Source organism: Saccharibacter sp. 17.LH.SD (genome assembly GCF_009834805.1).
Taxonomy (GTDB): Bacteria; Pseudomonadota; Alphaproteobacteria; order Acetobacterales; family Acetobacteraceae; genus Saccharibacter.
Window position 1 is genome coordinate 404,915 of sequence record NZ_WVHO01000009.1, and the last position, 56,864, is coordinate 461,778.

The window sequence follows — 56,864 nt, forward strand, 5'->3', positions numbered from 1 at the left end:
TACAACACGATGGCTTGTTTTAAAACGGCCATCGGCATCTTGATGGAGTGTTTCGGCAGAAGCTTCGATGAGAGCACGGAGTGTGTCTGTGTCGTAATTATCTTGTTTTCCTTGCATAATGGCTGCAAAACGCTCAAGCCCCATGCCAGTATCAATAGAAGGATGTGGCAAAAGGCTACGCTTTCCGCCAGATTCTTCTAAAAATTGCATAAAAACAAGATTCCAGATTTCGACAAATCGGTCTCCATCCTCATCCGGGCTACCGGGAGGGCCTCCTGCGATAGAGGGACCGTGATCGTAGAAAATTTCGGAAGAGGGACCACATGGACCTGTATCTCCCATGCGCCAAAAATTATCGGCGGTAGCGATACGAATAATTTTTTCGTCGGGCAATCCTGCGATTTTACGCCAGAGCGCCGCGGCCTCGTCATCATCAGCATAAACAGTGACAAGTAGTTTTTCTGTAGGGATTTTGAAACCTTTTGTCAGGAGGTTCCACGCAAATTCAATAGCTTCAGCTTTAAAGTAATCACCAAAGCTGAAATTCCCCATCATTTCAAAAAAGGTGTGATGGCGCGCCGTATAACCGACGTTATCGAGATCGTTATGTTTTCCACCTGCGCGAACAACTTTTTGAGCTGTTGTTGCACGTTTATGCGATGGCGTTTCTTGCCCTGTAAAAATATTTTTGAAAGGCACCATCCCTGCATTTGTGAATAGCAACGTCGGGTCATTTTGCGGGACCAGAGAGGCTGAGGGGCGAATTTGATGCCCGTGTGAGGCAAAATAATCGAGGAAAATGGAGCGGATGTCGTTGGTACTGGTCATGGCTGTAAGGTATCTGGTCCCGGATAAAAGCAGGCATAATCCTGCTATCGTAGCGGATTGTAACGTCCTTGAAAATGGGATGCCATCAAAGATGCTCGAGTATTCTTTATGAATGCGTTAATTCAAAATAATTCTCATTTAGATCATCAAATAAAATCTAAATACTGTTTGGTGTATTAGTATGCGAAAGAGATGTTGTTTTAGATGAAAAAACAAATTTACGGCAGAGCGTAAAGTTAACAAACATTCCGCATAGTGTTCCGCATAGAAGAGCAATAACGGGCCATTCTTGCGTCAATGGGATGAGGGATAAAGCGAGAAATACCGCACCGCGATTCAGGACAAAACCAGGGAGGTTAGCGAGGAGAAAGCGCCCCCATTGCTTTGCAGAATTATAGCAAGTTTGATTTTCTCGACGAAAGGTCCATAGGCGATTGAGGAGCCAAGTACCACTTGCTGCAATGCCGTAAGCAAGAAGGGCTGCGATCTTTAACGTAACAACACCGCATAACAGCATCGTGCTGCACCAATCCATTGTAAACCCTACGACACCGACAACACCAAATTGAAAAAATTGTTGAACTAATGTGAAGAGCGTACGGAAGGGAGGCACAGTCATCAGGATTCTTTCGTGTGCAAAAAGATCGTAACGGCAGGAAGGCTATATGAAATCGGTCATAAAAAATAGGGGCACCAACTGGTACCCCTACTTTTATAATAGCCTGCTTCGTATCATAGATCTCAAACTGAATTACTTCAGGATGATCTCAACACGACGGTTCTGAGGCTCACGAGTGTTCTTAGCTGTAGCAACCAATGGGTTGGCATCACCATAACCATGGATGCTGATAGCGCTAGAAGGAACACCATCACGAACCAATTCAGCCTTTACGCTGCTTGCACGGCGCTCAGATAGACCCAGGTTGTAACGATCACCACGTGGGCCGGGATGTGCTGCAGAGTTATCGGTGTAACCGTTAACTTCGATGCGTGTCGTCCGGACGTGTGTTGAAGCCTGAGCTGCTTGAGCAACGATCTGGCGAGCACGTGCCGTCAGGTTAGCGTTATCCCAGTCAAAGAACACGAGGTAGGTACGTGCTGCTGTTGGAGCAGGTGGTACGACAACGTGTGGAGCTGGTGGTGGTGGTGGTGGTGCATTGTTAAAGGCATAACGCAGTCCGAGGATGAACTGGTGCGTATAACGCGTGCCCATCACGACCTTCTGGCCCATCTCGTTGTGGTAATGCCCTTTATTCACACCAGAATTGCTGCCTGTCTGGGCAATGAAGCGGTACTGAGTGGTCAGAGCAAGGCCAGGCACGCCTGGGATGTCGTAAGCAGCACCGACAATAGCCTGTGCAGCAAAACCACCGGCCGTTGACTTCATAGCAGACTCGTTAACAAGAGATGGGCGGTTGCGAACCCCCATACCGTGCTTGCCGGAGCCATATTGCTGCCAGAGGTAACCAGCACCGATACCAACGAATGGTGTAACCGGAGAATTAATACCGAACTGGTTCAGATCGATATCATACAGAACGTTCAGGAAGCCACCGTAACCCTGGTCACGACCATAGGCGCGGCGCGTGTTGCTGGGGTTTACGCCACTGATTCGTCTGTTATAGGTTTGGTTGTAAGTACCTTCGATCTCTACGCGAAGGCCATTACCGAAGCCCCAACCGGTTGACAGGTAACCATTGAAACCTGGGCCGTGTTTAATTCTACCACGGTCCCCGGACTCGTAATGGGCTTTCTGTTTCTGAACCAGGTTGTAACCTGCGCCCAAGTCAACGTATGGACCGGTGATCGTGCTGGCCATGGCAAGCGACGGTGCAGCAACCATCGAGGTCATGGCGAGAAGTGCTGTACGGATACGCATTCTTACTCGTCCTTGTTGTAAAAGCATGGGGTTAACTCATCGAGAAAAACATTTGAAAGTGTTTTAAATACCCGATGTAACCCATGGCTAAGATAATAGTGTAAAACTGTATTAAGTAGAAGGGGATATTATCAAACTTATGCTTGAAGGACCTACCAGGTTGCAAAAAAGTCACACCGTGCGCAATGTGGCGAAAATAAGGTTAGTAAAGGGAAAGTAGTGGCGCTCCCTCTACCTTTGTTTTGACTATAAACACCCTTCTTCTTTTAGGAGGGCTTTTACTTCCGTCATATTTATATCAGAGTGTGTAAAGGCCTTTCCGATACCGTGAAGAAGGACAAATTTGATACGACCGTCATAGGCTTTCTTGTCATGCATCATATGTGCAATAAGATCATCCGCCTTCAGAGGGTGCGGGAGATCTGACGGATGGCATGGCATTGAGAGAGCGTGAAGGTGGTTATCAAGACGGATTAGATCTTTTTTGGGGGCAAAACCCATACGCACAGAAAGAGCTAATGCCATGTGGAGGCCAATTGAAACGGCTTCACCATGTAGAAGGCGCCCGTCATAGTGGAATTCTGCTTCAAAAGCATGTGCAAAGGTATGGCCAAGATTTAAAAGGGCACGGCCGCCACTTGATGCTTGCTCGCGTTCGTCTTGTGTAACAATGCGTGTTTTAAAGACGCATGCTTTATGAACAGCTTCTTCGAGCTTTTCATGATCTCCGTCTAAGACGGCTTGTCCATGATGTTCACACCATTCAAAAAGTGTGAGATCGGCAATAAGACCAGATTTAACAATTTCTGCGTAGCCTGCGACGAGCTGTCGACGAGGAAGGGTTGTTAAAACGTTTGTATCTGCAAGAACAAGATGCGGTTGCCAGAAGGCACCGATAAGATTCTTTCCTGCTGTTGCGTTAATTCCCGTTTTCCCGCCAACGGAACTATCAACTTGTGCAAGAAGAGTCGTTGGTATTTGGATAAAGGGCAAGCCGCGTAAGGCAGTTGCTGCGATGAAGCCAGCAAGATCACCAACAACACCACCGCCTAAGGCAATGATTGTTGTGTGACGGTCGATCCCTAAGGTAAGTAATTTTTCCATAAGGGTGGAGTAATGTTGTAGTGATTTACTGCCTTCACCTGGGGGAATACGTAAAATGGTTAAGTGACTATCTGTCGTCGATATTGCGGATTCTAACGTTTTTAAATGAAGAGGTGCAACGGTCTCATCCGTTATAATAAAGGCATGGCGAGATTTAAGATGTGGAACTAAAAGAGAAGCGGCGCGTTCCAGAAGGGCGCTTCCTATGAGGATATCATAAGAATGATGGGAAAGGTGTACGTGAACGCGCTGCGGAGGGATGAAATTTTGCAGGGCATCATGAATAGCTTGTACACCTTGATCCATAGATTCTTCTCCGAAATGAACAGTGATATTAGCTTGAGCGTATAGAGGGTAGCGCTGGTGGGCGAGACGCGTGAGGGTGTCTCTTGGGTCTTGGTGTTGCAATAATGGCCGTGTGTTACGGCTATGGTGGAGACGTTTGAGGATAACGTCCACAGGCACATGGAGCCAAACAGTACATGTTGACGGTGTGTTACGAATGGCTTGACGCGTTTTTTCATTCATCCAAGCGCCACCGCCTGTGGCTAAAACGCACGGTCCTGTATTCAGCAATCGATTGATAACGCGGTACTCTCCTTCACGGAAAAACGCTTCCCCATGTTGAGAGAATATGTCAGCAACACTCGCGCCTGCGGCTTTTTCGACTTCAACGTCTGTATCAATGAAAGGAATACCGTAACGTTGTGCGAGAAGGCGGCCGAGTGTCGTTTTCCCGGCGCCCATTAAACCAATCAAAATGATTATGCGGGGCGGAGGTGATTCTTTAGAAAGAGCTGACATAGGTTCTTTTCTATCATGGGAGAAAGGCCTTATCATAGGGCGTTTTTGAAGGAAATCTGCTTCTATTTTGTAGAGGAATAGTTATAGCTCTTTCGAAGAGACAGAGTCGTAAAGGGATGAAAGTATTTATGTCGCGTTCTATACGTTTACTGGCAGTTGCCGGAGTGATGTTGGTTGTTGTTTTAGGAGGGGCTGTAACGTATTTGGGGCAAGCACAACCTCCGACTGTCACGATGGTGCATCATGTCATAACGCCAGTAGGAGGTGGAGAGGCAGCCAACGCCGGTGTGACATTACCAGATGTGCCAGGAACAGGGCATTAAGATAGGTGGCCGCAATAAGAGAACGTCTTGTTATAGGAACGGGACTTATTGATGCCTTTCAAGAAATGTTGGCTTCTGAACGTGCAGCGGCACTGCGTACGCGTCTGGCCTATCGAGCTGATTTAGAAGATTTTGTAAATTGGTTGGGGCCGCGGAATCTGGCTAATGTCAGCGCAATGGACGTACAGTCATATTTTGTTGAAAAAGGCCGTGAAGGGCTTGCTGTGCGTTCCCAGGCGCGTCGTCTCTCTGCGCTTAGGCAGTTTTTCCGTTTTCTTATCCAAGAAAATATTCGACAGGATGATCCAACGGTTGATCAGCCGATGCCGGGTTATCGTGCTGGTTTGCCGCATCCTTTGAGTGAAGCAGAGGTAACGCTCTTACTAGAGGAAGGAACACGAGGTCATGATGATCCTCGGCGTGATCTCGTAGCGCGTGCTGCTTTGGAGCTTTTATATACAACGGGGTTGCGAATCTCAGAGCTTCTCATGTTGCCTGCATCATGTGTGCAACGGCAGGAAGGCATGTTGCTGGTGCGGGGTAAGGGTGGCAGAGAGAGGCTTGTACCGTTTTCTCTGGGGGCAAGAGAAGCCGCAACAGCTCTCGTAAATTATGATGCCATTTTGGATAGTCCATGGCTTTTCCCAGGTCGGAAACCACAGCGTCCTTTAACGCGGCAGGGGTTTGATAAGATTCTGCAGGCTTGTGCTTTAAAGGTGGGTTTTGATCCGAGTCGTGTGACGCCCCATGTGTTGCGTCATTCATTCGCGACACATCTTTTGAATCGTGGTGCAGATTTACGCGCTCTTCAGATGCTTCTGGGGCATGTCGATATTGCGACGACCCAAATCTATACTCAGGTCATGGGTGAGCGTTTGAAGGATATTGTGCGGCAGCATCATCCCCTAAGCGACGCATAAAGAAGAAAGAATATCTCGGAACGCAATTGGCGCATAGTGGATTGCGGGGGATGGAGTCCGTGCACGCCATGAAGGTCATTTAAGGACTGTTGCCTCCAGCGGACTCATGTTATTCAGTGGCCCCATGCGCCAGTTTCTAGATTTTGAAAAATCAGTTGCCGAGCTTGAAACCAAGATTGACGAACTTCGTCAGGTGAGTTTTCGGGAAGATGATACGGTTCATCATGGAGTAGATATCGATGATGATGTCGTGCGACTTTCTGAAAAAGCCGATAAGCAGCTGCGTGTCCTATACAGTAAATTAACCCCGCTACAGAAAGTACAAGTGGCGCGGCATGAGCAGCGGCCCCATGCGCTTGATTACATTCAGGCGATCACAACGGAGTTTACACCGTTGGCGGGAGACCGCGTGTTTGGTGATGACCAGGCTTTGATTGGTGGTCTTGCACGCTTCCGGGGGCAGCCTGTTGTTGTATTAGGCAACGAACGCGGTGCCGATACGGAAAGCCGAATCAAGCATAATTTTGGTATGGCACGCCCAGAGGGTTATCGTAAGGCACAACGTCTTATGAAGCTGGCTGAGCGCTTTGGTCTGCCCATTTTAAGTTTTGTTGATACGGCAGGGGCATGGCCTGGGATTGATGCTGAAGCACGTGGTCAGGCTGAGGCTATCGCACGTTCTATTGACGTGTGCTTAAGCGTGAATGTACCCGTTATTGCGACAATCATCGGAGAAGGTGGTTCGGGCGGGGCGATCGCGCTGGCTGCAGCTGACCGTGTATTGATGCTTGAGCATTCTATCTATTCAGTGATTTCGCCAGAAGCGGCAGCATCGATTCTTTGGCGTGATCCGAAATTAGCGCCGACCGCGGCTGAAGCTCTGAAGCTCACAGCGCAAGATCTCAAGCGGTTGGGATTAATTGACCAAATTATTGCAGAGCCTGTTGGCGGAGCACAACGCTTGCCAGCACAAGCCATTGCGAGTGTTGCAGAGGTTGTCGCGGCTGAATTGTCTGTTTTACTGAAGCTTTCAGGCGAAGCCTTAAAAGCAAAACGGAGGGAGCGCTTCCTTGCCATGACGCGTTCCTAGAGGGAACGCGTCAGCTTCTAAGCTTCACGTTTTTTCTGATAGAGCGGGTTCTCCTTCAATTGGGAGAAGGTCGGTGCCGGCGATAAGTTTTTGTAACGCATTGCCGGCATTTTCTACTTGTGTGGCGTCATACCCTTTTGCAACGAGGGCGACGCCGTGCCTTCCCTGGCGTTCAAAAGGGTATGACCCGAGGTCGATAGTAGGGAATTCGCTTTGTAGAAGTGTAAGACCTTGAGCAATCTCGCCTTCATACAGATTCTCCGCATACCATGTGCGCGATATAAGGGGAGAGCCTGAGCTTAGCTGAGGGACAAGCCATTGAACCATTGCAGCGAAAATACGTGGAACCCCAGCCATAACGTGTACATTGCCAAGAGAAAAGCCAGGAGCCGTTGAAACGCTATTCTCGATTGGAGAGGCTCCTTCTGGTAGCCAAGCCATCCGTTGTCGCGTTTCATTAAAAGCATCTGGTTTAAAAAGAGCTTTCAATTTTTGAAAACTCTCTTCATGACATACGAGGCCGACACCAAAGGCTTCGGCAATGCAGGAGGTTGTAATGTCATCGTGCGTTGGTCCGATTCCACCGCTGGTAAAGACAAAATCAAACCGTGCGCGACATTCGCTAACCGTTGTGATGATAATTTCTCGTTGGTCAGGAATTATTCTTACTTCAGCGAGACGAATTCCTTGGTTATTCAGGGCGTGAGCGAGAACTTGCGTATTAGTTTCTTGGGTGCGGCCTGAAAGAATTTCGTTGCCAATGACAACGAAACACGCTGCTTTGGGGGACATAAGAGAGCTCCGACATCTCCTGAAAATGGAATGAGCAGTGTAAGCTCTTCGACAGATGCACGGAAGTGCTCATTGATTATAGGGTGGACGATATCATGTTTGACTACCACAAACCGACATGCCTTTCAGATTTTCGTGCCTTATTAGGGGAAGGTCCAGTATGGATTGCTGGAGAGAACTCTTTTTATTTTGTCGATATTTTAAATAGATCTGTGCATCGTTATACGCTTGGGACGGGGGAGCTTAAGAGTTGGGAAATGCCCAATCGTGCTGGCTTTCTCCTCCCTGTTGCAGATGGAACGTTTCTTGCTGGGCTGGCTGATGGGCTCCATAGGTTTGACCCAAAAACGGGATATTGTGCCCATGCATGCACGGTAGAGCCGGAAGATGAAGGCAATCGTTTGAATGATGGATGCGTCGATCGACAGGGACGTATTTGGTTTGGTACCATGGATGATGGAGAGACGCGCGATAGTGGTTCTCTGTATCGTGTAGAGCAACATGGCGGGGAGTTAGAGGTTTCTCATTGGGATAGTGGATATACGGTCTCCAATGGTCCAGCTTTATCGCCGTGTGGAAAATTGCTTTATGCATGTGACAGCCCACATCAGCGAGTTTATGTGTTTGATGTCGATGACAAAGGAAGTTTGACAAATAAACGTGTCTTCGTAACCTTTACGAAAGGTTATCCAGATGGTGTCACTGTTGATAGTCAGGGGAACATTTGGTGTGGGACATGGGGTGGCGCGCAAGTAACGCGTTTCCGTCCTGATGGAACGGAAATGGAACCTATTCCATTGCCGGTTTCAAATGTTACGAAAGTCGCTTTTGGTGGTGAAGATTTGCGTACGGTTTTTGTAACAACGGCGCGAAAGGGACTTTCGGAGGACGAATTAACGAAAGAACCTCAAGCAGGAGGGGTTTTTGCTTTTAGGACGGATATTCCCGGCCAGGAGCAGCACAGCTTTCGTTTGAAGTAATGGAACGAATGAGAAGAAGAATCTTCTTCTCATTCTGAAAGAATGATTAACCCTTAAGATATTGCTGTAATTTGGGGATAAGAGGAAGGTCAGGCTTGGGCATCGAATAGCTGTGCAATGTGTCAAGCGGTGCCCAGCGTAGTGTCTGCTTTTCACGTCCAACGGGTTCTCCTTCCCAGTGGCGAATAATATAAATTGGCATGAGTAAGTGGAATGTTGAGCAGTCTTCGCTAACAAAAGTAAATGGCTCTAGATTATTTGGCGATACTGTAATGCCAATTTCCTCATTGAGCTCGCGTATGAGTGCGGCTTCTGGTGATTCTGTTGGCTCAACTTTCCCGCCGGGGAACTCCCAATAGCCTGCAAGAGGTTTCCCTTCAGGGCGTTGTGCCAGGAGGACGGCTCCATTTTCTTTAGAGACGAGAACGCCAGCCGAAACGAGGAGTGTGCGGGAGCGGAATGGAGTAGGCATACGAGATTCCGAGAATGAAATGTGTGTTCTTGGGGATAACACATAAAGGAATGCGCTCTTTATGCCACAGATAAGAATGGAAAATGAAGAACTAAGGGTTTTCCCTTGGCCAAAGGCCGATTAACTCGGTAGGACTGGCGTGCACAGTTGTAGCGCAAGACAGTAGACAGTCTCAAACGTCATAATCTGTCGCGCCATGCGAGATTTAAATATTTAAGACTAGGGGGGTGCTTGACGCGTTGCGCCGACATTTTCTTCTTTCCTCCGTTGCGCTGTTTGCATGGACGGGGTGTGCTTATGCCCAGACATCTTCTTGGGTGAAGGCCCATCATACATCGCGTGTGAAGCAATCTGCTTCTTCATTGTCTGAAAAGACGAAAGAGAAGAGGGATGCTTCTCTGGGGCGTTCATCTACGCATCGGCATAGGACGTCGCTTTCGTCTCACCAATCTGAGACATTGTCTGTTCATGTTGCACGTCATGTCAGCCGAGGGCCAGAGCTGAGTGTGCCGAAGTCTGTTATGCAGCAATATGTGCCCGGGACCAGTCCTTATCGTGCTTTGGACCGCATGCCAGGTGTAAGCTTTGCCTCAACGGATCCAATGGGGATCGATAGTTTTGGTGCAAGCTTGTATATGCGCGGGTTCTTTATGAATCAGTTAGGCGTAACGGTTGATGGGGTACCGCTCAACGATCAAACGTATCAGTCGGTTGATGGTTTTAGTGTAGCGTCTGCTATTATTCCTGATGATATTGATGGAATTACTGTATCGCAGGGCGGGGGTGGCGTTGATGTCCCTTCAACGAATACGTTGGGAGGAACAATTCGCTTCCAGTCAGCTGATCCAGAAAATAAAATGGGCGCTAAAGTCAGCCAGGGTTTTGGTAGCTATAATTCCTATCGTACATATGTGCGTTTTGATTCAGGAAAGCTTAATCAAAGTGGCACAAAGTTTTATACCTCTTATGCTCGAACAGATGCTGGGATGTGGGAAGGTGGCGGCAGCCAATTCCTCCAACAAGTAGACGCAAAGCTCGTTCAACCTCTTGGTGAGCGCAGCAAGATCTCAGCATTTTTTAATTGGTCAGATTTACAACAATGGAATTATCCTGATCTTTCTGTCGGGATAATCAAGAATCTTGGTTGGCGTGTACCTCATCTCTATCCAGATTATGAGAAAGCGTATCATATCGCTCAGCAATGCCAGACTAATCCTAATCCAGTGGTGCCAGGATATAGTGGGGTTCCAGGGATTTCGAGTTGTCAGACGGCTCTGTATGATGGCGGGCAACGGGAAATCAATTATATGGGAGGGCTTAATCTCGATTTTGCCCTTACCGACCGTTTGACGTGGCATACAACAATTTATGGCCACAGCCAGACAGGGTATTACAGCTATACGGATTATGATGACCCGACCTCGAGTGAAGTCCCGCTCTCGGAAGAGGTTTGGCAGAACCGTCAGGAGCGTTACGGTATAGATACAAGTCTGCGTTACCATATTGGTCGCCATCACATCGAGGGTGGAATTTGGTATGAAAATGATAATCAACAGGCGGGAGTGTATAATTACCGTGAGCCTGCCTTAGGGCAGGGGGCTCCATTGAAAGCAATTGGTCCATATACGGTTTATGGACAGCCTTTCATGCAGGGTTATAATTTTGAATGGCGTACAAATGTTCTGCAAGCGCACATTCAAGATACTGTCACATTAGCACGCGGTCTGACATTGAATGCAGGTTTCCGTACGATGACGGCCCAAACGTCTGGTGGAGCGAATGCGAATGATGCGGCATGGACGGGGGCGAGTGAGTTGCCTAATGGGCGCCTAAGGGCAACACGTGCTTTCCTCCCGCATTTTGATCTTGATTGGCGTATTAACCGTCAACACGAATTCTATATTGATGTCGCCGAAAATATGCGTGCCTATGAAGTTTCGGCTTATGGTGTCGCGAATTCGCTTTATTCTGTACAGGATCAAGCGACATTTCTACGCCAGAAGCATGAAACCAAACCATCGCGTGCATGGACCTATATGGGAGGGTATCGTTACACGTCCCCATGGGTCCAGCTCAATGCAACGGTGTATCATTCTACCATCTTGCATCAGTTGTCATCGGCAACAGTCGGGACATTAACCAATCCTATTTCACAGGTTATTGATTTTGGGCGTATTTCTCTTACAGGGGCAAATGGCCTTATTACGATAACGCCTCTTCCTGGACTAAGTATTACGAATAGCGTGAGCTATAATAAGGGAACTTATAGCCGTAACGTAAATACTGAAGGGGGCTACTACGCTTTGAGAGGTAAGAAGATCGTCAATTATCCGTCATGGATGTATAAAACGGCGATTGCTTATACATGGCGTGGGGCGACAGTCCATTTTGACGCAAACTACTATGGTAAGCGTTATTTCAGCTATATGAATGATACGTCTGTAGGGAGCTATTGGGTCGCTAATACAGGGATAACCTATCGGTTTAAAAGGCTCGCCGGTATGCATGATGTGACATGCAGCTTTAACGTCTATAACTTGTTTAACAACAAGTATATTTCGACTATGGGTGAGAATGATAACCCCGCGAGTGGTGATTACCAATCAATGGAACGCGGGGCTGTGCGTGAGTTCTTCGGAACGATTAGTACATCTTTTTAAGTCGCATTAAGTTCGGCCTTAAGAGTGGTGATGAATTGCATCGCCACTCGGCCTGAGCGGCTACCGCGCGTTATAGCCCATTGCAGAGCGCGTCGACGGAGTTCCTCGTGCGCGATAGGGAGCTGATAAGCGTCGGCATACCCTTGAATAATGGTGAGATAATCATCTTGAGAGGCGCCATAAAGGCCAATCCAGAGACCAAAACGATCAGAGAGCGATACTTTTTCCTCAATGGCTTCCCCTGGATTGATGGCGTCGCCTGCCTCATTTTCTATGATATGACGGGGCATTAGGTGACGGCGATTAGAGGTTGCATATACCACGACATTGTCAGGACGGCCGGCAATTCCGCCATCTAAAACAGATTTGAGTGATTTATAGTCGCTATCTTGGGTTTCAAAAGAGAGATCGTCACAAAATAAGACAGCACGGCGTTTTGTTTGTCGTAAAAGGGAGAGCAGGTGCGGCAGACTGCGGAGGTCATCGCGGGGAACTTCGATAAGAGCAAGAGGCGTTTTATGGTGGGCGCGTTGCTCTTTATTTACTTCCAGAATGGCAGCTTTAACGAGGGATGATTTTCCCATCCCACGAGCTCCCCACAACATAACGTTATTGGCTGCATGCCCTTGGGCAAAATAGCGTGTATTCGCCATTACCTTTTGAGCTTGATGTTGAATGCCTTTGAGAAGAGAGAGCGGAACAGCCTGTATCGTGCGAATGGGTAGAAGGTTTTTTTGTGTACCTTGCCACAAAAAAGCATCGATTGAATCATCATCCAGAAGGGTCGCATCAATGGCAGGAGGGGCGATGCGTTCAAGACTGTCGGCGATACGGTTTAAAACGGGGAGAATATTTGAGATAGACATGCTCTTCCTTGAGGAGAGTGCTTGACGGGAAAAACCTGCACGATATGGTCGGCTCATCACTATCCAAGATGGAACTAGAAGAGCCTATGCACAATCTTTTTTTCTCAACTGCTTACGCTGCTGATGCCGGTGGCGGATTTAATGCTGCTACCCTTATGCAGTATGGACCGATTGTCCTAATTTTTTTGGTATTCTATTTTTTGTTGATTCGTCCTCAGCAAAAACGCCAGAAGGAGCTTCGTGAACAACAAGGCGCTTTGCGTCGTGGTGATAAGATTATCACAGCTGGAGGTATCGTTGGAGTTGTTCAAGCTACACGTGAAGATAGCTCAGAAATTGATGTAGAGATCGCGTCAGGTGTCCGCGTAAAGGTCATTCGAAGCACCATTACGACCGTTCTTCCACGTGAAAAACCAGCTAATGATCAATAAGCTTTAAGAATGCCCTACAAAAAACCCCTTACCCTGTAAGAATGGGTAAGGGGTTTTTTGTTTCTAAGGCGATTAGGTCTTAGGCGGATTTGAGGACAGACTCAGCAAATTCGTAATTCGCCAGGCGGTCCAGATAGTTGGTGATATAGTCAGGGCGACGGTTGCGGAAGTCTAGATAATAAGCATGTTCCCAAACATCCAAACCAAGGAGAGCACGGCCCTGATCTTGAGCTAATGGGTTGGAGCCATTGGCCGTTTTAGCAACTTTTAACTTGCCATCTGAGCTGAGTACGAGCCAGGCCCAACCCGAACCAAACTGTGTCGTGGCGGCCTGTTTGAAAGCGCCTTTGAAGGCATCAACAGAACCAAAATCTTCAACGATCTTCTTTTCAAGAGCGCCAGGAATACGCCCCCCTTTTGGAGAAAGGTTTTTCCAGAAAAGTGTATGATTCCAATGTTGGCCGGCATTGTTAAATACAGGTGCCAAAGAAGGATCGCTATGAGTGATTCCAATAATCTCTTCCAGCGTCTTCCCGGCGAGCTCTGGTTTGTTTTCTACAAAGCCATTGAGAGCTGTAACATAGGCCTGGTGATGTTTGCCGTGATGGAGCTCAAGCGTCTCCTGGCACATGCCGGCATCAGCCAGAGCATTAACAGCGTAAGGAAGTGTTGGAAGTTCGAAAGCCATTTTATATATTCCTCGTCAAAAGAGGGGGTGACATTAACTAGCTAGGCAGCCATCCTGGCTACGTCAAGCATACGTTTTTTTAAGATGTTGTATTTGCAACATCTTCTTCCATCTGATTGATCAAAGCAGCGTAGTCCTCATCACGGTGATGGCGGTTTGAGCGTGCGAGGTTTTGAGCAGCGACTGCCATGGCTGGCATGGCGACGCCGGTACGACGTCCTGCATCAAGCAGAAGCCCCATATCTTTATTCATAAGACGTGTCGGGAAAGTAGAGGGATAGCTTTTGTTGCGTGCCATTTGTAGCTTGCGTTTATGGTGAGGGCTTACAACGGCAACTTCTTGCAAGGCTGCAAGCAGTGTATCGCGATCAAGCCCTTCGGATAGACCGTATGCGACGCCTTCTGCAATGACGTTCAGGGTTGCTCCCATAACGCCGTTGACAACCAGTTTGAGGCGAGAAGCGGAACCGGAGGCACCTGTGTGAATGCTCAGACGCCCGATGATATCAAGAATTGGTTGAGCCCGTTTAAAGGTGGCCTCATCACCACCGACCAACATAATGAGTTCACCACGTTCCGCTTCTGGGGTGCTGCCAGACATAGGAGCATCCATAATTTGGACGCCGCGTTCTTGAGCGAGGCGTGCAAGATAATCGGCTTGAAGGGGAGAGACCGTGGAGGTATCGAGAATAAGCTGCCCTTTACGAAGCCCTGCGAGCAGGCCATTATCTCCTTCTAGGGTTTTATTTTCAGCGTGATCATCGGGTACACAGAGGATGATAATATCCACTTGCTCAGCAACCGCGCGCGGAGAAGGAAGCATTGGTACGTTTGAGGGTTTCCCCGCGGCTTTTCCTGATGGCGTAAAGGCGACCACATCGTAACCCGCTTTTTGGAGGTTCGTCCCCATATGAACAGCCATGGCGCCGTAGCCAATGAAGCCAATTTTTTTATCTGACATAAATTTTTCTCCTTCGGGCCCCATATGGCGACGGGGCGGGTAGAATTTTCAAGGGGGGAATCAAGATTTTCTTGAGTTTTCCTAATGTTTTTAATGATGTCTTGGTAGAGAGTGTTGTGTGATGAAGACTTATGACTATCCTCGTCCTAATTCTGAAGAAATCACGCCAAGGTCGCTTTTTTTATCGCGGCGGCGGATCATGGCAGGAGCCGGTGCTTCATTGATGGCAGCGCTTTTAGCGGAGAATAATGCTGAAGCAGAGGCCCTTAAAACCCATCCTGGGCCATACACAGCAGACTTAACACCCACTCCTGAAGAAGACGCAACGCACTACAACAATTTTTATGAATTTGGGATGGATAAAGGGGATCCTTCAGCAAATTCAGGGAATTATAAACCTTTTCCCTGGACATTAGAGATTGAGGGATTAGTGAAACATCCACAGAAAATAAATGTGGAAGATTTATTGCGTTCTGCTGAGTTGGAAGAACGAATTTATCGTATGCGCTGTGTCGAAGCATGGTCGATGGTCATCCCTTGGGATGGGATTCCATTACATAAAATTCTTGAAAAAGCAGAGCCGGATGATAAAGCAAAATATGTAGCGTTTGAGAGTGTTGTGCGACCTTCTGAGATGCCGGGGCAGGAGAGTGCCTTTACAGGGATCTCGTGGCCCTATGTTGAGGGATTAAGGTTGGATGAGGCACTGCATCCTCTGACATTGTTAGCTGTTGGTGCTTATGGGAGCAGTCTTCCGAATGCTAATGGTGCGCCACTTCGGCTTGTTGTGCCTTGGAAATATGGTTTTAAAGGAATTAAGGCGATCCAGAAAATTAGACTTGTTGAGCAGCAACCGCCGACGACGTGGAATCAGCTCGCTCCGCAAGAATATGGTTTCTATGCCAATGTAAATCCTCATGTAGATCATCCACGATGGAGCCAGGCGAGTGAGCGTGTGATTGGCGCGCGTAGTCTTTTTGGAGAACGTCGCCAACCGACATTGATGTTCAATGGGTACGAAGATTATGTATCCGCTCTTTATAAGGGCATGGATCTTCATGAATATTATTAATAAAAATAATACTTATAGTGTGAGTTCGCTAATAAAGAACTGGCGTATTGTTTTTTATCCTGTTGGACTTTTTCCTGCATTATGGCTGTTGTGGGAAGGGACTAGGGGAGAGCTGGGAGCAGATCCTGTTAATACGTTTGAGCGTGCTTTAGGGTTGTGGGCTTTTCGTTTTTTGCTGCTTTGTCTTTTTTTGGCGCCGTTGAAGGCAAAAACAGGTATTAATCTTTTACGATATCGGCGCTTATTCGGGTTGTTGGCATTCTTCTATGCGTGCTTTCATCTATTGGCCTATATAGGGCTCGATCATCAATTTGATTGGCCTGTGCTGTTAAAGGATATCATGCAGCGGTCGTTCATCATACTGGGTATGGCTGCTTTTCTTGGTCTGACGCCTCTAGCGCTGACATCAAATAGATTTTTTATGAAAAAATTAGGACGCTATTGGAAGAAATTACATCAGCTTATTTTCCCTGTAGCGATTGTGGCTGCTATTCATTTTAGTCTTGCCTTTAAAACATTAAATGATGAATCAATTTTTTATAGCGCGATACTTATCTGTTTACTTGTTGTGAGGTTGCCTGTTTGGGCTAAATCCCTTCGTAAAGCGATGACATAATGAAAAGGCCCCAACTGAGTGAAACAGAAGGGGCCTTTATCACAACATAAATAACGAAACTAAAGCTAGTCGATCAATCTTCGTCATCATCATCTGCGAAATCTGCAGGATGACGGATTGGGCCGCGAGGGCGGTTTGTATCGGAGTTACGACGTGTGAACCGGTGGGCAATGTCAGATAGTTCTACGAAGTGATCTGTCTGGCGACGTAGGTCATCCCCAATCATAGGAGGTGTTGTCTTCACAGAGGAAATAACAGTAACGCGTGTACCACGTGTCTGAATAGCCTCAACGGCTCGACGTAAATCAGAATCACCGCTGATAATCACCGCGTGGTCAAGGCGGGGTCCCTGTTCAATAAGATCAACCGCGAGCTCGACATTCATATTTCCCTTTACGCGACGCTGACCAGAATGGCTGGTAAATTCGCGCGCTGTCTTCGTCACAAGATGGTAACCATTATAGGCCAGCCAGTCCGTTAAAGGGCGTAAGGGGGAGTAATCTTCAGTTTCAGGCATGGCTGCATAATAGAAAGCACGCTGGAAAGAAGAGTGCTGTTCAAAAAGAGCTCTCAGGGCAAGAAAATCTACTTCGAAGCCGAGATTCCGCGCTGCGTGGTGCAGACTTGCACCGTTGATAAAAAGGGATGTACGATCATTTTTTCTAAGGAGAAGATTAGACATTTCTGGCAGTACAGTTTTGATAAGGTTGTGAAAAATATGGCCAAGTCGTTGCGCTGGGAATTTGGCGAGCTTTAACAGGCCATCGTTGGCCACCGTTACTATCTTTTTGTTATAAATGCAAGATATGAGCTTTGCATTGCACTTGCTGGCAACACCATGATAAAGAGCAGAAAGGTTTTTGTACTATATGCTCCCCGTGCGAATGGGATGGGTTATACAGTGTGGTTTTGAAGTATAAAATGAAGAGGAAGCCGGCCTTATGGCACGCGTAACAGTCGAAGATTGTATCGAAAAAGTTTCGAATCGCTTTGAATTGGTGCTGTTGGCTGCGCAGCGCGCACGCGGCTTGTCCCGCGGTGAAGAGATGAAAGTTCCACGGGATAACGATAAGAACACGGTTGTTGCGCTGCGTGAGATTGCAGAGGAACATGTAAGCCTCGAAGGGCTGCGGAATGGGATTATCCGTTCCATGGGGCATCAGCCTGAGGTGGAGCCGGCGGACGAAGAGGTGATGGACCTTATCCCAACAGATCAAAATATCTTTGGGTTGCAGGATGTGTCTGCTGAAGAAGAGGCTTCCCATATGGGGGGTGGCGAAACGGGCGCGAAGCGTGGGCGGCGCTAAGGTCTAGTAAACGTCAAGATGTCGGATGACTGAGAATTGGGGGGTGTATTGTGGTGCAGATGCCGTCTTCGTCCCCTCAAATTTCTGCTGAGCCTTCATCAAATGAGGTGTTTTGGCCGTCTATTCGAGGTCTGCTTGAGCGGATAAGGAGCTATGATCCGCATGCTGATCTTGATCAGATAGAGCAGGCTTACGCCGTGGCTGCCGAGGCTCATGAAGGGCAGCTACGTGACAATGGTGCCCCTTACATTACGCATCCAATTGCTGTCGCAAATATTCTTGCGGGCTTTCGGATGGATCCAGTCTCCATCATGGTGGGGCTCCTCCATGATACGGTAGAAGATACCAAAGTTTCACGGGAGATATTGGAGAAGCGTTTCGGTAAAGATGTCGCTGCGATTGTCGATGGGGTTACGAAGCTTACCCGATTAGAACTGCAGTCGGACCGAACAAAACAGGCTGAGAATTTTCGTAAGCTTGTGTTGGCGATGTCTCGTGATATCCGCGTGCTTATCGTAAAGCTGGCTGATCGTCTGCACAATATGCGTACTTTGCATTACGTGCAGCGACTTGATCGACGGCAGCGTATTTCACGCGAGACATTGGATATATACGCGCCATTGGCTGAGCGTATCGGGATGGATCGTGTTAAAACAGAACTCCAAAATATCGCATTTGCCAATTTAGAGCCGGAAGCAGATGCAACGATTCGTGCTCGGTTGAATTATTTGCGCGGGCAGGGCGCTGATTTAATTGAGCAGATCCGGCGTGAATTATCGCAGCTTTGTCAGCAAGCCGGACTTAAAGATGTTGAGGTTATTGGGCGTGAGAAAACGCCTTATTCAATTTGGGAAAAAATGAAACGCCGTAATGTGGCGTTTGAACAGCTTTCGGACATTATGGCGTTCCGTATTGTCGTGGGGACGCGTGATGCGTGTTATGCGGCTCTTGGTGCTGTGCATGCTGCATACCCTATGATTGCGGGGCGGTTTAAAGATTACATTTCGACACCCAAGGCGAATGGATATCAGTCTCTTCATACGGGGGTGACGCTCTATCGCCCTCATAGCCAGAAAATTGAAGTGCAAATTCGTACGCCTGAAATGCATGATTTGGCAGAAAATGGAGTAGCTTCGCATTGGGCTTATAAAGAGAATGTGACGCAAACGGAAAATGAAGCAGCTGTTCTTTCAGAGAAATTCGGCAGTTATACGCGTAAATTGCGTTGGGTTCAGGATCTTCTTGAGATTTTGGCCGATAGTCAGGAACCTAATGAATTTCTCGAAAATACAAAATTAGAACTCTATCAGGACCAGGTCTTTTGTTTCACGCCCAAGGGGCAGCTTATCTCGTTGCCACGTGGTGCGACGCCCGTTGATTTTGCCTATGCAGTTCACAGTCAGGTAGGGGATCGCTGTGTTGGGGCGAAAGTCAATGGCCGACTAGTGCCATTGCGGCATGTTTTAGAAAATGGTGATCAAGTTGAGATCATGACGGCGCGCGGGGGAATGCCATCATCGTCATGGGAACGTTTTGTTGTCACCGGGAAAGCGCGTGCTCGTGTCCGTCGTTTCGTTGCGTTGCAACAGCGGCAGAACCATTTGGATAATGGTCGGGGAGCCATTGCGCGTGCCTTCCGTCAGAAAAGTGTTGATGGGTCTGAGAAAGTTTTAGAGCGTGTTTTGCGCCCGTTAAAGCAGAACACAGTGACGGATCTTTATGTTGCTGTCGGAGCCGGGCAGGTTGACCCGCGTGATGTTGTTGGGGCGGCTTATCCTGAATTGGCGCGGCAAGGACGTGCCCCGCGTATTGTGCCTGGTTTGTCTCCACGTCTTGGTGAGCGGTTAGATCAGCGTCCTCTGCGTCGTGATCATGGATATGAAGGCAGCATTCTGAATGGTGTTGGACGTGGTATTGAGGTGCATTTTGCTGGATGCTGTCGTCCTGTTCCAGGAGATCAGGTTGTCGGGATTATTTCTCAAGGGCGTGGTGTGAATGTGCACCGGCATGATTGCCATAATTTGGGAATGTTTGCGGATACACCAGAACGGTTTTTAGAGATCTCTTGGAATGAGGAATTGTTGGAGCGAGGTGGGAAGGATGCTCCTCGTTATATCGCACGTCTTTCGGTTGTGGCAGGAAATGATCCTACTGTTTTGGCAGCGCTTACCAATCTGGCAACGCGGCATGAAGCAAGTGTTGTGAATCTACGTATTACGAATCGTCAACTTGATTTCATGGAAATTCTTGTTGATCTTGAGGTTCGGCATTTGCATCATCTGACAACTATTCTTGCCGCTTTCCGGGTTGCTGATGGTGTTATTCAGGTTGAGCGTGCAAAGGGGTAATAGATTTTCATGATTGTAGGTCTAGGGGTGGATCTTTGTATGATCTCCCGGATTGAAAATGTTGTATCCCGGCACGGTGAGCGGTTTCTCGGGCGTGTGTTTACATCAGGTGAACGCGCCTATGTTGAGCGTTTTAGCGGTAGTGCCCGAATGGGAGGGTATGCGAAACGGTGGGCGGCTAAAGAGGCTTGCGCCAAAGCTTTGGGAACAGGTTTTGCGCAGGGAGTATCTTTTTTAGATATACAAGTGCTGCATAATGAGGCGGGGGCTCCTCGTCTGATGGTTTCGGGTGAAGCAGAACGTGCTTTGTGGCGTTTAGTACCAAAAGGGAAGGAGCCAGATATTTTTGTCAGTCTGAGCGATGATCCTCCTTTTGCACTGGCTCAGGTTCTTATCCAGCTACGTGACAGTTCGGTATGATCAATTATTGAAAATAATGCTGATTACTGTCTTCTCCGAAACGCGACATGCTTGTAGAAGCGCTATATGAACATGCGAAAAAAATCCCCCTCTGCAGACAAACAAGAAAGCTGGATTGCTTCTATACGTCAATTTGTCGTCTTAATTGTTATTGTTGTGGCTGTTCGCTCGTTATGGGTAGAGCCGTTTAATATTCCTTCTGCGTCGATGGTACCTACGTTGCAGATTGGGGATTTTGTTGTTGTTTCAAAATCAAGTTATGGATATTCCCGTTATTCTTTTCCGTTTTCTCCGAACTTTTTTTCGGGCCGGATTTGGGGATCGCTTCCGCATCGCGGAGATGTTGCGGTTTTTCGTTTCACGCAAGATACGTCAATTGATTATATAAAAAGGATTGTGGGGCTGCCCGGGGATCACATCCGGATGGTGCATGGAGAGCTTTTTGTTAATGGTCAAAAAGTTCCGAGACAGTCTCTTGGGCATTATGCAGTGGATGATGAATTCGGTAACCCTCTTGAAGGAGAGCGTTACAGGGAGATGCTGCCGCGTGAGAATGGGCAAGGCACAGCCGCGCACGATATCCTGAAAATGCGTGATACTGATGACGCAAATAATACGAGTGACTATGTTGTCCCCCAAGGATGTTTGTTTGCGATGGGGGATGATCGTGATGATAGTGCGGACAGCCGCTTCCAGGGAGGGCGTGATACAGGGCAATGTGCTGCCCCTCCTGGGAATGACTTTTTGAAGGCATCTGATCGCGATTTAGGTTTTGTACCGGTCGAAAATTTGGTTGGGCATGCAACCTATGTGCTTTTTTCGATCGATTTGTTGCGCCATCCGGCATGGCAGTTTTGGTATTGGCCTACTGAGATTCGTTGGAACCGCATATTGCGTGGCATTGATTAATGACAGGGCATGAAGACGCTGCACAGGCTCTCCAAAACCGATTGGGCTATCAATTCAGGCGTGTTGAGCTTCTTTATGAAGCTCTGACTCATCGCTCTGCTTTGTCGCGGCGCCAAGGGAGGGCGGCTCGTGACAAAGGGAATAAAGGACAAGGTTCTAACGAACGTCTCGAGTTTGTAGGGGACAGGGTGTTGGGGCTCATTATGGCGGAGTGGCTTTTTGAGCGGTACCCGCATGAACAAGAAGGGGCTCTTGGGGCGCGGCATGCGCATCTTGTTTCACGAAATGTTTTGGCAGAAATAGCAGACAAAATTTCTTTAGCGCACGTGCTGCGTATTGCAAAACATGAAGAAAACGCTGGGATCCGATCGCTATCAAGCGTGAGAGCCGATGGGATGGAAGCGCTTTTGGGTGCTGTTTATTTGGATGCGGGGCTCGCTCCTGCGCGTAAGATTGTACGTCATTTATGGCAGCATGCCATTGAGCGCGGTGCACGTCCTCACAAAGAGCCGAAAACATTGCTGCAAGAATTTTTGCTGGGGCGTGGGGAAACATTGCCCCATTATGAAGTGCTGTCATCAGATGGACCGTCGCATGCGCCGATGTTTCGTGTAAGGGTTCAGGCCATGGGAGAATCTGGTATTGGGCAGGCAGGGAGTAAGCGATTGGCAGAGAGCGAAGCCGCAAAAATATTATTGGAGAAATTAGGACAGGGAGGACAGCATGCCTGATCATATAACGACACGTTGTGGGTTTGTGGCGTTAGTCGGCGCACCGAATGCCGGGAAGTCCACTCTCCTTAATCGTATGGCTGGTGCGAAGCTGTCGATTGTTAGCCCGAAAGCACAGACAACACGCTTTCGGACATTGGGGATTGTGATGCGTGAGAATGCGCAGATCATATTTGTCGATCTGCCTGGAATCTTTAAGCCAAAGCGCCGTCTCGATCGAGCAATGGTTAATGCGGCATGGAGTGGTGTTCAGGACGCTGATTTGACGCTTTTTCTCGTAGATGTGCGTCGGGGCCTGCAGGATGATGTTGAAGAGATTGTAAAGAAACTAGCCGAAAGTAAGCGAAAAATTTGGCTCGTTCTTAATAAAACAGATTTAGTATCGCCCGATCAGTTGCTCCCACTCACGAAGGAATTGACGTCTCGGTTGAGTGTGGAACATGTTTTCATGGTGAGTGCTCGTTCTGGCGATGGTGTGAATGATATGTTGCATCATTTAGCATTGTCTGTGCCAGAGGGGCCTTATCTATACCCAGAAGATGACCTTACCGATTTACCCGATCGTCTTTTGGCGGCTGAAATGGTCAGGGAGCAGATCTTTCTCCAGACGCATGAAGAGATTCCGTATCACGCAACTGTTGAGACGGAATCTTTCAAGGAGAAGCCTGATGGCTCAATACGGATTGAGGTCACGATCTATGTGTCACGTCCTGGGCATAAGGCGATTTTAATTGGTGATAAAGGGCGTCGTATTAAAGAGATTGGTATGCGAGCGCGATCATATCTCGAACCTTTGCTAGGGTGTCCGTGCCATCTTTTCCTTAATGTGAAAGAACGGGCCGAGTGGGATAAGGAAACAGCACGTCTGCGTGCCATTGGGTTAGATGAATACGGATAATCTTTCAGGAACTGAATCAGCATCGCTGACTTGTTCATACAGATATGGCTCTGTATGAAAGAATAAGTATTTCAAGACAGTAAGAGTTAGAGAGCCGGCACGATATGACCACAGCTGCGCGAAAGCAAAATTTTCCTTACAAACGTGTCCTCCTTAAAGTGTCTGGTGAAGCGTTGATGGGGAAAGGGCCCTCTGGAGTAGATCCAGAGATGGTCGATATGGTTGCAGCTGATATTGCGGCTGTTGCAGCAACAGGGGGGCAGGTTTGCCTCGTTGTTGGGGGTGGAAACATTTTTCGAGGTTTGGCAGCCGCGGCAAAAGGAATGGATCGTGTCCAGGGCGACTATGCAGGGATGCTGGCGACAGTGATCAATGCTCTTATGCTGCAAAATGCGCTTGAAAAACGTAATGTTGAAACGCGTGTTATGACGGCTATTCGGATGGAAGCCATTGCAGAGCCCTATATTCGGCGTCGTGCTGTGCGGCACATGGATAAGGGACGTGTTGTCATTTTTGCGGCGGGCACAGGAAATCCATTCTTTACGACAGACACGGCTGCAGCCCTTCGTGCGAATGAGATGGAATGTGACGCCTTGTTTAAAGGCACGCAAGTCGATGGGGTTTATTCGGCTGATCCACGACAAAATCCCGATGCCGAACGCTATGCTCAGTTAACCTATATGGATGCACTATCACGTAATTTGAAAGTGATGGATGCCGCAGCTGTGAGTTTGGCGCGCGAAAACTCTTTGCCTATAATTGTGTTTAATATTCATGTCCCTGGAGCATTTGCTTCTGTAATGCGCGGGGAAGGACGTTTCACACGCATTATTGAAACGGAATCAAGCTCGGAGCATTAGCATATCCCGGCTATATAGCGTGGGATATGACGTTGGATTTTGAGTTGGAGGAATATATCAATGAGTGTTGAGTTCAAAGAACTTCAGGCAGACCTTACGCGCCGTATGGAAGGGGCCTTGGAGAGCTTGCGTCGTGATTTGTCCGGTTTGCGTTCGGGACGGGCAAGCCCAAATTTGTTGGAACCGGTCAAGGTGGATGCTTACGGGGCCATTATGCCGCTGTCCCAAGTCGGGTCTATTGCAGTGCCGGAAGCGCGTATGTTGACAGTGTCAGTCTGGGATTCTGGATTGGTAGGCGCAGTAGAGCGGGCCATTCGTGATAGTGGTTTGGGGCTAAATCCAGCAGCTGAAGGCCAGACGATTCGTGTGCCAATTCCTCAATTAACGGAAGAGCGCCGCAACGAGATGGTCAAAGCGGCTGCACGTTATGCAGAGAACGCACGTATTGCTGTCCGCGGGGTACGTCGTGATGGAATGGATAAGGCTAAAGCACAAGAAAAGAAGAGTGAAATTAGCCAAGACGATATGAAAAGTTGGACAGCGTCGATTCAAAAATTGACGGATGATTTTATCAGTCGTGTTGATGCTGTTCTTGCAGAGAAAGAGCGCGATATTAAACAGGTCTAACGGTAATAATTTGGTGTTAGTTTCTTCTATGTCCGATGCATCGGAAGGTGTATCGGCAGCGCGCTCTCTACGCCATGTTGCCATTATTATGGATGGGAATGGTCGTTGGGCGCGTGCGCGTGGTGTGCCTGTTGCAAAGGGGCATTATGAAGGGGGCGAGGCTGTTCAGCGATGTGTTGAAGCTGCGCTGAAGCATGATGTCCCTTATTTAACACTCTACGCATTTTCTTCGGAAAATTGGCAACGTTCTAAAGATGAGGTGAGTGATTTGACGTCGCTCCTTCATTTTTATTTGCGTCACAAGCTAGATGATTTGCACCGGCAGGGGGTAAGGCTCCGTGTCATTGGGGATCCTCAACGTTTTGGTCCGGCTTTGCATCGTGAATTGCAACGCGCAGAAGAGTTAACGGTAGAAAATACGCGGCTCACTTTGCTTTTGGCTCTGTCGTATGGAGGGCGTGCTGAACTTGTTGGTGCTATGAAGCTATTGGCGCAAAAAGTGGAAGCAGGTTTATTAAAAGCCAATGAGATAGATGAAGATGTCATTGAGGGTGCACTTCAGACACATGATGTTCCAGACCCTGATATTATTGTGAGAACGAGCGGGGAACGGCGTTTATCGAATTTTTTACTATGGCAATCAGCATATGCAGAATTGCTTTTTTTAGAAATTTTTTGGCCTGATTTTCAGGATAAAGATTTTACAGAAATTGTAAGGCATTACGCGCGTCGTCAGCGCCGTTTTGGAAGGCGACCAGAATGAATATTATGTCCAATTGGACGGAATTACAGAAGCGTCTCCTTTCAAGCGTTGTTCTTATCCCCATTGCGTTATTCTGTTTGTGGTATGGGCGTTGGGCCTATGATCTTCTTATTCTAGGGGTGATGGTAGGCTTAGTTTGGGAAGGAGAAAACCTTTTAAATCAGTCCATGAAAGGGGTGCGTGGTTTCGCATTGTTATTATGGCCACTCTGTGCAGGACTGATCGCTATTAAAGGGGCGTGGTTGATGGTCTTCTATTTAGGAATGTCAGGATTTTTCTTTGGGTTGAGGGCTTGGATTCCACTTTTCGTTTCTATTGTTGGAGGCTCATCACTGCTTTATTTGCGAGGGCGCCCAGATGGATTGTATGAGACGCTCTTTGTGATGGCTGTGGTGGTTGCGAGTGATAGCACGGCTTATGCTGTAGGGCGTCTTGTTGGAGGGCCAAAATTGGCACCAGCGATTTCACCAGGCAAAACCGTTTCGGGATCAATTGGTGGTCTATTGGGAGCCGCTCTCATGGGCGGTCTAGTCGCGTTTTACGCGCAGGCCTATTGGTCTTTATCAGCCTTCATTTGGGGCGGGGTGATTGGCGTTGCGGCACAGGCTGGCGATCTTGGTGAAAGCGCTGTTAAACGGCGAGTGGGTGTGAAAGATTCAGGCACATTAATCCCAGGGCATGGGGGGCTTTTGGATCGTTTTGATGGCTTGCTTTTTGCGGCGCCGCTCGCGGCTTTGCTTGCTTATCGGGCGGGGCATATGGCTTTCTGGGCACTGGGGCTGTAGAAGGTGCTGGTCTTTTTCGCGTATTCTAAATGACTGTGATAGTGTCCTGGACGATATTTCGCGAACGTGTCATGGGCTCTCTAGAAGAGTAGCCTTTATGTTTTTGTTATCTGACAATCGACGTTGGGTGTCATTGTGTCCTTTCGGTCGGGGTTGATTTTTGAAGAATAAAAAAAGGAGCGTGATCACATGGCTAAGGGTCTTGAACGACGACGTATTACTGTTCTGGGAAGTACAGGTAGTATCGGAACGTCTACGATTGATTTGCTAAAGCGTCAAAAAGACCAAATTCAAGTGAGAGCGCTCGTGGGAGGCCGTAATGCAGAGCTATTAGCTCAGCAGGCGCGTGAGCTGAACGCAGAATATGCGGTAATCCATGATGACAATTGTTATGAGACATTAAAGTCCCTTTTGGCCGGGAGTGGTATTCAGGTAGCAGCGGGGCGGCAAGCTGTCATTGACGCAGGGGCCTTAGAAGCTGATTGGACCATGGCGGCAATTACAGGCGCTGCTGGTTTAGCCCCTACGTTGGAAGCTGTGCGTAATGGCAATAGTGTTGCTTTAGCGAATAAAGAAGCGCTTGTCTGTGCCGGTAATCTCATGTTGCAGGCTGTCAAAGAGGCTGGAGCAACATTATTGCCGGTTGACTCAGAGCATAATGCGATTGCGCAATCTCTTGGTGATAATGACCCATCTCTTGTTGAAAAAATTGTACTAACGGCCTCAGGGGGGCCTTTTCGTAAAGCAACACGGGAAGAAATGGCCGTCGCAACGCCTGAGCAAGCGCTCCGGCACCCAACCTGGTCGATGGGGGCAAAAATCACGATTGATTCTGCTTCTATGGCCAATAAGGGGTTAGAGGTTATTGAAGCAGCACGTTTGTTTGGTTTGGCGGAAGATCAAATTGACGTGTTGGTTCATCCCCAATCTGTTGTCCATGGTATGGTGTGCTATCGGGATGGGAGTTTTGTGGCTCAAATGGGAAGTGCTGATATGCGCATACCAATTTCCCATACATTAGCTTGGCCAACACGAATGGCAACGCCGTGTGAGCGGCTTGATTTTGTAAAATTGGCGAAAATGGATTTTGAAGCTGTGGATGAGACGCGCTTTGTGCCGTTACGTTTGGCGCGGCAGGTGCTCCGGGCTGGTGGTGTGGCGCCGACTGTTTTTTCAGCAGCAAATGAAATTGCTGTTGAGGCTTTTTTGGCCGGTCGTATCCGCTTTCTTGGAATTGGTGAACTTATTGATGCGGCATTGCAAGCGATGCCGGAAAATCCTGAACCTAAAAGCCTTGATGATATTTATCATTGGGACGCATTAGGGCGCGATTTAGCGAAGGGGCATATAGAGCGGGTGGCGAAGAATGCATAGCTTTGAAAATATTATTGTCGGTATTTTGATTTTAAGTTTTGTCGTTTTTGTCCATGAGATGGGGCATTACTTGGCGGCGCGTTGGCGGCATATACAAGTTGATGTGTTTTCTATTGGGTTTGGGCCTTCGTTGTTTTCTTGGCATGACCGGGTTGGTACGCGCTGGCAGTTAAGCCTTTTGCCTTTGGGGGGGTATGTAAAACTGCATGGCTTTGAAAGCCCTGTCTCATCAGATGATGTGGATGAGGAATCATTTCATAAAAAACCACTTCTATCGCGTGCTATTGTAACGGTCATGGGGCCAGTCTTTAATTTTATATTAACGATTGTCGTTTTCAGTGTTTTATTCTCGTTATATGGCCAGCCCGAAGTAAAGCCAGATATTCAGCAAGTTGTGTCAGGAGGCGCTGCGGATAAGGCTGGTTTGCATGTTGGGGACCATCTTACGCGCTTGAATGGGCATGATGTTTTGGGAGCAGCGGACCTTCAGGCGCAAATTATGGCGCATCCAGGAGAGAAAGTGACCGTTGGCCTTATGCGGCAGGGAAAAGAACTCGATATTCCTGTGACGTTGGATGCTGTTACTGAAGGTAAACGTCAAATCGGGCGGTTGGATATCGGTTTTGCTATATCTCCAGGTCATGCGCTTCCAATTTATAAGGCGATCCCTCATGCTTTTACGCAGACGGGCAAGTTATGTGTGGATCAGTTAAAGGCAATCTGGCAGATTGTCAGTGGCCAACGGAGTGCAAAGCAGCTATCGGGGACGATCGGGATCATTCAGGCATCTGGCCAAGTGGTGCATTATGGGTTGGCGAGTTTGTTGTTTTTTGTGGCAATGATCTCAGCGAGTCTTGGATTGTTTAATCTTTTTCCGATTCCGATGCTCGATGGTGGACATTTAGTGATGTATGCCTTTGAGGCAGTGCGAGGACGGCCCGTTCCAGAGCAAGTGCAGGGATATGCTTTGCAGATTGGTTTAACTCTTGTCTTGGCACTGTTTTTGTTTACAGGGTATAACGATCTGGGACGATTAGGGCTTTTTCGCTGGTTGTTCTCAGGGAATTGATTTCCCAGGACAGTGTGATCGTGCGAAGGGGATTGGATAGGAAAAGATATCGTGATCGTAATTAGATGCTTCTTTTCTTATCTATCCCTTGCGTGAAGGGATAGTTTTCGGATACCTCGCATAAAGCATGATGCGGTTTGGGGTGTTTGCTAGAATTTAGGACGAGGAATACCAGTTTGTCAGGATTACGCACAGAAGGTCTGCGGCCTGTGGCCGTCCGATTGGCTTTGCTGGCCTCGGCCTGTTTGTTTCCTGCTTATCTTGTTGGGGCAGAGGCAGCCCCGTCTCATCATCATCGAGAGGTGCGCCACCATAATAGCCGGAAAGGCTCTATGGTTGATCGGCAAGGAGACTACAGGTCCGCAGCTGTGTCACGCATTGCTGATGGTGGGATGATACAGCAGATCATTGTTAAGGGTAACTCCCGCATTGAGACAAGCACTGTGCTCTCTTATATGGTGGTGCAGCCAGGGGACAGTTTCAATAAGGAAGGCTTAAATCGTTCATTAAAAACACTTTATGCAACGGGTCTCTTCCGGGATGTGACGTTGCAGCGCGAGGGGTCTACACTTCTTGTGCATTTGACAGAAAACCCAGTTGTTAATCGTATTGTTTTCGAAGGGAATCATGCCTTAAAGGATAATGATCTCCTCAAAGAACTTAATCTTCGTCCAAGGGCAGTGTTCTCTGCGCAAACTATTGCTGCAGATCGTCAAAAAATTCTGAATCTTTACGCGGCGCGTGCACGTTACGGCGCAACGGTGACACCGCAAATTATTCGCCTGTCTCACAATCGGATTGATGTGATTTTTAACATCAATGAATCACATCAAACATTGGTTAAGAAGATAACCTTTATTGGGAATCATTCTTTCAGTGAAGCGGCACTGGAAAATGTTGTCTCGTCTAAGGAAGAGGCTTGGTATCGCTTTTTCTCATCGGCGGATGAATATAATCCCGAACGTGTGCGGTATGATGCCGAGCTGTTAAGGCGTTTTTATCTTCATAATGGTTTTGTCGATTTTCGTATGATCGATGCGACTGGTGAATTGTCACCTGATCATAAGACATTTTATATCACATTTACCTTCAATGAAGGGCCTCGTTACCGCTTAGGTAAGCTTGATGTGCGGTCAAACGTGCGTCACGTCACACCTCAGATGATGAAGCGTCATATTGAGGTTTATAAAAACCAATATTATGACGGAACGGCGATCCAAGATAATGCAACGGATATGCAGGAGTGGTTGCAGGATAATGGCCACCCCTTCGCGGCGGTGCGTACGGAAATAGCCCGTAATCCTGAGAAAAAAATCGTCAATTTGCTCTATGACATTGTGGAAGGCCCGCATGTGTATGTCGAGCGTATTGATATTAATGGTAATACGATTACGCGTGATTCGGTTATCCGGCGTAACTTGCCAATGGCGGAAGGGGATGCTTACACACCGTCCAGCCGGAAATATGCCCGTATGGATCTTCAAGATCTGGGGTATTTCAGCAATGTTTCGATTGATCAAACGCAAGGTTCCGCTCCTGACAAGGTCAATGTAAGCGCCAATGTTACAGAAAAACCAACGGGTGAATTTTCACTTGGTGGGGGTTACTCGACTGACGTTGGTGTGTTGGGTAACCTTGCCTTGAAGCAGCATAACCTTCTCGGAACGGGAATTGATGCTGGGGCTTCAGGGACTGTTGCTTATTATGAGAAGCAAGCGGATATTTCCTTCACAGACCCTTATTTCTTAGGGCGTAACTTTGTTGCCGGACTTGATTTTTATTTCGTTCAAAATAACTATCAAACATACCAGCGTTATAGTGAAGGGCAGTATGGTGGTTCTTTCCGTTTAGGATATGCTTATAACCGCTATCTGTCTCAGTCTTGGACTTATACACTGGTTGACCGCCATGTGGGGAATGCTTACCCTGGGAGCGATTATCCTGGTTACAAAGATGATGTTCCATCTATTTATGTGTTGCAGTCAGCGGGTTGGTCATTGCTTTCCCAGTTGAGTACGACATTGACTTATGATCGTCGTGATAATCGGTTGGCGCCGCATTCTGGTTATATGCTGTCAGCAACAGGGGATTTTGCTGGCTTGGGTGGTAATGAGAAATATGCACGTGGTAAGTTTAGCGGTGCCTATTACATTCCCCTGGACGACCTCACAGGAAGTCATGATTGGACGATCCAGTTAAAAGGTGGTGTTGGTTATATGGGCGACTGGGATGGTCGCCATGGAGACCGTAATATTATTGATAACTTTTATTTGGGTGGACAAAATCTACGTGGCTTCTTGCAGGGGGGTGTCGGCCCTCGGTCCGCGCATATCCGTCGGAACGGGCAATGGATCCCTGGATATGGTGGCCAAGAAGATTTCTTGGGTGGTCGCTTCATGTATACGGCTTCTTTCCAGTTGAATTTCCCACTTCCTATGGGGGATTCTCTTGGGATTTCAGGGCGTGGCTTTATTGATGCTGGTAGCTTGACGGGGCTACGTGTGCGGCATCGTTACACGAATGAAGCTCATGATGGAGCACTTTTCACGCCCGTTTCAGGAAACACCTTTACACCACGTGTTTCTGGAGGGTTGGGGATTTCTTGGAAGAGTCCATTTGGATTGGTTAACATTGATGGTGCTGTGCCTATTCGAAAAGAGCACGGAGACCGTATTTACCCAATCCGCTTCGGTTTCGGTCAGCAATTTTAATGGTGTAAGGCTGAAGAGTTAGTTGTTTTTCCTCTTTTGGCTTGTCCTTATTTAGAGAGATTATTCATGTCGCGCTTCACCTTGTCTTGTGCCCTAACGGCTGTGAGTGTTTTGACGTTGTCGTCATTCACACCTTCATATGCAGAGGGGAATAATGGAGGGTGGTTTGTGCCCAAAACGCAGCAAGCTCCTTCGTCTCCCCCTCCGTCTCACCACCATAGTGCTCGTCCTGCGGTTCCCCCACCGGTAGAGGATGAAGGTCAAGAGGATGCTTCTTCTGAGGCACAAGATGCTTCCTCTCAGACACCGCCTATATTGCCGCTTCCGCCTGTACCGACGGTTCAGGCTGTTGGGAAGGAAGCTGCGCCACCTCCTGCCATTATTGGGATGATCAGCGTGCAGGAGGTAATGCAGCTTTCAACCGCAGCACAAGAAATGCAGCAAGTGCTTGGGGCACGTCGTGATCGTTTGGCACGTGCTGTTCAAAAAGAAGAAGCGGCTTGGCGTGGAGAACAACAGAAGCTTCAGGTGCAGGCTCGTACGTTGACGTCAGATCAATTGCAAATTCGTGTTCGCCATTTGCAAGAACGTCGGGCGAATGACCAGCGTGTTTTTGGGAATCAGGCAAGGATTATTCAAGAGGCCTATCAAGTTGCCTTCCATCAAATTGAGCGTGTTTTAGAGCAGAGAAACGGGATCATTGCTCGGGTCGCGACAGCGCATGGAATGAATTTGGTACTCCACGCAGAACAGGCTGTGCTGCACGTGGATGGCCAGGATATTACAGAGGAAGTGGCTAATCGTCTCAACCAAGTATTACCACATGTCTTTATTCCAGATGATGGTGTTGATCCCGAGACACTGGCAAAATCTGGTAGAATGCCGACGACGGCTGATGAAGAGCGTATGATGCGGCAGGAAGTAGCTCCACAAAGCAATAATGGAGCAGGGAAGTCGCAAGGGGCAGAGTCTGTCTTAAGGCAGCATCACTAGGAGGGTTTCGTGTCAGAGCAGCAGGATAAACATTCTTCTCTTCCGGGTGACCCACGTTTTTTCCGGAGATACGGGCCTTTTGCTCTGACACACATTGAAGAAGCAGCCGGAGTTCCTTCTTCAGGTGGAAAGACCGATACGCTTTTTGAAGGGGTAGCCCCCTTGCAGGCAGCAACATCGCACCATGTTAGCTTTTTAGATAACCGTCGGTATCTTCCGCTCTTAAAAGAAACGAAGGCTGGGGCGGTTATTGTATCGCGAGCTTTCGCAGATGATGTCCCTGGGGGATGTCGACCAATCGTCTGTGAAGATCCGTATCTCTCCTGGTCGCGTGTTGCACGACTTTTTTATCCACCGTCACCTCCGAATGACTTTCGTCATAAAAGCGCTGTGATCGGCCAAGGGGTGCATCTTGGTAAAAACGTTACGATCGGTCCCTTTTGTGTCATTGGGGATGGGGCGCGCATTGGTGATGGGTGTGTGATTGGTAGTCATACCACTATTGGTGATCACGTAGAGATTGGTCGTTATAGCCGCATTGGTAGTCATTGTACGGTATCGCACGCCCTTTTTGGAGAAGGGGTGATTGTCTATCCAGGGGCACGTATAGGCCAAGATGGTTTCGGTTTTGCCGTCGGGCCGGAAGGTTTTGAAACCATTCCACAGTTGGGGCGTGTTCTTTTAGAGGATGGTGTTGAGATCGGCGCGAATACGACGATTGATCGTGGTTCCATGCGTGACACTGTTATAGGGGCCGGTAGTCGGATCGATAATCTTGTACAAATTGGGCATAATGTAAGGCTTGGTCGTTGCTGTATCGTGGTTGCTCAAGCTGGAATCTCAGGATCTACAGAACTTGAGGATTTTGTGACAGTTGCGGCTCAAGCGGGTTTGATTGGGCATATTCACATTGGTCGGAAAGCCCGTATTGGGGCTCAATGTGGTGTTATGTCTGACGTTGATGCAGGGGCAGATGTGATTGGCAGCCCGGCTATGCCCTTTCGGGAGTTTTTCCGTAATGTTGCTATGCTGCGGAAACTTACGCGGAAGGGGCGTTCTGGATAGTATTTAGTCCTGATTTTTGATAGAGAAGGCTTCTTCAGACATTCTATATTCCTCAAGAGGTGAGTAGAGTGACTGGGTCGCGAGTGAGTATGGTAGGAAGGTAAAGGGAAAGTGGACGAACCGACCGAGCAAATGCATCAGGTTCCCGAGAGCGTTGATGTGCAGCAGATTATGCAGGCAATTCCTCATCGTTATCCTTTTTTATTATTGGATAAGATGGAGGAGATTAAGGCAGCAGAGTCTGCTGTTGGCATTAAAAATGTGACGGTAAATGAGCCATTTTTCCAAGGGCACTTTCCGGCACGTCCGGTTATGCCAGGTGTTTTAATTATTGAAGCAATGGCTCAAACAGCGGCAACTCTCGTCGTGCTAACCTTAGGGAAGGCTTTTGAGGGGAAACTCGTCTACTTTATGACGGTCGAAGGGGCTAAATTTCGTCGTCCTGTAGGGCCTGGAGACCAGCTTCGCATACATGTCGATAAAGAACGGGCACGTGGAAACGTTTGGAAGTTTCGTGGTGTTGCGCGTGTGGACGGCGTATCAGTTGCAGAAGCAACATTCAGTGCCATGATCGTGGACTAAGTTCATGGGGGAGGCATCGGATCGACCGGCGACTGTCAATATTCATCCTACGGCCATTGTTGATCCCCTAGCGTATTTGGGGGAGAATGTAAGTGTTGGTCCGTGGTGCTGCGTTGGTCCGCATGTACGTTTAGGAGCAGGTGTAAAGTTACATGCTTCTGTCATGGTGGATGGGCATACAACGCTAGAGCAGGGCGTTGAGGTTTATCCTTTTACGACCGTAGGGTTGGCGCCCCAGGATTTGAAATATGCGGGAGAGCCGACGCGTTGTCGTGTTGGCGCGAGGACGATCCTTCGGGAAAGTGTGACGATTCATCGTGGGACTGTGCAAGGTCACTCGGAAACGCGTATTGGTTCTGACTGTCTTTTGATGGCTAATGCTCATGTTGCTCATGATTGCCTGATCGGAAATGATGTCATCATCGTTAACAATGTTGTTATGGGTGGGCATGTAACGATTGAGGATGGAGCGCGGATCATGGGATCGGCGGCTTTACATCAGTTCGTTCGTATTGGACGGGGCGCTGTCGTGGGTGGCCTTTGCGGCGTTGAGATGGATGTTATTCCTTATGGGAGTGTCTTAGGAAATCGGGCGCGCCTTGTTGGATTAAATTGGGTTGGATTGAGGCGATCAGGCGTTAGCGCGCAAGAGATTCAGATTATGCGGCGCGCTTTTAGACAGCTATATCCGCGCTCAGGTGAGAATGGGCAAGTTCTTAGCCAGCGGGTAAGAGATGTTCGAGAGTGTTACGGACATATTGAGCGTGTTGCGGAGATGTTGGCCTTTATGGAGGCACCAACGCGTCGTGGAATAACGCGGGCTGCGAGCCGAGTGTTTGTTGACAGTGAAAGTGATGGAACAGGGCGCTAGATATGTCAGACAAAAGGGTGCTTGGCATATTGGCGGGCGGGGGGCCATTACCTGCCCGCTTGGCTCAAGCGGCCTTTGAGCAAGGATGGTCTGTTTTTATTGTGGGGTTTGAGGGGTTTGCTGATCCCACTTTGATAGCGCCTTTTCCTCATAAAATGCTTCGTTTGGCCGCGGTAAAAGATATTTTTTCAGCACTAAGAGAACATGGATGTTCTGATGTGGTGTTGTTGGGGCCCGTGAAACGTCCCGCTTGGCGGGACTTAAAGCCTGACTCCGTTGGTACGCGTATTCTTATGCGGCTTGGGCGTGCTGTTTTTTTAGGCGATGATGGCCTGCTCGCAGGGATTGTAAAAATTTTGGAGGAAGAAGGGTTTCGTGTGCGGGGGGCGCATGAGTTCCTTCATCAAGAGACCCATGCCAAGGGAGTGTTGGGAAAAGTAAGCGTCGACCAGCAGGCGCTTTGTGATATTGCTAGAGCGGCTCAGGTGCTTTCGGTGATATCGTCTCTCGATATTGGGCAGGGATGCGTCGTTCAAAATGGTGTCGTGCTTGCTCTAGAAGCTCTTGAGGGAACAGACGTTATGCTGCAGAGATGTCAGCCTTTGAAGCAAGATGGCCCTGGCGGTGTGCTTCTTAAAATGCCTAAATCAGGGCAAGAGTTGCGAGCTGATATGCCAGCTATTGGGCCAGAAACGGTTCGTCTTGCTCGGCAAGCGTCATTACGTGGTATCGCTTTTGTGAGTGGTATGACATTGGTGATTAATCAGATAGAATGCATAGCAGAGGCAGATCAATTGGGATTGTTTCTGTACGGTATGACATTAGATGAATTAAATCGTTTATCCGAAAAGGTAGGGAAATCTGTATGAGTACGTATCTTCATACAATGATTCGTGTGCGTGATCTGGATCGTAGCTTAGCGTTTTATCGTCTATTGGGCATGCGTGAGTTGCGCCGCAGCGAGGTTCGTGAGGGACGTTACACGCTCGTTTATATCGGTTTTGATGATAATGCCCATGGACAGGCTGAAATTGAGCTGACGTATAATTGGGATCAAACATCCGATTATGAAGTTGGAAATGGTTTTGGGCATTTCGCCATTGGTGTTCCCAATGTTGCTGCAGCTGTTGAGGAAGTACGCCAAGGGGGTGGAAAGGTAACGCGTGAGGCAGGCCCTCTGAAGTTTGGGACTATTATTATCGCGTTTGTGGAAGATCCAGATGGATATAAAGTGGAGCTGATTGAGAAGCCGTAAAGGTGACAGGGTGGGGCGTGTCGTTCTTAAACGGGATTGACAGTTTAGAGGCAGCGCCCTACAAGCTCCACACGAAACAGAAGGGTACGTTTATGCGTGCCCTGTTCTTGTCGCACGCCTTTTGGGGTGTGTTTGTTGTTTTAGGGGATTAAAATCATGAAGCGCACGTATCAACCTTCTCGACTGGTTCGTAAGCGTCGTCACGGTTTCCGTACGCGGTCTGCAACTGTTGGTGGACGTCGTGTTTTAGCAAATCGTCGTGCAAAAGGGCGTAAGAGACTATCTGCTTAAGTATGAAGTTGACTGACCGCCTCAAAAAGCGGTCACAATTTCTGCGAATAGCTCGTAAAGGACGTAAGGTTGTGACACCTGGTTTAATTGCTCAGGTTTTACCAGGGCAAAAAGGACAGGTGATCAGCGTCGGTTTTACCGTAACGAAAAAAGTGGGTAATTCTGTCGTGAGAAACCGGACGCGCCGCCGTCTTCGTGAGGCTTTTCGGCTTGTTGCGAGTGAGGCGTCCTCTATGCGCGGAGGAGAGATCGTCCTTATCGGGCGTGCCACAACGCGTGGGAGGGATTTTTCTCTTTTGAAAGAGGATGTCCGTCGGTGCTTGGTTATGTTGTCATGTGAATAGATAAGACATGATAACGCGCATCCTTACTTGCTTTTTGTTGGGGGGCATTGCCCTATATCGTGTGACTTTGAGCCCAATTATGGGTGGACAATGCCGTTTTCATCCTAGTTGCAGTGTCTATGCAATCGAGGTGGTTAAACGTCATGGCCCATTTCGTGGTGTTTGGTTGACGATAAAACGCTTGGCGCGTTGTCATCCTTTTTGCGAGGGGGGAGTGGATCATCCCCCACCTTAGAAGCGAAAAGGTCTGTAAAAAGCAGGGCGTTGTTATTATACCATTCCACTGCTGTGTGATACATGGGTGAGCGAATAGCCACCTGAATTGTTTTAAAGAGAGATTCATACCCTCAGGAAGGGAGATTTCTCTCCTACGATATGAAAGAAGCGGCTCTACCCCGATGGAAAGTAGTAAACGCACTCTTCTGGCCATTGTGATTTCGGCCATCGTTCTTGTCGGTTTTAATTATTTTTATCCAAAACCGCAGGATCATCAGGCAGCTCCCGCCCAATCGTCTTCGGTCGCGCAAGCCACGTCGTCTAACCATGTTCCTTTGCCGCCGTCACAAAAGGCGGCAGCTGAGGCTGTACAATCCGTTCCTGATCGTCGAATTACGATTGCCGGGAAAGATGTGCGGGGGACATTTAATCTACATGGTGCGCGGTTTGATGATCTCGTTTTGACGCAATATCGTGAGACTTTGGCGAAAGACAGCCCGCTCGTTCGTTTGTTGGAACAGGCTGGGAGTCAGTCTCCGAGTTATGTTGTCGTCGGATGGCAGAATATGCCTGGGTATGCGACTGTTCTTCCCGATCAAAATAGTTTGTGGGAAAGTGACGGGGGAGAACTTTCTTTAGAACACCCCGTGACCTTGCAGTGGAATAATGGTGCTGGTGTTACATTCCGCATTCGCTTGACGTTGGATGAACATTATATGTTCGGCATTGATCAGGAGATTGATAATCAATCTGGTCAACCCATTTCTGTTTATCCTTTCCAACGTGTGCAGCGTGATTATCTCCCAGCGGATACAGGGTCTTTTACAGCCTATGAGGGCCCGATTGCTGTAATGAACGGCAAATTGGCTGACAATGGTTACAAAAGCTTACGTAAGGGAAGTGACCAGCCGGATCATGTTTCATGGCAGGCCACAGGGCTTGGTGGCTGGGGGGGCATTACGGATAAATATTGGCTGACAGCCATTGGTGCTGATCCTGCTCAAGCGGTGACAGTGCGTTATGCGTATGTGCCACAGGGTGATGCCGGGTCTTACCAAATTACTTTTTCACGTCGTGATCCCCAGATAATCCAAAATGGAGCGACGTTAGGTTATACAAGTCATCTCTTTGCTGGAGCAAAGGTGACGAGTTTGCTTCATTACTATGACAAAAAATTTGGATTGACCTCTTTTGATAAAGCCATTGATTTTGGTTGGTTTGGTTTTCTAACGCGACCAATTTTATATTTGCTGCATTGGCTTTATGTTCATATCGGGAATTTCGGTCTTGCCTTGATGGCGTTGACCCTGATTGTGAAGATTGTTCTCTTCCCATTGGCTTATAAAGCAACCGTATCATCTGCGCGGATGAGAATGGTTGCTCCGAAAATTGCTGAGATACGGGAAAAATACAAAGATGACCCTATGGGGATGAACCAAAGGGTTATGGGGCTTTATAAAGAGGAAAAAATTAACCCGGCGGGCGGATGCCTTCCCGTGTTGATTCAGGCTCCGATTTTCTTCTGCTTGTATAAGATGCTTAATTTGAGCATTGACGAACGGCATGCGCCTTTCTTCGGGTGGATTAAGGATCTTTCTGTTCCTGACCCTACAAATCTGCTGAATCTGTTCGGATTGATTCCTTTTGACCCGACCCATATTGCTTCATTCCTTCATCTGAGCATTTGGGGAGCGGCACTTGGTATTACATTCTGGATCTTGCAGCGAGAAAGTATGGTCAGCATGGATCCAGCACAGGCACGGATTATGCGTTTCATGCCGCTGGTCTATGTATTTGTGATGTCCAGTTTCCCCGCAGGTCTTCTCGTGTATTACACATGGAACAATTTGCTGACCTTCTTGCAGCAGATATATATCCAGCGTCACACACGTTTGCCTAAGCCCTTGAAGAAGTAGGAAGAGGTCCATGAGAGAAATACCCGGACCTCCAACCGAAGATGAAATAGAAGAGGGCCGACGTCTTTTCGCCGGTTCTTGTGAGTTTTTTTGGGGGGCGCAGACTTTAGAGCAACTTCCAGAGATGCGATCTGCTGAAATTGCTTTTGCAGGGCGGTCTAATGTTGGTAAATCAAGTATCATTAACGCTTTGACAAACCGGCGTTCTCTAGCGCGTGCCTCCTCAGAGCCTGGGCGGACAAAGCAGCTTAATTTTTTTGATCTGAATGGCCGTTTAACATTGGTGGATATGCCAGGATATGGTTTTGCGAAGGCTGCAAAATCCGTAAAAGAAGACTGGCAGAAAACGATGTTTTCCTATTTGCGCGGTCGCCCTAGCTTAGCACGTGTTGTGCTATTGATTGACGGTCGAGTGGGGATCAAAAAATCAGATCGTGAAACGGCTGAATTGCTTGATAAAGCCGCTGTGGTTTTTCAAGTCGTGCTGACAAAAGCGGATTATTTGTCTGCCAGCGCTCTTGAGAAACGTATTAAGGAAGTAGAGGAGGTTATGGCCTCCCATGCGGCTGCGTTCCCGCGTATTATATCGACAAGCAGCACAACGGGTCAGGGTATTGCTGAATTGCGAGCCATGATGGCACGTTTTGCTGAACCTAGTTCTCTCCGTAAGTAAGGATTTTCTGCACTGATGACTGAGACGTCTTCTGGCCAATCTTCTCTTTCCTCTTTGCCGGAGGAGATTATGACAGCAGCCGAGGTGGATGAGTCGCATCAAGCTGCTGTTCTTGCTGGAGCGCTTCCTTATTTGCGGCGTTATGCGGGCGATACGATCGTTGTGAAATATGGTGGCCACGCTATGATAGAGAATACCCTAGCGGCCACCTTCGGACGTGACATCGCCTTGTTGAAACAAGTGGGGATCAACCCAATTGTGGTGCATGGCGGTGGTCCTCAAATTAGTGGCATGTTGAAGCGTCTTGATATTGAATCACAGTTTATAGACGGTTTACGCGTGACAGACCGTTCCATGATTGATGTCATTGAGATGGTATTGTCAGGAACGGTTAATAAACAAGTTGCAGACCTTATTTGCCGAGCAGGGGCTTTAGCGGCAGGTATTTCGGGTCGTGATGGTCGCCTCATCCAAGCAAAAAAATTGGTCTATAAGCGGCGTACGGGGGACCATACGCAAGAGGTTGATCTTGGTTATGTTGGGTCACCGGATACGGTAGATCCTCGTATCCTTTATGCTCTATTGGGGGCGGGTCTTATTCCTGTTGTGGCACCATTGGGGTCAGGGCCGGGAGGTGAGCTTTACAACATTAATGCGGACACCGCTGCAGGGGCGATTGCCGGTGCTGTGCAAGCCTCACGGCTGTTGATGCTGACTGATGTGCCTGGTGTGTTGGATGAACATGGGAAACGAATTGAGGAATTAAGCGTTGAAGAGGCACGCCGTCGTATCCGTGATGGATTGATCACGGGGGGGATGATTCCAAAAGTAGAAACATGTTTGAAGGCTGTACAGGCTGGAGCTAAAGCCGCTGTTATTCTTGATGGACGTGTTCCGCATACATGTCTTTTAGAGTTATTTACGCGTGCCGGTCCTGGGACGTTAATCACCGCCTAAGAAGAAATAGCATTTTCTCAGAGCGAGCTATGGCTCTGAGAAAATGGGATTTCAGAATCATCGTTCATTTGATGGAGCCTGTATGAGGTCTCTCGTCATAAATGGTTAGATGATTAATCATTCCCGGCGTTATATTGACTTCCCATAAGAGACCGAGCATGTTTCGGCGATTGTTTTTCTAGATAAAAAATTGGATCTTTTTCATGGCACATGATGATCTTCGCGCCAGCATCGACACCCTTTGGGAAGATCGTGCAAGCCTTACGCCACAAACGGGAGGCAGTGCACGAGAGACCATTGAAAAGGCCTTGGAAGGCCTCGACAATGGAACATTCCGTGTTGCTGAAAATACGTCGGAAGGGCGTGTTGTTCATGAATGGTTAAAAAAAGCTGTTCTGATGTCTTTCCGTCTTTATGACTCCGAGCCTATGGTTCAGGCATGTGGGGGAGCGCCTGGGTTTGATAAGGTTCCACTAAAATTTGCAAATTGGACAAAAGAGCAGTTCGTCCAGGCGGGTTTCCGTGCTGTGCCAGGCGCTGTTGTACGACGTTCAGCCTATATCGCCCCTGGCGTTGTGCTCATGCCAAGCTTTGTTAATTTGGGCGCGCGCGTCGAAAGCGGTACGATGGTGGATACATGGGCCACTGTTGGGTCATGTGCTCAGATTGGTAAGAACTGCCATATTAGCGGTGGTGCTGGTATTGGTGGAGTGTTAGAGCCGCTTCAGGCTGCTCCGGTTATTATTGAAGATGATTGCTTTATTGGTGCGCGTTCTGAAGTGGCAGAAGGTGTGATCGTGGAGCGTGGTTCTGTCTTGTCGATGGGGGTCTTCCTTGGGGCATCCACTAAAATTGTGGACCGCAGCACGGGTGAGATTCATATGGGGCGTGTGCCTGCGTATTCCGTTGTTGTGCCAGGGACGTTGCCTCCTAAAACACCGGGTGGGCCTTCATTGGCATGCGCTGTGATTGTGAAGCGTGTGGATGAGCGGACACGCTCTAAAACGTCGATCAATGATTTATTACGCGATTAAGTGATACGAACATGCCTTCTTCCTTTTCAACTGATCCGCTTGTGTTGTTGCAAAGTCTTTTGCAGTGTCGTTCCGTAACACCTGCTGACGATGGGGCTTTGTCTGTTGCTGCGGATGCGTTGAAAGGAATGGGTTTTGAGGTGACTTATCTTCCCTTCGGGCCAGGTGAGTCACCCACGCCGAACCTCTATGCCCGTTTGGGACGTGGAGCGCCTTTTCTCTGTTTTGCAGGGCATACGGATGTTGTTCCACCTGGTGATGGTTGGCAATACGATCCCTTTGCCGGACAGGTTCAGGATGGGATGGTTTATGGGCGTGGTACGGCCGATATGAAGGGTGGCGTTGCCTGTGCAGTCGCGGCCGTTGCTCGTTATGTGCAGGAAAATCCATCTTTCCCGGGGTCCATTGCTTTTTTATTAACCGGCGATGAAGAGGGGCCGGCTCAGTTTGGGACACGTCCTGTTTTAGAATGGATGGAGGAAAGAGGAGAGCAGCCAGATTTCTGCCTTCTGGGCGAGCCGACAAACCCTCAACAGTTAGGGGATGTTATCAAAATTGGGCGCCGCGGGAGCTTAAATGCTGTGATTACGGTAACCGGCGTGCAGGGTCACGTTGCATATCCGCATTTGGCACATAATCCCATTCATCCCTTAGTGGCGATTTTACAAGATCTCGTAAAACATCAGTTAGATAGCGGAAATGAATGGTTCGCGCCGTCTTCATTGCAAATCACAAGTATTGATGTTGGGAATACAGCAACAAATGTTATTCCAGCACAAGCACAAGCTAAATTAAATATCCGGTTTAACGACCAACATAGCGGTAAGACACTGACAGAATGGTTGCGTTCCGTTGTAGGACATCACGCTTCAGAAGCAACAGTAGGTGTTTCTGTGAGCGGTGAAGCCTTCTTGACAGAGCCAGGTGAGGCTGTCGCGCAGCTTTCACATGCTATTGAAAGCGTAACGGGCCGTCGTCCAGCTTTGGATACAGGAGGTGGGACCTCTGATGCTCGGTTTATTGCGCATTATATGCCAGTGGCTGAGTTTGGTTTAGTTGGAGCCACGATGCATAAGCGCGATGAGCATGTTTCTATCGCGTCATTGGAAGAGTTAACGCGTATTTATCAAGCGTTTATAAATAATTTCTTCGGTAATAACTAAGTATTATTTCAGTAATATATTTCTAGTAATAGAAATTTTTAATTAATGTTAATAAGCATATTTTGTTTTTAACAAATTTTTATTTTCAAATCGTAAGTATTCTATAGGAAGTACAAATGGCTCATACTATGAAGGAAAGAGCAAAAGAATGTTGTTGAGCACAACACCTTGATCCAGCTGAATTGGTGGAACGTAATGGGCTACCAAAAATTCCGCGATGGGTTTTAGTCCAGTATGAGATACAGGCTGAGCAAAAGGTGCCAAAGCCGCAGCCAGATGCCTATAAAAATGCTCCACTGACCATTGTGGGAGATCATACTCCGGAAACGATTGATCAAATGCGGAACTGCATGGCGTATAGCAATGTTGTTGCAGGAGCCATTTGTGCGGATAGTCATTTTGGGTATGCCCAACCGGTAGGGGGCGGCGTTATTGCTTATGAAAAGCAGATCAGCATTTCAGGCGTTGGGTTCGATATTGCGTGCGGCAATATGGCTACGCGTCTTGATACGACTTATGGGGATGTTAAGGAGCGATTACCTGATATTTTGGAACGGATCCAGAGAACGATTAGTTTTGGGATAGGGCGCCACAATCAAGAACGTGTTGATGCTGCCCTGTTTGATGATGAAGAATCGTGGCGGGCGTCAGATATGATTCGCATCAAAGACAGAGCTCGTGATCAGCTTGGCACGGTGGGAAGTGGTAATCATTATGATGTGGATGTTTTTGCTGAAGCCCATGATACGACCCAAGGGGCTTTCTGACCAATCTCCGATATGGATAGGCGTTCATTTTGGAAGCCGCGGTTTTGGGCATACAGTCGCATCACACTATCTGAAGGCCGTTGGTGGTCGAGCCGGTATTAATGTGCCGCTGGCCATTGTTGATGAGGATAGTGAGTGAGATTGGCGAACGCTATCTTGCTGGGATGCATTTAGCCGGACGCTATGCTTATGCAGGGCGTGAATGGGTTGTCGATCGGATCCGACAGATTATTGGAGGTGAGGTGACGAAGTGTTCATAGTCACCATAATTTTGCGTGGCGTGAAAAGCATCTAGGAAAAGAATGTTGGGTTGTTCGTAAAGGAGCCACTCCCTCTGAGATGGCTGGTAATTTGTTGTTTTCAACAGGTCATGGCGTAGGGCGTGTTAAGGGACGGCGTGAACCTCTAAGAACGTTTGAGCGTGCCGATATGACGGCAGGCTCCAGCGGCGAGGGCGTTTTATTAGCTGGAGGTGATTTAGACGAAAGTCCTATGGCCTATAGAGGATTAAGCGATGTTTTATGTGGCAAGGCCGTACAATTAACGTGAAACATGTATTAAAGCCTTTATTGGTTGCTATGGGCGGGCAAAGAGGTTGTTGATCCCTACAAAGATTGACATCAGCTAATATCGAAAAGGATCGTTGGGGTAACCAACTCCGATGAGGCATAGGCCGTCTGGCGGGGCTGTAGGCCCTGCTTTGCTACGGTTCCGCGCTTCTAAAGCTGTTTTGACGCGGTCTGGATGCCAGCGTCTTCCTCCGACAAGAGCGAGGGTTCCCACCATGTTTCTGACTTGGTGGTGAAGAAAAGACCGGGCCTGTGTTTCAATAAAGACCATTTCTCCCTCTCGGCGAATAGAGAGCTCGTCTAGGGTGCGGAGTGCATCCTTAGCTTGGCAGGCTGCTGCACGAAACGAAGAAAAGTCATGATAGCCGCAGAGATGCTGAGCGGCTTCTTGCATGCGTTCGATATCTAATCCGTGTCGGACATGCCAGACGCGTCCCTCATGTAAGGTGGGGCGAGAAGGACGGTTGAGAATACTGTAACGATAGCGGCGCCATGTGGCGGAAAAACGGGCATTCCAGTTGGCAGGAACAGCGGCGGCCTCGAGGATGACGACAGGGTGAGGCTTAAGGTGATAGTTGATTCCATCCCGGACGGCTTTAGCCGTCAGAGGGGCGTCATCTGGGAAATCAAGATGCGCGACGAGACCAGAGGCATGCACCCCAGCGTCAGTCCGCCCCGATGTAATGCTGGTGACAAGACGACCATTGACGATGTAACGGGCAGCCTCTTCAATAAGCTGTTGCACGGCCAGGCCGCTCTTTTGTCGCTGCCAGCCGACGTAATGACGCCCATCAAATTCAACACGAATAGCCCAACGGCTTATGCCTGGGGGAGCATCATCAGCCAAGGCGGGCTCCTTTTGGTAGGGGATTGCCACGAAGAAAAGCAGAAGCTTCCATCATAGCGCGACCAGGTTTTTGAAGGTGCGTGATGTGAAGGCTTCCTTGGCCACATGCAACATGGAGCTGGTCATTGATCAGTGTGCCAGGAGGGGCTGAAACAGCTTCTGATGAAGGAATGGCCCGTCCAATACGGAGTGTTTGTCCTTGAAAGGAGGTGAAACTGCCAGGCCATGGTGTGAACGCACGAATTTGCCGGTCAATCTCTGAGGCAGAGCGGGACCAATCAATGAGGCCGTCTTGACGGGTAAGGCGAGGTGCGTAGCAAGCATGCTCTTCTGCCTGTGGGATGGCAATATGAGATGAACCAAGTGTTTTGACGATAAGCTCAGCCCCTATTGTTGCGAGGCGGTCATGAAGAGAGGATGCTGTATCATCGGGGAGAATAGGTGTGCTTTGTTGGACAAGAATATCCCCAGTATCCAGCCCTTCATTCATCTCCATAATTGTGATCCCGCTCTCCGTATCTCCAGCACGAATTGCAGATTGAATAGGAGAGGCACCGCGCCAACGGGGGAGCAAGCTCGCATGGATATTGATACAGCCTTGCTCAGGTGCATTGAGAATTTCAGGTGGGAGAATGAGGCCGTAGGCTGCGACAACAGCGACCTCGGCGTGATAAGCCGAGAAATGGTCCCATTCTTTTTCGTTATTGCGTAGTCGAGTGGGGGTTCGAACGGGAATGCCCAGTACATCGGCGGCTTCATGGACGGGTTGGCGTCGCACGCTCTTTCCACGGCCGGCGGGACGAGGAGGCTGGGTATAGACAGCCACAATATCATGTCCATCATCGTGAAGGGCGCGTAAAGCTGGAACGGAAAATTCCGGTGAGCCCATGAAGATCAGCCGCATAAGGGATTATTTCCTTTTTTGTTCTTTAGAGAGGCGTCGCATAATCATGTTGCGTTTTAATTTAGAGAGATAGTCGATGAAAAGGATGCCATCGAGATGGTCAATCTCATGTTGTATGCAGGTTGCAAGCAGACCTGAAGCTTCTTGCTCTATGAGCTCTCCAGCAATATCGCGATAGCGTACTTTTACAGATTCTGGGCGGACGACTTCGGCATATTGATTAGGGAGCGATAAGCACCCTTCTTCACGCCCTGCCAACGTCTCGCTTTCATCAATGATTTCTGGGTTAATGAGCAGCATTGGATTACGCGGCTCATCTTCGCGGGCAAGATCAATGATTACAAAGCGTTGACTAAGGCCGACCTGAGGGGCTGCCAGCCCAATACCTGGCGCTTTATACATGGCAGAGAACATGCCGGGAAGTGCTGCATGGATAGATGCCATATCATCAGCTGTGACATCACGCGCTTTTTGGCGGAGTACAGGCTGAGGGGCAACGAGGATGGATGTAGGAGCTACATCCTCAATGGTATCTAGGAAATCGAAATTCTTCATAGTGCGTAAGTTTAACGGGAGGAAAGAGCTAAAGCCAGTCTATAGTTACGACGAGAGAAGAGTGTTTAACTTGCATCTCATCAGAGAAGCCCCATATCATGACTTCATGGCAATGTCTTTGTATAGAGTTGTCGCTTCATTTTGTCTCGCTCCATGAGGAGGCTCTTTTTATGTCTAGTCGTCTTTTTACGTCTCCTATGTTTTTGGGGTTTGATCATCTCGAACAAATGCTTGAGCGCGCTTCTAAATCTACGTCGGATGGTTATCCGCCCTATAATATCGAACAGTTAAGTCGTACAGCGTTGCGCATTACGTTGGCTGTCGCCGGTTTTGTTATGGATGACTTGCAGATTACCCAAGAGGATAATCAGCTTGTTATCCGAGGGCGTCAGGCAGACGATGGGCCTGGGCGTGTTTTCTTACATCGTGGCATTGCTGCGCGGCAATTTCATAAAGCTTTTGTGCTTGCTGAGGGAATCGAAATTGGTGGGGCTTGGCTTGATAATGGCTTGCTCCACATTGATTTGCTGCGTCCGGAGCCAGAAGTACGCGTCAAGCATATTGCCATTATGTCAGGGCAACAGGGAAAGGAACGAGCACCATCGCCACGGCCAAATACTCAGTCTGTAAGAGATTTGGATATCCCAGCGGATTATTCAGGGGAGATTGATATTGAGCGAGGATAAAAATAGCTTCTTAACAAGAGCTGAGAGTCTATCCACTCGAGCACGAGAAATGTCCGGTCAGGAATTGCTCATGCTGGGGGTATCGCAAGTGGCTTACTGCCGAACTGTCATGCAGGATGGTACGGAAATGGTGGCGATACATGCGGCTGATGGGACGCCGATGGCGATTGCAGAGGATGAAGCAAGCGCACTGAATGCCATATTAGAACACGAAATGGTACCGGCTCTGCTGCAATAACAGAGAGGTTCTGGGAAAAGGGACACAACCATTCCCAGAACCTCTTTTTAAAGAGTAAAGTTTTCCCCAAGATAGACACGGCGTACGTCTTCATTGGCGACGATCGCTTCGGGTGTGCCTTCCATAAGAACTTTACCACTATGGAGAATATAGGCACGGTCGATGACCTCGAGTGTTTCGCGCACATTATGATCTGTGATGAGAACACCGATACCGCGGTCTTTAAGGTGTGAAACGAGATCACGAATCTCGCTTACAGCAATTGGATCAATTCCTGCCAGAGGCTCATCGAGGAGGATGTAATTCGGTTGGCTGGCAAGGGCGCGTGCAATTTCTAGTCGCCGGCGCTCCCCTCCTGAGAGGGCGAGGGAAGGAGAGTGGCGGAGATGTGTAATGCCGAATTCGGCGAGGAGGCCGTCGAGCATATCATGGCGTTTGTCACGGTCTGATTCGATGACTTCCAAAGCAACCATGATATTTTGTTCAACATTGAGTCCACGGAAAATACTGGCTTCTTGTGGGAGATAGCCAACTCCGAGACGTGCGCGGCGATACATGGGCAGTGGCGTAATATCAGCGCCATCTAAAGTGATGCTTCCCGTATCGACATGGACAAGGCCAACAATCATATAAAAGCTGGTTGTTTTTCCCGCTCCATTGGGCCCTAGGAGGCCAACAGCTTCTCCGCGTTGGACTTGAAGGGAAACGTTTTGCACGACGGCGCGTTTTTTATAACTTTTACCAATACCGCGTGCGATAAGCCCAGATTTAGGATCGGCAGAGAGAGGTGTCATCATTGGTTCGCCTCGTTGGGCACGATAAGTCCTTGAATGGGTGATTCCGTGCCAGGAAGCATATGTGAAATTCCCGTCTTCATATCAACGATGGCCTGTGAACCATTATTTTGGTTTTCACCCTGGGTAACGCGAACATGGCCAATTAAGCGGGCAAGTTGTGGCCCGAAGAGGTAAACACCACGGTCCCCTGTTGCGGTTTGAGTTCGCGTACGGATAACGACATGTCCCCATCCATAGGCGCGGTCTAAGTTAGAATGTTCACCGTTGGGAGCGCCGTGAGAAGCATTTTGAGATTTCTGACGGTCAGAGAGGCCTACTGACTCCAAGACATCGCCAACAACACGATGTCCATCTGTGGTTGTTACGCTCGCATTTCCACGTCCGATTGTCACATGAGTATTGGGATAATACTCAACGAGATCTTTCGCTGTTAAGAGCTGATGGGGCGTTGTGAATTTCATATTTGCACCTGTCATGACCATGACCGCTTTATCGACATCATAGAGGCCGTGGTCGCCCCAGCCTTGGTCCTGACGATTATATATATGGACATGCCCACGTGCTTCTACGCGGTAAAGTTCTAGTGACGAGCTATTAGAATTAGACGTTTCTGCTTCATCATCAGGAGCTGACTGTGTTTCGTGTGCTTTGGTGTTTGCTTTATGTCGGAGGTAACCAATGAGCACGTCGGCATCAACGGTAATATCTCCGCGTTGAGCGCGCGCACCGCCGGTGAGAGTAACGGTTTGGCGGTTACGGTCGTAAATTTCTTCTTTTTTCCAATAAAGATGGACGACTTCACCATGAGAACGATCCTGCGGCGCTGCTGACGCCGCGTTTGCCATAGGAGAGTAGAGCGATGGTGCTACGATAGACGAAGCCAGAAGAAAAGAAAGAAAGTGACGCATCATGGCCTCTCTTATGGCTTGTTTTGTACAGAAACAGAAGGGGGGTGATTCAAATCATCGAAACGATTTGTAAGGCCAGGCCCCATGAATTGAACGGTGTTGGTGTTTTGGTCAAGGAATGCTCCCTGAGCATCTTGTGTTCCAAAGGGGCCTTCAGCGTGAACCCAGTCATGAGTTGCTATAACTTGTTGTTTGATATCGAGGTCAGCCGTTGGGCTATTGAGAAGCAATCCATCATTACGATATAGCGTAAAATGCCCGTTTAGGTTCAAAGTTTGTTCATGCTGTAGATATGTACCATGGTCCGCGCGGACATGAACCCATGATTGGTGAGCCAATTGGATATCGGCAACGGGGTCAGTCAATTCAACTTTATCATCATCAATTTGATGTGCGCTGCGTGATGTAAGCGTATAGGGGCGCCCCTGTGAATCGATGTCTCGATAAACAGCATTTTCCATACGACCACTTTCAGCATGAATGCGGCGCATCTCGCGCAGAATGGCACCATTCTGATGGATTAAGTGATTAATTTCTGGCCAGGCTGCAATGGAAATGAGAAGGACGCTGGCGATGGCAGGGAGGAGCCATTTGGCCATTGCTAAGCGTGATTTCCGTCGTGCCATTTCTTCAGGGCTGGGGGGGCGGCGAATCCGCTGGAAAGCAGCTTTTCGGAGAGCGTCAAGTTTTTGGAGATGATCCCGGCTAGCTGTTTTATCAAAGTCAGTGCGTTCGGTGGAGGGGGGTTTCATGCGACGCCAGCTCGAATAAAATCATGGAGATGTAAAATGCCTAAAGGACGGCGATCCTGATCAATAACGAATACGCTGCTAACCGGTGTAGGGCGGTCATTCATGGCATGCAAGACATCTTTAGCCAACATATTGGGCCTAGCCGTTAAAGGCGTTAGATTCATAATGTTGGCTGCAATGGTATGATCCAAATCATGTTCAAGAGCACGTCGCAAGTCACCATCTGTGATTAGGCCACAAAGCTTTCCCTGAGGATCGATGACTCCCATACATCCAAAGGCTTTACGCGTCATCTCGACAATGACATTTCTAAGAGGCATGTCTGGCGTGCCAAGTGGAATGGTGTCTCCAACGTGCATAAGTTCTTTGACGGGACGTAATTGTGCGCCTAGTTGACCAGCAGGATGTAGTTGAGAGAAATCAGTTGCCGTAAAGCGGCGTTGATCAAGAAGGGCTGCCGCGAGGGCATCTCCTAAAGCAAGCTGTAACAATGAAGACGTTGTTGGGGCTAGCCCCATAGGGCATGCTTCTCGCACGATAGGTAATGTTAAACAGATGCGCGATGCTTGTGCGAGTGTTGAATGTGGAGCAGAGGTAATTGCAATGAGAGGAAGGTCAAGGCGAGTTGTATAGGATAGGACAGGAGCCAACTCGGCACTTTCGCCTGATGTGGATAGGGCGATCACAATATCGTCTGTCTTGAGCATACCAAGATCGCCGTGGGCTGCTTCAGCGGGATGTAAGAATAAGGCATGTGTCCCGGTAGAGGCCAAGGTTGCCTGTATTTTTCGTCCAATATGCCCAGATTTTCCTATCCCGGTGATCACAACACGGCCAGTTGTTGCCAGAATACAAGAAACGGCCTGCTCCATATGTTCGCCTAGGGGGCCGGAGAGCGCGCGTTCCAATTCGGCCAGCCCATCACGTTGTGTCGCGATGCTCTGATGGAATACGGTAAGGGGAGAGGAACTCATGAAAGGATGATCAATTAAGCGCGATGGGCAAAAATATCGGAAACATCATAGCCAAGCAGGTCTAACTTCGCGCGTGCGGGCAAGAAATCATAGCATGATTGAGCGAGGTCACGGCGCCCTTCGCGTATAAGCATTGCTTCTAGCTTTGCCCAGAGAGCATGGAGATAGAGCACATCGGAGGCTGCATAACGCTGCTGGTCTTCAGTGAGGGTGGGGGCTCCCCAATCTGAGCTTTGTTGTTGTTTGGACATCTCCACGCCGAGTAGCTCTCGGCAGAGATAGGCTAAGCCGTGACGGTCCGTGAATGTATAGACAAGACGGGCTGCAATTTTTGTACAAATGACGGACGAAACAGTGATGCCAAAGGAATATTGGATAACGGCGACGTCAAAACGTGCAAAATGCATGAGTTTTGTAGTAGCCGGATTTTCAAAAAATTTTTTGAGGTTGGGGCAATCAAAACCACGCCCTTCCAAATGGCGCGGCTTGATTTGGACTAAATGAGCCTGCCCATCGCCTGCTGAAAGTTGAATAAGACAGAGGCGGTCACGATGAGGATTAAGCCCCATTGTTTCTGTATCAACGGCAACGATAGAGCCTAGGTCGAGATCATCCGGCAGGTCGCCGTCATGGAGATGAATGACGTTACGCGGACTGTTCATAATTTCACCGGATATTCTGGAAGGCTTGGTAGAAAACAGCTAAATTCGGCGGTACCGAACAATTATGGTGCCCAGAAGAAGACTCGAACTTCCACGTCCTTGCGGACACAGGTACCTGAAACCTGCGCGTCTACCAATTCCGCCATCTGGGCTCAGAAGCTCCTTGATACAGACACGGCCCATAATCAGAAACTAGAGCGTGATGCACCAAGGTTGGTGCTGTGGTTTCTAACCGCAATGAGCCAAGGTCGTCAATAAAGAATGATAGTATTCCTTAAAGAAAGTTAAAAACCAAAAAGGTCCGATATGGATATAATTAATGTTAAAAATGATTATTATTGTCAATAAAAGATCATTTTTAGTTCTTTAAAAGGTAAATAATGCTGACTATTCATAAGAATGGTAACGTGTGTATTTGAGTTTTCTATTGTTTTTATGTGTAGCCGTTTTGTGATTGGCCTCCGCTAATGGAGGCGTTTCCTCGTTGCTTGAAGGAGATTGCGCTTATGTCCGAGCCGATGTTGCGTTTTGTGAGTTGCTCTCAACATCCACCGGAAAAGCGCCCGGCGACAGAACGGCGTCATGATTATCATGAGATTTATAAAGGCTTTTCACCTGATCGAGCGGAGGAGCAGGCCTCGCGTTGCTCTCAGTGTGGCATTCCTTTTTGTGCGTCGCATTGTCCATTAGAAAATGTTATCCCTGAATGGTTACGTCTTGCTGCTCAAGGGCGGTTAGAAGAGGCGTATGAGATGTCATCTTCGACGAATAGTTTCCCAGAGATTTGTGGGCGTATTTGTCCTCAAGATCGTCTGTGTGAAGGTAATTGCGTCATTCAAAAGGGGTTCCGTAGCGTCACTATTGGCGCTGTTGAGCGTTTCATAACGGAAACGGCTTTTGAAGAAGGGTGGGTCAAGCCCGCTGTTCCCGTCAAAGAGCTTAAACAATCTGTTGGCATTGTCGGCTCAGGTCCCGCGGGGATGGCCTGTGCTGAGCGTCTGCGTGCAGAGGGATATCAGGTTCATGTTTATGAGCGTCAGGAAAAACCTGGTGGGCTGATGATGTATGGTATCCCGAGCTTCAAATTGGAGAAAACTATTGTTGAGCGCCGCTGGCGTCTTTTGGAAGAACAAGGAATTATTTTCCATTTGGGGCAGGCTATTGGTGCAGGTGACGGTGAGCTACCTCTTGAAGAGTTACGCCGTCAGCATGATGCTGTTTTTCTGGCAACGGGCGTCTATCGGGCACGTCAGGTGAAGGTACCTGGTGTGCGCTTGAAAGGCGTGATTGAAGCGCTGGATTACCTCAAAGAATCACAAGAAACGTCAGATGCCGTGAATGCTCATGGGAAGCATGTGGTCGTTATTGGTGGTGGTGATACAGCCATGGACTGTGTGCGGACAGCCATTCGACAAGGGGCCAAAAAGGTTACATGTGCGTATCGTCGTGATCGTGAAAATATGCCGGGCTCGCGCCAAGAAGTGTTGAATGCTGAAGAAGAGGGCGCTTATTTCCAATGGCTTGCGGCGCCTGAGGCTTTTTTAGGTGATGAGCATGTGAATGCTGTGCGACTGAAGGAGATGCGCCTAGGAGGGCTTGATACAGAGGGACGGCGTACGGTGGAACATGCTGGAGGGCACAGCACATTACAGGCGGATATGGTTATTTGTGCGTTAGGATTTGAGGCAGAGGATTTACCAGAGCTTTGGCAACAACCAGGGCTTGCTGTGACACGATGGGGGACGTTGAAGGTCTCTTCAGATGGGTATGCGACGAGCCTTCCAGGTGTCTTTGCTGGTGGGGATATCGTCCGAGGTGCGAGCCTCGTTGTGTGGGCTATTCGTGATGGTCGTGAAGCTGCTCATGCGATCCACAACCATTTATCTCAGCGAGCCTCCCATCCACAGCCTGTTCAGGAGAATGCGTAATGTCCGGAAAAAACTTTGTGCATGATTACCAAGAAAATGTGAAACGGCTCGAGGGGTTATATGACCCTTCCCAGGAGCATGATGCGTGCGGAGTTGGTGTCGTTGCGGCACTCGATGGTCAGGCAACACGTTCTGTTGTGCAGGCAGGTATTGAGGCGTTACGGAATATTTGGCACCGTGGTGCGGTTGATGCTGATGGAAAGACGGGGGATGGTGCAGGGATTCATGTAGAAATCCCGCAGGATTTTTTTGCAGCCGCGATCCATAGTGGCGGAGATATCGTTGCTGAGGGGCGTATCTCGGTGGGTATGGTGTTCCTGCCGCGTACTGATTTAGGGGCTCAGGAAAGAGGTCGGCAGATTATCGAAACGGAGATTTTGCGTTTCGGTTACGGTATCTACGGTTGGCGTCAAGTGCCGATTGACACCGCATGTATTGGTGAAAAAGCCAATGAGACGCGGCCAGAGATTGAACAGATCATTATTCGTAACACGCTAGGGCACAATGAAGATGACCTCGAGCGTGATCTCTACGTTATTCGTCGGCGGATTGAAAAAGCCGCTGCCGAGGCGCATGTTGACCTGTATATATGTTCACTTTCATGTCGGTCCCTTATTTACAAAGGAATGTTCCTTGCCGAACATTTAACGGATTTTTATCCAGACCTTCTTGATGAACGTTTTATATCGCGTTTTGCGATTTATCATCAGCGTTATTCGACGAATACGTTTCCAACGTGGAAGCTCGCGCAGCCTTTCCGTAAGCTCGCTCATAATGGTGAGATCAATACGTTATCGGGGAATATCAATTGGATGCGCGCGCATGAAACGCGTTTGTCTCATCCCGATCTTGACCCTTATATGGAGTCTCTGAAGCCTGTCATTCAAGTTTCTGGCTCTGATACGGCTGCGCTTGATAATGCTTTTGAGTTGCTGACATTTGCAGGGCGGAGTGCTCCTGCGGCAAAGGCGCTTCTTGTTCCGGCGTCGGCAGGGTCGAAGTCCTCTATGTCAGCGAAGGAGAAAGCCTTTTTCCGGTATTGTAACGCCGTTATTGAACCGTGGGATGGTCCGGCAGCCCTTTGCGGAACGGATGGGCGTTGGGTCATTGCAGGGCTGGACCGTGCCGGACTACGTCCATTGCGGTATTGCATCACAAAGGAAGGGCTTCTGATTGTTGGCTCGGAAGCTGGCATGGTTCGGGTTCCCGATGATAGCCTTTTAAAACGTGGCCGTTTAGGGCCAGGTCAGACGCTTGCTCTCGATTTGAAGGATGGGCGGCTTTACACGCCTGAAGAAATTTTGGATCTTTTGGCATCCCGGCACGATTTCGAAAAATGGATTGAGCAGATTCAAGATGTTGGCCCCATGATGGCTGATGTCCGGGAAAATGATGGATTGCCAGCAGAGAGCTTGCGCCGCCGTCAACTCGCGGTGAATTTAACTCATGAGGATATGGAGACTATTCTTCACCCAATGGTGGAGAATGCGGCAGAAGCAATTGGCTCCATGGGAGATGATACACCTCTGCAGGTACTCTCAGGTCATTATCGTGGTCTACCGCATTATTTTCGACAGGGCTTTAGTCAAGTTACGAATCCTCCGATCGATAGTTTGCGCGAAACACGGGTAATGAGTTTGATTACGCGCTTGGGGAATCTCGGGAATATTCTCGAAGAGTCAGCGAACCAATGTAAGCTGTTGCAATTGCCAAGTCCTATTTTGACCAACGGCGAGTTTGATAAGCTTCGGCAATTCTGTGGCGATAAGGGCAGCGTCATTGATTGTACTTTTCCAGTCGACGCAGGAGAGGGTGGTTTAAGGTCAGCATTGACGGATATTAAACATCAGGCTGAAGAAGCCGTGAGGAGAGGGTGTACGCATCTTTTCCTAACAGATGAAAACAGCAGTGTAGACCGTGTTGCTCTTCCGATGGTTTTGGTCACTGCGGCTGTTCATATCCATCTTGTGCAAAACTCCTTGCGTACCTTTACGTCTGTTAACGTAAGAACATCTGAGACTGTGGATGTTCACGGTTTAGCCGTGACAATAGGTGTGGGTGCGTCGACGGTTAATCCGTGGCTGGCTCAGCATAGTATCGCCCATCGGCTACAAAAGGGGCTTTTTGGCAGTTCTATGTCTATGCGTGACGCTATGCTGCGTTACCGGACCGCTGCGGATAAGGGGCTCCTCAAGATTATGTCGAAGGCGGGTATTTCCGTCGTTTCGTCTTATCGTGGAGGATATAATTTTGAAGCGATTGGCCTTTCACGGGCCTTAGTATCAGAGTTTTTCCCTGGGATGGCATCGCGTATCTCGGGCATTGGGCTTTCAGGTGTTGCACGAAATGTTCTCAAAGCTCATAAAAAAGCTTGGGAAAATGCTACGGTAGCACCATTGCCCGTGGGCGGGCGGTATAAAATACGTCCGCGTGGCGAGGTGCACGCTTTGTCTGCGTCCGTCGTTCATAAGTTACAAATGGCTGTTACGGCGAACAGTTACAAATTGTATCGCCATTATGTCGAGGCGCTTGAAGCACAGCCCCCTACGGCACTGAGAGATCTGCTCACGTTCCGTTCTTCTGCACGGGCTATTAATGTTGATGATGTGGAAGGGATTACCCAAATTCGGCGTCGCCTTGTCGCCCCGGGCATCTCTTTGGGGGCGCTAAGTCCTGAAGCACATGAGACGCTGGCTATTGCGATGAATCGTATTGGAGCGAAATCAGATTCGGGTGAAGGTGGTGAAGACCCCGTCCGGGCGCAGCCACGCCCCAATGGGGATAATGCCTCGTCAGCGATTAAACAGGTGGCTTCTGGGCGTTTTGGTGTCACGGCGGAATATCTTAATGATTGCCGTGAGATTGAAATTAAGGTGGCTCAGGGAGCAAAGCCAGGAGAAGGCGGACAGTTGCCAGGCTTTAAGGTGACAGAGCTGATTGCGCGATTGCGTCATGCAACACCTGGTGTCACGCTGATTTCACCACCGCCGCATCATGATATTTACTCGATCGAGGATTTAGCTCAGCTCATCTATGATCTGAAGCAGATTAACCCTCATGCTGTGGTGACCGTAAAGCTTGTCGCGCGGACAGGAATTGGGACGATTGCTGCTGGTGTTGCGAAGGCAAAGGCCGATGGTATTTTGATCTCCGGTCACTCAGGAGGGACAGGCGCAAGCTCGCAATCATCCATCCATTATGCGGGTCTTCCGTGGGAAATGGGACTGAGTGAAGCACATCAGGTGCTGATGCTGAACCGGCTTCGTCATCGTCTTACATTACGTGTTGATGGTGGAATTAAGACAGGACGTGATGTTGTCATTGCGGCCATGTTGGGGGCAGAAGAGTTCGGCATTGGTACAGCAGCTCTTGTGGCGATGGGATGTATTATGGTCCGGCAATGCCACTCCAATACATGCCCTGTTGGTGTCTGCGTGCAGGATGAAGAGCTCCGGAAGAAGTTTGAGGGCACGCCTGAGAAAGTCATTAACCTCTTCACGCTTATTGCTGAGGATGTTCGCAACATTTTAGCCCGTCTTGGGGTGCGTTCCCTCAATGAGGTAATTGGTCGCACAGATATGCTCCATCAGGTGTATCGTGGCGCGGATTATCTCGACGATTTGGACCTT

61 protein-coding genes and 1 tRNA gene (2 of these 62 running past the window's edge) are annotated in these 56,864 nt (G+C 48.6%); 43 read left to right on the top strand and 19 right to left on the bottom strand.

The annotated features are described in order from the left end of the window. The 4 genes from alaS to aroB all read right to left on the bottom strand — a co-directional run. On the bottom strand, positions 1–828 hold the beginning of the coding sequence (gene alaS / locus GS501_RS03225; protein ID WP_160830412.1) for an alanine--tRNA ligase. It extends 1,812 nt beyond the left edge of the window; 828 of the gene's 2,640 nt are visible here — the first part of the coding sequence; the start codon lies at positions 826–828; the stop codon falls past the left edge of the window. A 157-nt stretch (positions 829–985) separates the two neighbouring features. Next, on the bottom strand, positions 986–1,447 hold the full coding sequence (locus GS501_RS03230) for a GtrA family protein (protein WP_160830413.1): 462 nt from the start codon (positions 1,445–1,447) through the stop codon (positions 986–988). A 132-nt stretch (positions 1,448–1,579) separates the two neighbouring features. Next, positions 1,580–2,707 (bottom strand): OmpA family protein, encoded by a 1,128-nt coding sequence (locus GS501_RS03235; RefSeq protein WP_160830414.1) that lies wholly within the window; start codon positions 2,705–2,707, stop codon positions 1,580–1,582. Between the two features lie 246 nt (positions 2,708–2,953). Beyond that, the gene (aroB, locus tag GS501_RS03240) at positions 2,954–4,615 is read right to left on the bottom strand and encodes a 3-dehydroquinate synthase (RefSeq protein WP_160830415.1); all 1,662 of its coding nucleotides are present in this window, start codon (positions 4,613–4,615) and stop codon (positions 2,954–2,956) included. A 128-nt stretch (positions 4,616–4,743) separates the two neighbouring features. Between aroB and GS501_RS03245 the strand changes: the two genes are divergently transcribed. The 3 genes from GS501_RS03245 to GS501_RS03255 all read left to right on the top strand — a co-directional run bounded on the left by GS501_RS03245 (position 4,744) and on the right by GS501_RS03255 (position 6,948). Next, complete coding sequence (locus GS501_RS03245; RefSeq protein ID WP_160830416.1) at positions 4,744–4,938, top strand: hypothetical protein; 195 nt, start codon at positions 4,744–4,746, stop codon at positions 4,936–4,938. 65 nt (positions 4,939–5,003) lie between these two features. Continuing rightward, complete coding sequence (locus GS501_RS03250) at positions 5,004–5,858, top strand: tyrosine recombinase (protein ID WP_160830680.1); 855 nt, start codon at positions 5,004–5,006, stop codon at positions 5,856–5,858. A 124-nt stretch (positions 5,859–5,982) separates the two neighbouring features. Then, positions 5,983–6,948: an acetyl-CoA carboxylase carboxyltransferase subunit alpha gene (locus tag GS501_RS03255; RefSeq protein ID WP_160830417.1), complete on the top strand. Its 966-nt coding sequence runs from the start codon at positions 5,983–5,985 to the stop codon at positions 6,946–6,948. A gap of 24 nt (positions 6,949–6,972) precedes the next feature. On the opposite strand, the gene GS501_RS03260 is transcribed toward GS501_RS03255, so the two are convergent. Further along, positions 6,973–7,740: a molybdopterin-binding protein gene (locus GS501_RS03260; RefSeq protein ID WP_160830418.1), complete on the bottom strand. Its 768-nt coding sequence runs from the start codon at positions 7,738–7,740 to the stop codon at positions 6,973–6,975. Between the two features lie 95 nt (positions 7,741–7,835). Here GS501_RS03260 and GS501_RS03265 point away from each other — a divergent pair, with 95 nt between their 5' ends. After that, positions 7,836–8,720: an SMP-30/gluconolactonase/LRE family protein gene (locus tag GS501_RS03265; protein ID WP_160830419.1), complete on the top strand. Its 885-nt coding sequence runs from the start codon at positions 7,836–7,838 to the stop codon at positions 8,718–8,720. 46 nt (positions 8,721–8,766) lie between these two features. Here GS501_RS03265 and GS501_RS03270 read toward each other — a convergent pair whose 3' ends face one another. Beyond that, positions 8,767–9,192, bottom strand: coding sequence for a (deoxy)nucleoside triphosphate pyrophosphohydrolase (locus GS501_RS03270; protein ID WP_160830420.1), 426 nt, complete (start codon positions 9,190–9,192; stop codon positions 8,767–8,769). A 227-nt stretch (positions 9,193–9,419) separates the two neighbouring features. Between GS501_RS03270 and GS501_RS03275 the strand changes: the two genes are divergently transcribed. Then, on the top strand, positions 9,420–11,852 hold the full coding sequence (locus GS501_RS03275) for a TonB-dependent receptor plug domain-containing protein (RefSeq protein WP_160830421.1): 2,433 nt from the start codon (positions 9,420–9,422) through the stop codon (positions 11,850–11,852). On the opposite strand, the gene GS501_RS03280 is transcribed toward GS501_RS03275, so the two are convergent. Continuing rightward, a complete protein-coding gene (locus GS501_RS03280; RefSeq protein ID WP_160830422.1) occupies positions 11,849–12,718 on the bottom strand; it encodes an ATP-binding protein in 870 nt (289 codons plus the stop codon). The two genes, GS501_RS03275 and GS501_RS03280, sit on opposite strands and share 4 nt — an antisense overlap. Before the next feature lie 86 nt (positions 12,719–12,804). Here GS501_RS03280 and yajC point away from each other — a divergent pair, with 86 nt between their 5' ends. After that, the gene (gene yajC / locus GS501_RS03285) at positions 12,805–13,149 is read left to right on the top strand and encodes a preprotein translocase subunit YajC (RefSeq protein ID WP_160830681.1); all 345 of its coding nucleotides are present in this window, start codon (positions 12,805–12,807) and stop codon (positions 13,147–13,149) included. 79 nt (positions 13,150–13,228) lie between these two features. On the opposite strand, the gene GS501_RS03290 is transcribed toward yajC, so the two are convergent. Further along, complete coding sequence (locus GS501_RS03290) at positions 13,229–13,837, bottom strand: superoxide dismutase (protein ID WP_160830423.1); 609 nt, start codon at positions 13,835–13,837, stop codon at positions 13,229–13,231. A 79-nt stretch (positions 13,838–13,916) separates the two neighbouring features. Continuing rightward, a complete protein-coding gene (locus tag GS501_RS03295) occupies positions 13,917–14,798 on the bottom strand; it encodes an NAD(P)-dependent oxidoreductase (protein ID WP_160830424.1) in 882 nt (293 codons plus the stop codon). A 121-nt stretch (positions 14,799–14,919) separates the two neighbouring features. On the opposite strand from GS501_RS03295, the gene msrP reads away from it, so the two are divergent. Further along, on the top strand, positions 14,920–15,870 hold the full coding sequence (gene msrP, locus GS501_RS03300; protein WP_160830682.1) for a protein-methionine-sulfoxide reductase catalytic subunit MsrP: 951 nt from the start codon (positions 14,920–14,922) through the stop codon (positions 15,868–15,870). A 19-nt stretch (positions 15,871–15,889) separates the two neighbouring features. Beyond that, positions 15,890–16,486, top strand: coding sequence for a protein-methionine-sulfoxide reductase heme-binding subunit MsrQ (msrQ, locus tag GS501_RS03305; RefSeq protein WP_160830425.1), 597 nt, complete (start codon positions 15,890–15,892; stop codon positions 16,484–16,486). Positions 16,487–16,559: 73 nt separating this feature from the next. Here the strand turns inward: msrQ and GS501_RS03310 are convergent, their stop codons facing one another. Then, on the bottom strand, positions 16,560–17,168 hold the full coding sequence (locus tag GS501_RS03310; RefSeq protein ID WP_160830683.1) for an NYN domain-containing protein: 609 nt from the start codon (positions 17,166–17,168) through the stop codon (positions 16,560–16,562). A gap of 259 nt (positions 17,169–17,427) precedes the next feature. On the opposite strand from GS501_RS03310, the gene rpoZ reads away from it, so the two are divergent. The 31 genes from rpoZ to GS501_RS09830 all read left to right on the top strand — a co-directional run bounded on the left by rpoZ (position 17,428) and on the right by GS501_RS09830 (position 43,964). Next, a complete protein-coding gene (gene rpoZ / locus GS501_RS03315) occupies positions 17,428–17,793 on the top strand; it encodes a DNA-directed RNA polymerase subunit omega (RefSeq protein WP_160830426.1) in 366 nt (121 codons plus the stop codon). A gap of 59 nt (positions 17,794–17,852) precedes the next feature. Next, positions 17,853–20,141, top strand: a complete 2,289-nt coding sequence (locus tag GS501_RS03320; RefSeq protein ID WP_160830427.1) for a bifunctional (p)ppGpp synthetase/guanosine-3',5'-bis(diphosphate) 3'-pyrophosphohydrolase — start codon at positions 17,853–17,855, stop codon at positions 20,139–20,141. A 9-nt stretch (positions 20,142–20,150) separates the two neighbouring features. Next, complete coding sequence (gene acpS / locus GS501_RS03325) at positions 20,151–20,561, top strand: holo-ACP synthase (protein ID WP_160830428.1); 411 nt, start codon at positions 20,151–20,153, stop codon at positions 20,559–20,561. A 66-nt stretch (positions 20,562–20,627) separates the two neighbouring features. Next, complete coding sequence (lepB, locus tag GS501_RS03330; RefSeq protein ID WP_160830429.1) at positions 20,628–21,470, top strand: signal peptidase I; 843 nt, start codon at positions 20,628–20,630, stop codon at positions 21,468–21,470. Beyond that, positions 21,470–22,201 (top strand): ribonuclease III, encoded by a 732-nt coding sequence (gene rnc / locus GS501_RS03335; protein ID WP_160830430.1) that lies wholly within the window; start codon positions 21,470–21,472, stop codon positions 22,199–22,201. Before lepB ends, rnc begins: the two co-directional genes overlap by 1 nt. Next, complete coding sequence (gene era, locus GS501_RS03340) at positions 22,194–23,099, top strand: GTPase Era (protein WP_160830431.1); 906 nt, start codon at positions 22,194–22,196, stop codon at positions 23,097–23,099. Before rnc ends, era begins: the two co-directional genes overlap by 8 nt. Positions 23,100–23,203: 104 nt before the next feature. After that, positions 23,204–23,959 carry a UMP kinase gene (gene pyrH, locus GS501_RS03345; RefSeq protein ID WP_160830432.1) on the top strand — a complete coding sequence of 252 codons (756 nt, stop codon included), beginning with the start codon at positions 23,204–23,206 and terminating at the stop codon, positions 23,957–23,959. A gap of 60 nt (positions 23,960–24,019) precedes the next feature. After that, complete coding sequence (gene frr, locus GS501_RS03350; protein ID WP_160830433.1) at positions 24,020–24,586, top strand: ribosome recycling factor; 567 nt, start codon at positions 24,020–24,022, stop codon at positions 24,584–24,586. A gap of 28 nt (positions 24,587–24,614) precedes the next feature. Next, a complete protein-coding gene (uppS, locus tag GS501_RS03355; RefSeq protein ID WP_160830434.1) occupies positions 24,615–25,349 on the top strand; it encodes a polyprenyl diphosphate synthase in 735 nt (244 codons plus the stop codon). Then, on the top strand, positions 25,346–26,134 hold the full coding sequence (locus GS501_RS03360) for a phosphatidate cytidylyltransferase (protein ID WP_202405281.1): 789 nt from the start codon (positions 25,346–25,348) through the stop codon (positions 26,132–26,134). The genes uppS and GS501_RS03360 overlap by 4 nt, the downstream gene beginning before the upstream one ends. A 189-nt stretch (positions 26,135–26,323) precedes the next feature. Next, positions 26,324–27,508 carry a 1-deoxy-D-xylulose-5-phosphate reductoisomerase gene (gene dxr, locus GS501_RS03365; RefSeq protein ID WP_160830436.1) on the top strand — a complete coding sequence of 395 codons (1,185 nt, stop codon included), beginning with the start codon at positions 26,324–26,326 and terminating at the stop codon, positions 27,506–27,508. Further along, entirely contained in the window at positions 27,501–28,577 is a 1,077-nt protein-coding gene (rseP, locus tag GS501_RS03370; protein WP_160830437.1) for an RIP metalloprotease RseP, read from the top strand. The genes dxr and rseP overlap by 8 nt, the downstream gene beginning before the upstream one ends. A 176-nt stretch (positions 28,578–28,753) precedes the next feature. Next, a complete protein-coding gene (gene bamA / locus GS501_RS03375) occupies positions 28,754–31,288 on the top strand; it encodes an outer membrane protein assembly factor BamA (RefSeq protein WP_160830438.1) in 2,535 nt (844 codons plus the stop codon). Between the two features lie 66 nt (positions 31,289–31,354). Beyond that, positions 31,355–32,281 (top strand): OmpH family outer membrane protein, encoded by a 927-nt coding sequence (locus GS501_RS03380; RefSeq protein ID WP_160830439.1) that lies wholly within the window; start codon positions 31,355–31,357, stop codon positions 32,279–32,281. An 84-nt stretch (positions 32,282–32,365) separates the two neighbouring features. Continuing rightward, complete coding sequence (lpxD, locus tag GS501_RS03385) at positions 32,366–33,346, top strand: UDP-3-O-(3-hydroxymyristoyl)glucosamine N-acyltransferase (protein WP_202405310.1); 981 nt, start codon at positions 32,366–32,368, stop codon at positions 33,344–33,346. Positions 33,347–33,478: 132 nt separating this feature from the next. After that, complete coding sequence (gene fabZ, locus GS501_RS03390; RefSeq protein WP_160830684.1) at positions 33,479–33,928, top strand: 3-hydroxyacyl-ACP dehydratase FabZ; 450 nt, start codon at positions 33,479–33,481, stop codon at positions 33,926–33,928. A gap of 4 nt (positions 33,929–33,932) precedes the next feature. Next, the gene (gene lpxA, locus GS501_RS03395; RefSeq protein WP_160830441.1) at positions 33,933–34,799 is read left to right on the top strand and encodes an acyl-ACP--UDP-N-acetylglucosamine O-acyltransferase; all 867 of its coding nucleotides are present in this window, start codon (positions 33,933–33,935) and stop codon (positions 34,797–34,799) included. Positions 34,800–34,801: 2 nt separating this feature from the next. Then, a complete protein-coding gene (locus tag GS501_RS03400; RefSeq protein WP_160830442.1) occupies positions 34,802–35,668 on the top strand; it encodes an LpxI family protein in 867 nt (288 codons plus the stop codon). Continuing rightward, complete coding sequence (gene gloA, locus GS501_RS03405) at positions 35,665–36,054, top strand: lactoylglutathione lyase (RefSeq protein ID WP_160830443.1); 390 nt, start codon at positions 35,665–35,667, stop codon at positions 36,052–36,054. The genes GS501_RS03400 and gloA overlap by 4 nt, the downstream gene beginning before the upstream one ends. Positions 36,055–36,210: 156 nt before the next feature. After that, the gene (gene rpmH, locus GS501_RS03410; protein ID WP_160830444.1) at positions 36,211–36,345 is read left to right on the top strand and encodes a 50S ribosomal protein L34; all 135 of its coding nucleotides are present in this window, start codon (positions 36,211–36,213) and stop codon (positions 36,343–36,345) included. A gap of 2 nt (positions 36,346–36,347) precedes the next feature. Next, positions 36,348–36,689 carry a ribonuclease P protein component gene (rnpA, locus tag GS501_RS03415; RefSeq protein ID WP_160830445.1) on the top strand — a complete coding sequence of 114 codons (342 nt, stop codon included), beginning with the start codon at positions 36,348–36,350 and terminating at the stop codon, positions 36,687–36,689. A 7-nt stretch (positions 36,690–36,696) separates the two neighbouring features. Then, complete coding sequence (gene yidD / locus GS501_RS03420) at positions 36,697–36,924, top strand: membrane protein insertion efficiency factor YidD (protein ID WP_160830446.1); 228 nt, start codon at positions 36,697–36,699, stop codon at positions 36,922–36,924. A 163-nt stretch (positions 36,925–37,087) separates the two neighbouring features. Next, positions 37,088–38,821 carry a membrane protein insertase YidC gene (gene yidC, locus GS501_RS03425; protein ID WP_160830447.1) on the top strand — a complete coding sequence of 578 codons (1,734 nt, stop codon included), beginning with the start codon at positions 37,088–37,090 and terminating at the stop codon, positions 38,819–38,821. 10 nt (positions 38,822–38,831) lie between these two features. Next, on the top strand, positions 38,832–39,494 hold the full coding sequence (gene yihA / locus GS501_RS03430) for a ribosome biogenesis GTP-binding protein YihA/YsxC (RefSeq protein ID WP_160830448.1): 663 nt from the start codon (positions 38,832–38,834) through the stop codon (positions 39,492–39,494). Positions 39,495–39,563: 69 nt separating this feature from the next. Then, positions 39,564–40,451, top strand: coding sequence for an acetylglutamate kinase (argB, locus tag GS501_RS03435; RefSeq protein ID WP_160830685.1), 888 nt, complete (start codon positions 39,564–39,566; stop codon positions 40,449–40,451). A gap of 203 nt (positions 40,452–40,654) precedes the next feature. Beyond that, on the top strand, positions 40,655–41,485 hold the full coding sequence (dapD, locus tag GS501_RS03440) for a 2,3,4,5-tetrahydropyridine-2,6-dicarboxylate N-succinyltransferase (RefSeq protein WP_160830449.1): 831 nt from the start codon (positions 40,655–40,657) through the stop codon (positions 41,483–41,485). 11 nt (positions 41,486–41,496) lie between these two features. Then, positions 41,497–42,648 (top strand): succinyl-diaminopimelate desuccinylase, encoded by a 1,152-nt coding sequence (gene dapE / locus GS501_RS03445; protein WP_160830450.1) that lies wholly within the window; start codon positions 41,497–41,499, stop codon positions 42,646–42,648. Between the two features lie 185 nt (positions 42,649–42,833). Beyond that, entirely contained in the window at positions 42,834–43,415 is a 582-nt protein-coding gene (locus GS501_RS09820; RefSeq protein WP_370517936.1) for an RtcB family protein, read from the top strand. Continuing rightward, positions 43,390–43,554: an RtcB family protein gene (locus tag GS501_RS09825; RefSeq protein WP_202405283.1), complete on the top strand. Its 165-nt coding sequence runs from the start codon at positions 43,390–43,392 to the stop codon at positions 43,552–43,554. The genes GS501_RS09820 and GS501_RS09825 overlap by 26 nt, the downstream gene beginning before the upstream one ends. Next, the gene (locus tag GS501_RS10045; RefSeq protein WP_255429052.1) at positions 43,547–43,675 is read left to right on the top strand and encodes a hypothetical protein; all 129 of its coding nucleotides are present in this window, start codon (positions 43,547–43,549) and stop codon (positions 43,673–43,675) included. The genes GS501_RS09825 and GS501_RS10045 overlap by 8 nt, the downstream gene beginning before the upstream one ends. Before the next feature lie 79 nt (positions 43,676–43,754). Continuing rightward, complete coding sequence (locus GS501_RS09830) at positions 43,755–43,964, top strand: hypothetical protein (protein WP_237442376.1); 210 nt, start codon at positions 43,755–43,757, stop codon at positions 43,962–43,964. A gap of 75 nt (positions 43,965–44,039) precedes the next feature. Here the strand turns inward: GS501_RS09830 and truA are convergent, their stop codons facing one another. Genes truA through def form a run of 3 tightly spaced genes read right to left on the bottom strand, consistent with a single transcriptional unit; the run spans position 44,040 to position 46,290 of the window. Then, positions 44,040–44,831 (bottom strand): tRNA pseudouridine(38-40) synthase TruA, encoded by a 792-nt coding sequence (gene truA, locus GS501_RS03455; protein WP_202405284.1) that lies wholly within the window; start codon positions 44,829–44,831, stop codon positions 44,040–44,042. Beyond that, a complete protein-coding gene (fmt, locus tag GS501_RS03460) occupies positions 44,824–45,735 on the bottom strand; it encodes a methionyl-tRNA formyltransferase (protein ID WP_160830451.1) in 912 nt (303 codons plus the stop codon). The genes truA and fmt overlap by 8 nt, the downstream gene beginning before the upstream one ends. A 6-nt stretch (positions 45,736–45,741) precedes the next feature. Beyond that, on the bottom strand, positions 45,742–46,290 hold the full coding sequence (gene def / locus GS501_RS03465; RefSeq protein ID WP_160830452.1) for a peptide deformylase: 549 nt from the start codon (positions 46,288–46,290) through the stop codon (positions 45,742–45,744). A gap of 170 nt (positions 46,291–46,460) precedes the next feature. On the opposite strand from def, the gene GS501_RS03470 reads away from it, so the two are divergent. Next, positions 46,461–46,976 carry an Hsp20 family protein gene (locus GS501_RS03470; protein ID WP_160830453.1) on the top strand — a complete coding sequence of 172 codons (516 nt, stop codon included), beginning with the start codon at positions 46,461–46,463 and terminating at the stop codon, positions 46,974–46,976. Continuing rightward, positions 46,963–47,214 carry a DUF1150 family protein gene (locus tag GS501_RS03475; protein WP_237442377.1) on the top strand — a complete coding sequence of 84 codons (252 nt, stop codon included), beginning with the start codon at positions 46,963–46,965 and terminating at the stop codon, positions 47,212–47,214. Before GS501_RS03470 ends, GS501_RS03475 begins: the two co-directional genes overlap by 14 nt. Positions 47,215–47,261: 47 nt before the next feature. On the opposite strand, the gene lptB is transcribed toward GS501_RS03475, so the two are convergent. From lptB to GS501_RS03505, 6 genes are all read right to left on the bottom strand, one after another. Next, positions 47,262–48,011 carry an LPS export ABC transporter ATP-binding protein gene (gene lptB, locus GS501_RS03480; protein ID WP_160830455.1) on the bottom strand — a complete coding sequence of 250 codons (750 nt, stop codon included), beginning with the start codon at positions 48,009–48,011 and terminating at the stop codon, positions 47,262–47,264. Next, the gene (locus tag GS501_RS03485; protein WP_370517938.1) at positions 48,008–48,919 is read right to left on the bottom strand and encodes an LptA/OstA family protein; all 912 of its coding nucleotides are present in this window, start codon (positions 48,917–48,919) and stop codon (positions 48,008–48,010) included. Before GS501_RS03485 ends, lptB begins: the two co-directional genes overlap by 4 nt. Positions 48,920–48,930: 11 nt before the next feature. Further along, complete coding sequence (gene lptC, locus GS501_RS03490; RefSeq protein WP_160830456.1) at positions 48,931–49,671, bottom strand: LPS export ABC transporter periplasmic protein LptC; 741 nt, start codon at positions 49,669–49,671, stop codon at positions 48,931–48,933. Then, positions 49,668–50,645: an SIS domain-containing protein gene (locus GS501_RS03495; protein WP_160830457.1), complete on the bottom strand. Its 978-nt coding sequence runs from the start codon at positions 50,643–50,645 to the stop codon at positions 49,668–49,670. The genes lptC and GS501_RS03495 overlap by 4 nt, the downstream gene beginning before the upstream one ends. Before the next feature lie 14 nt (positions 50,646–50,659). Next, entirely contained in the window at positions 50,660–51,307 is a 648-nt protein-coding gene (locus tag GS501_RS03500; RefSeq protein WP_160830458.1) for a ribonuclease D, read from the bottom strand. A gap of 65 nt (positions 51,308–51,372) precedes the next feature. Beyond that, positions 51,373–51,459, bottom strand: a tRNA-Leu gene (locus GS501_RS03505). A 354-nt stretch (positions 51,460–51,813) separates the two neighbouring features. Between GS501_RS03505 and GS501_RS03510 the strand changes: the two genes are divergently transcribed. Together GS501_RS03510 and gltB are read left to right on the top strand one after the other, a co-directional pair. Continuing rightward, on the top strand, positions 51,814–53,235 hold the full coding sequence (locus tag GS501_RS03510; protein ID WP_160830459.1) for an NAD(P)-dependent oxidoreductase: 1,422 nt from the start codon (positions 51,814–51,816) through the stop codon (positions 53,233–53,235). After that, a protein-coding gene (gene gltB, locus GS501_RS03515; protein WP_160830460.1) for a glutamate synthase large subunit crosses the window boundary here: on the top strand, positions 53,235–56,864 show its 5' portion. Its footprint extends 888 nt past the window's final position; 3,630 of the gene's 4,518 nt are visible here — the first part of the coding sequence; the start codon lies at positions 53,235–53,237; its stop codon lies beyond the right edge, outside the window. Before GS501_RS03510 ends, gltB begins: the two co-directional genes overlap by 1 nt.

Coding starts and splice junctions, on each gene's coding strand:
- GS501_RS03230 (WP_160830413.1), bottom strand. CDS start 1,447: ATGACTGTGCCTCCCTTCCGTACGCTCTTCACATTAGTTCAACAATTT.
- GS501_RS03235 (WP_160830414.1), bottom strand. CDS start 2,707: ATGCGTATCCGTACAGCACTTCTCGCCATGACCTCGATGGTTGCTGCA.
- aroB (WP_160830415.1), bottom strand. CDS start 4,615: ATGTCAGCTCTTTCTAAAGAATCACCTCCGCCCCGCATAATCATTTTG.
- GS501_RS03245 (WP_160830416.1), top strand. CDS start 4,744: ATGTCGCGTTCTATACGTTTACTGGCAGTTGCCGGAGTGATGTTGGTT.
- GS501_RS03250 (WP_160830680.1), top strand. CDS start 5,004: ATGTTGGCTTCTGAACGTGCAGCGGCACTGCGTACGCGTCTGGCCTAT.
- GS501_RS03255 (WP_160830417.1), top strand. CDS start 5,983: ATGCGCCAGTTTCTAGATTTTGAAAAATCAGTTGCCGAGCTTGAAACC.
- GS501_RS03260 (WP_160830418.1), bottom strand. CDS start 7,740: ATGTCCCCCAAAGCAGCGTGTTTCGTTGTCATTGGCAACGAAATTCTT.
- GS501_RS03265 (WP_160830419.1), top strand. CDS start 7,836: ATGTTTGACTACCACAAACCGACATGCCTTTCAGATTTTCGTGCCTTA.
- GS501_RS03270 (WP_160830420.1), bottom strand. CDS start 9,192: ATGCCTACTCCATTCCGCTCCCGCACACTCCTCGTTTCGGCTGGCGTT.
- GS501_RS03280 (WP_160830422.1), bottom strand. CDS start 12,718: ATGTCTATCTCAAATATTCTCCCCGTTTTAAACCGTATCGCCGACAGT.
- yajC (WP_160830681.1), top strand. CDS start 12,805: ATGCACAATCTTTTTTTCTCAACTGCTTACGCTGCTGATGCCGGTGGC.
- GS501_RS03290 (WP_160830423.1), bottom strand. CDS start 13,837: ATGGCTTTCGAACTTCCAACACTTCCTTACGCTGTTAATGCTCTGGCT.
- GS501_RS03295 (WP_160830424.1), bottom strand. CDS start 14,798: ATGTCAGATAAAAAAATTGGCTTCATTGGCTACGGCGCCATGGCTGTT.
- msrP (WP_160830682.1), top strand. CDS start 14,920: ATGAAGACTTATGACTATCCTCGTCCTAATTCTGAAGAAATCACGCCA.
- GS501_RS03310 (WP_160830683.1), bottom strand. CDS start 17,168: ATGTCTAATCTTCTCCTTAGAAAAAATGATCGTACATCCCTTTTTATC.
- rpoZ (WP_160830426.1), top strand. CDS start 17,428: ATGGCACGCGTAACAGTCGAAGATTGTATCGAAAAAGTTTCGAATCGC.
- GS501_RS03320 (WP_160830427.1), top strand. CDS start 17,853: ATGCCGTCTTCGTCCCCTCAAATTTCTGCTGAGCCTTCATCAAATGAG.
- acpS (WP_160830428.1), top strand. CDS start 20,151: ATGATTGTAGGTCTAGGGGTGGATCTTTGTATGATCTCCCGGATTGAA.
- lepB (WP_160830429.1), top strand. CDS start 20,628: ATGAACATGCGAAAAAAATCCCCCTCTGCAGACAAACAAGAAAGCTGG.
- rnc (WP_160830430.1), top strand. CDS start 21,470: ATGACAGGGCATGAAGACGCTGCACAGGCTCTCCAAAACCGATTGGGC.
- era (WP_160830431.1), top strand. CDS start 22,194: ATGCCTGATCATATAACGACACGTTGTGGGTTTGTGGCGTTAGTCGGC.
- pyrH (WP_160830432.1), top strand. CDS start 23,204: ATGACCACAGCTGCGCGAAAGCAAAATTTTCCTTACAAACGTGTCCTC.
- frr (WP_160830433.1), top strand. CDS start 24,020: ATGAGTGTTGAGTTCAAAGAACTTCAGGCAGACCTTACGCGCCGTATG.
- uppS (WP_160830434.1), top strand. CDS start 24,615: ATGTCCGATGCATCGGAAGGTGTATCGGCAGCGCGCTCTCTACGCCAT.
- GS501_RS03360 (WP_202405281.1), top strand. CDS start 25,346: ATGAATATTATGTCCAATTGGACGGAATTACAGAAGCGTCTCCTTTCA.
- dxr (WP_160830436.1), top strand. CDS start 26,324: ATGGCTAAGGGTCTTGAACGACGACGTATTACTGTTCTGGGAAGTACA.
- rseP (WP_160830437.1), top strand. CDS start 27,501: ATGCATAGCTTTGAAAATATTATTGTCGGTATTTTGATTTTAAGTTTT.
- GS501_RS03380 (WP_160830439.1), top strand. CDS start 31,355: ATGTCGCGCTTCACCTTGTCTTGTGCCCTAACGGCTGTGAGTGTTTTG.
- fabZ (WP_160830684.1), top strand. CDS start 33,479: ATGCATCAGGTTCCCGAGAGCGTTGATGTGCAGCAGATTATGCAGGCA.
- lpxA (WP_160830441.1), top strand. CDS start 33,933: ATGGGGGAGGCATCGGATCGACCGGCGACTGTCAATATTCATCCTACG.
- GS501_RS03400 (WP_160830442.1), top strand. CDS start 34,802: ATGTCAGACAAAAGGGTGCTTGGCATATTGGCGGGCGGGGGGCCATTA.
- gloA (WP_160830443.1), top strand. CDS start 35,665: ATGAGTACGTATCTTCATACAATGATTCGTGTGCGTGATCTGGATCGT.
- rpmH (WP_160830444.1), top strand. CDS start 36,211: ATGAAGCGCACGTATCAACCTTCTCGACTGGTTCGTAAGCGTCGTCAC.
- rnpA (WP_160830445.1), top strand. CDS start 36,348: ATGAAGTTGACTGACCGCCTCAAAAAGCGGTCACAATTTCTGCGAATA.
- yidD (WP_160830446.1), top strand. CDS start 36,697: ATGATAACGCGCATCCTTACTTGCTTTTTGTTGGGGGGCATTGCCCTA.
- yidC (WP_160830447.1), top strand. CDS start 37,088: ATGGAAAGTAGTAAACGCACTCTTCTGGCCATTGTGATTTCGGCCATC.
- yihA (WP_160830448.1), top strand. CDS start 38,832: ATGAGAGAAATACCCGGACCTCCAACCGAAGATGAAATAGAAGAGGGC.
- argB (WP_160830685.1), top strand. CDS start 39,564: ATGACAGCAGCCGAGGTGGATGAGTCGCATCAAGCTGCTGTTCTTGCT.
- dapD (WP_160830449.1), top strand. CDS start 40,655: ATGGCACATGATGATCTTCGCGCCAGCATCGACACCCTTTGGGAAGAT.
- dapE (WP_160830450.1), top strand. CDS start 41,497: ATGCCTTCTTCCTTTTCAACTGATCCGCTTGTGTTGTTGCAAAGTCTT.
- GS501_RS09825 (WP_202405283.1), top strand. CDS start 43,390: ATGATACGACCCAAGGGGCTTTCTGACCAATCTCCGATATGGATAGGC.
- GS501_RS09830 (WP_237442376.1), top strand. CDS start 43,755: ATGGCTGGTAATTTGTTGTTTTCAACAGGTCATGGCGTAGGGCGTGTT.
- fmt (WP_160830451.1), bottom strand. CDS start 45,735: ATGCGGCTGATCTTCATGGGCTCACCGGAATTTTCCGTTCCAGCTTTA.
- def (WP_160830452.1), bottom strand. CDS start 46,290: ATGAAGAATTTCGATTTCCTAGATACCATTGAGGATGTAGCTCCTACA.
- GS501_RS03470 (WP_160830453.1), top strand. CDS start 46,461: ATGTCTAGTCGTCTTTTTACGTCTCCTATGTTTTTGGGGTTTGATCAT.
- lptB (WP_160830455.1), bottom strand. CDS start 48,011: ATGATGACACCTCTCTCTGCCGATCCTAAATCTGGGCTTATCGCACGC.
- GS501_RS03485 (WP_370517938.1), bottom strand. CDS start 48,919: ATGCGTCACTTTCTTTCTTTTCTTCTGGCTTCGTCTATCGTAGCACCA.
- lptC (WP_160830456.1), bottom strand. CDS start 49,671: ATGAAACCCCCCTCCACCGAACGCACTGACTTTGATAAAACAGCTAGC.
- GS501_RS03495 (WP_160830457.1), bottom strand. CDS start 50,645: ATGAGTTCCTCTCCCCTTACCGTATTCCATCAGAGCATCGCGACACAA.
- GS501_RS03500 (WP_160830458.1), bottom strand. CDS start 51,307: ATGAACAGTCCGCGTAACGTCATTCATCTCCATGACGGCGACCTGCCG.
- GS501_RS03510 (WP_160830459.1), top strand. CDS start 51,814: ATGTCCGAGCCGATGTTGCGTTTTGTGAGTTGCTCTCAACATCCACCG.